Annotated in this window: 49 protein-coding genes (2 of these 49 running past the window's edge); 14 read left to right on the top strand and 35 right to left on the bottom strand. The window is 72.1% G+C overall.

Annotated features, from left to right (window positions below; genetic code table 11):
- The 4 genes from sufD to ABTZ91_RS20735 all read right to left on the bottom strand — a co-directional run.
- A protein-coding gene (gene sufD, locus ABTZ91_RS20750; protein WP_352078649.1) for a Fe-S cluster assembly protein SufD crosses the window boundary here: on the bottom strand, positions 1-773 show its 5' portion. 409 nt of this gene lie to the left of the window's left edge; only the first 773 of its 1,182 coding nucleotides appear in the window; its start codon is at positions 771-773; its stop codon lies beyond the left edge, outside the window.
- A gap of 67 nt (positions 774-840) precedes the next feature.
- Complete coding sequence (sufB, locus tag ABTZ91_RS20745; protein ID WP_352078648.1) at positions 841-2,256, bottom strand: Fe-S cluster assembly protein SufB; 1,416 nt, start codon at positions 2,254-2,256, stop codon at positions 841-843.
- Positions 2,253-2,984 carry a metalloregulator ArsR/SmtB family transcription factor gene (locus tag ABTZ91_RS20740; RefSeq protein ID WP_352078647.1) on the bottom strand — a complete coding sequence of 244 codons (732 nt, stop codon included), beginning with the start codon at positions 2,982-2,984 and terminating at the stop codon, positions 2,253-2,255. The genes sufB and ABTZ91_RS20740 overlap by 4 nt, the downstream gene beginning before the upstream one ends.
- 164 nt (positions 2,985-3,148) lie before the next feature.
- Positions 3,149-3,898 (bottom strand): DUF72 domain-containing protein, encoded by a 750-nt coding sequence (locus ABTZ91_RS20735; RefSeq protein WP_352078646.1) that lies wholly within the window; start codon positions 3,896-3,898, stop codon positions 3,149-3,151.
- A gap of 119 nt (positions 3,899-4,017) precedes the next feature.
- On the opposite strand from ABTZ91_RS20735, the gene ABTZ91_RS20730 reads away from it, so the two are divergent.
- The 3 genes from ABTZ91_RS20730 to ABTZ91_RS20720 all read left to right on the top strand — a co-directional run bounded on the left by ABTZ91_RS20730 (position 4,018) and on the right by ABTZ91_RS20720 (position 6,781).
- Positions 4,018-4,953, top strand: a complete 936-nt coding sequence (locus tag ABTZ91_RS20730) for an ABC transporter ATP-binding protein (RefSeq protein WP_352078645.1) — start codon at positions 4,018-4,020, stop codon at positions 4,951-4,953.
- Positions 4,950-5,714, top strand: a complete 765-nt coding sequence (locus ABTZ91_RS20725; RefSeq protein WP_352078644.1) for an ABC transporter permease — start codon at positions 4,950-4,952, stop codon at positions 5,712-5,714. Before ABTZ91_RS20730 ends, ABTZ91_RS20725 begins: the two co-directional genes overlap by 4 nt.
- A 98-nt stretch (positions 5,715-5,812) precedes the next feature.
- Positions 5,813-6,781, top strand: coding sequence for a COX15/CtaA family protein (locus ABTZ91_RS20720; protein WP_352078643.1), 969 nt, complete (start codon positions 5,813-5,815; stop codon positions 6,779-6,781).
- Between the two features lie 2 nt (positions 6,782-6,783).
- Here the strand turns inward: ABTZ91_RS20720 and ABTZ91_RS20715 are convergent, their stop codons facing one another.
- The 3 genes from ABTZ91_RS20715 to ABTZ91_RS20705 all read right to left on the bottom strand — a co-directional run bounded on the left by ABTZ91_RS20715 (position 6,784) and on the right by ABTZ91_RS20705 (position 9,333).
- Entirely contained in the window at positions 6,784-7,866 is a 1,083-nt protein-coding gene (locus tag ABTZ91_RS20715; RefSeq protein WP_352078642.1) for an amidohydrolase, read from the bottom strand.
- A 69-nt stretch (positions 7,867-7,935) separates the two neighbouring features.
- Positions 7,936-8,286 carry a hypothetical protein gene (locus ABTZ91_RS20710; RefSeq protein ID WP_352078641.1) on the bottom strand — a complete coding sequence of 117 codons (351 nt, stop codon included), beginning with the start codon at positions 8,284-8,286 and terminating at the stop codon, positions 7,936-7,938.
- 93 nt (positions 8,287-8,379) lie between these two features.
- The gene (locus ABTZ91_RS20705; protein ID WP_352078640.1) at positions 8,380-9,333 is read right to left on the bottom strand and encodes a heme o synthase; all 954 of its coding nucleotides are present in this window, start codon (positions 9,331-9,333) and stop codon (positions 8,380-8,382) included.
- 331 nt (positions 9,334-9,664) lie between these two features.
- Here ABTZ91_RS20705 and tkt point away from each other — a divergent pair, with 331 nt between their 5' ends.
- The 5 genes from tkt to pgl are packed head-to-tail and all read left to right on the top strand — an operon-like array spanning position 9,665 to position 16,283.
- A complete protein-coding gene (gene tkt, locus ABTZ91_RS20700) occupies positions 9,665-11,752 on the top strand; it encodes a transketolase (protein WP_352078639.1) in 2,088 nt (695 codons plus the stop codon).
- A 32-nt stretch (positions 11,753-11,784) separates the two neighbouring features.
- Positions 11,785-12,903, top strand: a complete 1,119-nt coding sequence (gene tal, locus ABTZ91_RS20695) for a transaldolase (protein ID WP_352078638.1) — start codon at positions 11,785-11,787, stop codon at positions 12,901-12,903.
- 4 nt (positions 12,904-12,907) lie between these two features.
- Entirely contained in the window at positions 12,908-14,440 is a 1,533-nt protein-coding gene (gene zwf / locus ABTZ91_RS20690; RefSeq protein ID WP_352078637.1) for a glucose-6-phosphate dehydrogenase, read from the top strand.
- Complete coding sequence (opcA, locus tag ABTZ91_RS20685; protein WP_352078636.1) at positions 14,437-15,504, top strand: glucose-6-phosphate dehydrogenase assembly protein OpcA; 1,068 nt, start codon at positions 14,437-14,439, stop codon at positions 15,502-15,504. The genes zwf and opcA overlap by 4 nt, the downstream gene beginning before the upstream one ends.
- Positions 15,501-16,283, top strand: coding sequence for a 6-phosphogluconolactonase (gene pgl, locus ABTZ91_RS20680; protein ID WP_352078635.1), 783 nt, complete (start codon positions 15,501-15,503; stop codon positions 16,281-16,283). The genes opcA and pgl overlap by 4 nt, the downstream gene beginning before the upstream one ends.
- A gap of 19 nt (positions 16,284-16,302) precedes the next feature.
- On the opposite strand, the gene ABTZ91_RS20675 is transcribed toward pgl, so the two are convergent.
- The 5 genes from ABTZ91_RS20675 to ABTZ91_RS20655 all read right to left on the bottom strand — a co-directional run bounded on the left by ABTZ91_RS20675 (position 16,303) and on the right by ABTZ91_RS20655 (position 21,846).
- Positions 16,303-17,817, bottom strand: coding sequence for a PH domain-containing protein (locus tag ABTZ91_RS20675; RefSeq protein WP_352078634.1), 1,515 nt, complete (start codon positions 17,815-17,817; stop codon positions 16,303-16,305).
- Positions 17,814-18,302 (bottom strand): PH domain-containing protein, encoded by a 489-nt coding sequence (locus ABTZ91_RS20670; protein WP_407077998.1) that lies wholly within the window; start codon positions 18,300-18,302, stop codon positions 17,814-17,816. Before ABTZ91_RS20670 ends, ABTZ91_RS20675 begins: the two co-directional genes overlap by 4 nt.
- A 5-nt stretch (positions 18,303-18,307) precedes the next feature.
- Positions 18,308-19,963: a glucose-6-phosphate isomerase gene (gene pgi, locus ABTZ91_RS20665; protein WP_352078633.1), complete on the bottom strand. Its 1,656-nt coding sequence runs from the start codon at positions 19,961-19,963 to the stop codon at positions 18,308-18,310.
- A 79-nt stretch (positions 19,964-20,042) separates the two neighbouring features.
- The gene (locus ABTZ91_RS20660) at positions 20,043-20,807 is read right to left on the bottom strand and encodes an SIS domain-containing protein (protein ID WP_352078632.1); all 765 of its coding nucleotides are present in this window, start codon (positions 20,805-20,807) and stop codon (positions 20,043-20,045) included.
- Between the two features lie 112 nt (positions 20,808-20,919).
- A complete protein-coding gene (locus tag ABTZ91_RS20655) occupies positions 20,920-21,846 on the bottom strand; it encodes a BadF/BadG/BcrA/BcrD ATPase family protein (RefSeq protein WP_352078631.1) in 927 nt (308 codons plus the stop codon).
- A 74-nt stretch (positions 21,847-21,920) separates the two neighbouring features.
- Between ABTZ91_RS20655 and ABTZ91_RS20650 the strand changes: the two genes are divergently transcribed.
- Positions 21,921-22,775, top strand: a complete 855-nt coding sequence (locus ABTZ91_RS20650; RefSeq protein WP_352078630.1) for a MurR/RpiR family transcriptional regulator — start codon at positions 21,921-21,923, stop codon at positions 22,773-22,775.
- A gap of 58 nt (positions 22,776-22,833) precedes the next feature.
- Here the strand turns inward: ABTZ91_RS20650 and ABTZ91_RS20645 are convergent, their stop codons facing one another.
- From ABTZ91_RS20645 to ABTZ91_RS20590, 12 genes are all read right to left on the bottom strand, one after another.
- Positions 22,834-23,169, bottom strand: a complete 336-nt coding sequence (locus ABTZ91_RS20645) for an RNA polymerase-binding protein RbpA (RefSeq protein ID WP_003957010.1) — start codon at positions 23,167-23,169, stop codon at positions 22,834-22,836.
- A gap of 77 nt (positions 23,170-23,246) precedes the next feature.
- Entirely contained in the window at positions 23,247-23,477 is a 231-nt protein-coding gene (gene secG, locus ABTZ91_RS20640) for a preprotein translocase subunit SecG (RefSeq protein WP_345489513.1), read from the bottom strand.
- Positions 23,478-23,598: 121 nt separating this feature from the next.
- Positions 23,599-24,375, bottom strand: coding sequence for a triose-phosphate isomerase (tpiA, locus tag ABTZ91_RS20635; protein WP_352078629.1), 777 nt, complete (start codon positions 24,373-24,375; stop codon positions 23,599-23,601).
- 7 nt (positions 24,376-24,382) lie between these two features.
- Complete coding sequence (locus ABTZ91_RS20630) at positions 24,383-25,594, bottom strand: phosphoglycerate kinase (RefSeq protein WP_352078628.1); 1,212 nt, start codon at positions 25,592-25,594, stop codon at positions 24,383-24,385.
- A gap of 108 nt (positions 25,595-25,702) precedes the next feature.
- Positions 25,703-26,710, bottom strand: a complete 1,008-nt coding sequence (gap, locus tag ABTZ91_RS20625) for a type I glyceraldehyde-3-phosphate dehydrogenase (protein WP_345489507.1) — start codon at positions 26,708-26,710, stop codon at positions 25,703-25,705.
- 248 nt (positions 26,711-26,958) lie between these two features.
- A complete protein-coding gene (locus ABTZ91_RS20620) occupies positions 26,959-29,916 on the bottom strand; it encodes a M14 family zinc carboxypeptidase (RefSeq protein WP_352078627.1) in 2,958 nt (985 codons plus the stop codon).
- Between the two features lie 197 nt (positions 29,917-30,113).
- Positions 30,114-31,103 (bottom strand): DNA-binding protein WhiA, encoded by a 990-nt coding sequence (gene whiA / locus ABTZ91_RS20615; RefSeq protein WP_030205188.1) that lies wholly within the window; start codon positions 31,101-31,103, stop codon positions 30,114-30,116.
- A complete protein-coding gene (yvcK, locus tag ABTZ91_RS20610; protein WP_352078626.1) occupies positions 31,094-32,131 on the bottom strand; it encodes a uridine diphosphate-N-acetylglucosamine-binding protein YvcK in 1,038 nt (345 codons plus the stop codon). Before yvcK ends, whiA begins: the two co-directional genes overlap by 10 nt.
- Complete coding sequence (rapZ, locus tag ABTZ91_RS20605; RefSeq protein ID WP_352078625.1) at positions 32,128-33,036, bottom strand: RNase adapter RapZ; 909 nt, start codon at positions 33,034-33,036, stop codon at positions 32,128-32,130. Before rapZ ends, yvcK begins: the two co-directional genes overlap by 4 nt.
- A gap of 89 nt (positions 33,037-33,125) precedes the next feature.
- Positions 33,126-35,123, bottom strand: a complete 1,998-nt coding sequence (gene uvrC / locus ABTZ91_RS20600; protein WP_352078624.1) for an excinuclease ABC subunit UvrC — start codon at positions 35,121-35,123, stop codon at positions 33,126-33,128.
- A 172-nt stretch (positions 35,124-35,295) separates the two neighbouring features.
- Positions 35,296-36,174 carry a hypothetical protein gene (locus ABTZ91_RS20595; protein WP_352078755.1) on the bottom strand — a complete coding sequence of 293 codons (879 nt, stop codon included), beginning with the start codon at positions 36,172-36,174 and terminating at the stop codon, positions 35,296-35,298.
- Between the two features lie 5 nt (positions 36,175-36,179).
- On the bottom strand, positions 36,180-36,773 hold the full coding sequence (locus ABTZ91_RS20590; RefSeq protein ID WP_352078623.1) for a papain-like cysteine protease family protein: 594 nt from the start codon (positions 36,771-36,773) through the stop codon (positions 36,180-36,182).
- Between the two features lie 235 nt (positions 36,774-37,008).
- Here ABTZ91_RS20590 and ABTZ91_RS20585 point away from each other — a divergent pair, with 235 nt between their 5' ends.
- Positions 37,009-37,938: a hypothetical protein gene (locus tag ABTZ91_RS20585; protein WP_352078622.1), complete on the top strand. Its 930-nt coding sequence runs from the start codon at positions 37,009-37,011 to the stop codon at positions 37,936-37,938.
- Positions 37,939-38,000: 62 nt separating this feature from the next.
- On the opposite strand, the gene ABTZ91_RS20580 is transcribed toward ABTZ91_RS20585, so the two are convergent.
- A complete protein-coding gene (locus ABTZ91_RS20580; protein WP_345489492.1) occupies positions 38,001-38,426 on the bottom strand; it encodes a Rieske (2Fe-2S) protein in 426 nt (141 codons plus the stop codon).
- A gap of 181 nt (positions 38,427-38,607) precedes the next feature.
- Here ABTZ91_RS20580 and ABTZ91_RS20575 point away from each other — a divergent pair, with 181 nt between their 5' ends.
- On the top strand, positions 38,608-39,501 hold the full coding sequence (locus ABTZ91_RS20575; RefSeq protein WP_352078621.1) for a carbohydrate kinase: 894 nt from the start codon (positions 38,608-38,610) through the stop codon (positions 39,499-39,501).
- 50 nt (positions 39,502-39,551) lie between these two features.
- Here ABTZ91_RS20575 and uvrA read toward each other — a convergent pair whose 3' ends face one another.
- Complete coding sequence (uvrA, locus tag ABTZ91_RS20570; RefSeq protein WP_352078620.1) at positions 39,552-42,560, bottom strand: excinuclease ABC subunit UvrA; 3,009 nt, start codon at positions 42,558-42,560, stop codon at positions 39,552-39,554.
- A gap of 214 nt (positions 42,561-42,774) precedes the next feature.
- On the opposite strand from uvrA, the gene ABTZ91_RS20565 reads away from it, so the two are divergent.
- From ABTZ91_RS20565 to ABTZ91_RS20555, 3 genes are all read left to right on the top strand, one after another.
- Positions 42,775-43,476, top strand: coding sequence for a maleylpyruvate isomerase family mycothiol-dependent enzyme (locus ABTZ91_RS20565; RefSeq protein ID WP_352078619.1), 702 nt, complete (start codon positions 42,775-42,777; stop codon positions 43,474-43,476).
- 47 nt (positions 43,477-43,523) lie between these two features.
- Positions 43,524-44,180: an MBL fold metallo-hydrolase gene (locus ABTZ91_RS20560; RefSeq protein WP_352078618.1), complete on the top strand. Its 657-nt coding sequence runs from the start codon at positions 43,524-43,526 to the stop codon at positions 44,178-44,180.
- 89 nt (positions 44,181-44,269) lie between these two features.
- On the top strand, positions 44,270-45,556 hold the full coding sequence (locus tag ABTZ91_RS20555) for an MFS transporter (protein ID WP_352078617.1): 1,287 nt from the start codon (positions 44,270-44,272) through the stop codon (positions 45,554-45,556).
- A 32-nt stretch (positions 45,557-45,588) separates the two neighbouring features.
- Here the strand turns inward: ABTZ91_RS20555 and ABTZ91_RS20550 are convergent, their stop codons facing one another.
- The 9 genes from ABTZ91_RS20550 to uvrB all read right to left on the bottom strand — a co-directional run.
- On the bottom strand, positions 45,589-47,277 hold the full coding sequence (locus tag ABTZ91_RS20550) for an NAD(P)/FAD-dependent oxidoreductase (RefSeq protein WP_352078616.1): 1,689 nt from the start codon (positions 47,275-47,277) through the stop codon (positions 45,589-45,591).
- 166 nt (positions 47,278-47,443) lie between these two features.
- Positions 47,444-48,697: an MFS transporter gene (locus ABTZ91_RS20545; RefSeq protein WP_352078615.1), complete on the bottom strand. Its 1,254-nt coding sequence runs from the start codon at positions 48,695-48,697 to the stop codon at positions 47,444-47,446.
- A complete protein-coding gene (locus tag ABTZ91_RS20540) occupies positions 48,694-49,269 on the bottom strand; it encodes a hypothetical protein (protein ID WP_352078614.1) in 576 nt (191 codons plus the stop codon). The genes ABTZ91_RS20545 and ABTZ91_RS20540 overlap by 4 nt, the downstream gene beginning before the upstream one ends.
- A 56-nt stretch (positions 49,270-49,325) precedes the next feature.
- Positions 49,326-50,552, bottom strand: a complete 1,227-nt coding sequence (locus tag ABTZ91_RS20535) for a hypothetical protein (protein ID WP_352078613.1) — start codon at positions 50,550-50,552, stop codon at positions 49,326-49,328.
- Positions 50,553-50,644: 92 nt separating this feature from the next.
- On the bottom strand, positions 50,645-50,797 hold the full coding sequence (locus ABTZ91_RS20530; RefSeq protein WP_352078612.1) for a hypothetical protein: 153 nt from the start codon (positions 50,795-50,797) through the stop codon (positions 50,645-50,647).
- Positions 50,798-51,092: 295 nt separating this feature from the next.
- Positions 51,093-52,091 (bottom strand): TerC/Alx family metal homeostasis membrane protein, encoded by a 999-nt coding sequence (locus ABTZ91_RS20525; protein WP_352078611.1) that lies wholly within the window; start codon positions 52,089-52,091, stop codon positions 51,093-51,095.
- Between the two features lie 219 nt (positions 52,092-52,310).
- Positions 52,311-54,173 carry a TerD family protein gene (locus ABTZ91_RS20520; protein ID WP_352078610.1) on the bottom strand — a complete coding sequence of 621 codons (1,863 nt, stop codon included), beginning with the start codon at positions 54,171-54,173 and terminating at the stop codon, positions 52,311-52,313.
- Positions 54,174-54,212: 39 nt separating this feature from the next.
- Entirely contained in the window at positions 54,213-54,791 is a 579-nt protein-coding gene (locus tag ABTZ91_RS20515) for a TerD family protein (protein WP_352078609.1), read from the bottom strand.
- A 175-nt stretch (positions 54,792-54,966) separates the two neighbouring features.
- Positions 54,967-57,006: the 3' portion of an excinuclease ABC subunit UvrB gene (gene uvrB / locus ABTZ91_RS20510; RefSeq protein WP_352078608.1), read on the bottom strand. 93 nt of this gene lie beyond the right edge of the window; the window shows 2,040 of its 2,133 coding nt (coding positions 94-2,133); the start codon falls outside the window, past its right edge; its stop codon occupies positions 54,967-54,969.

The following is a 57,006-nucleotide window of genomic DNA, read 5'->3' as shown; positions in this document are numbered from 1 at the left end:
GTGACCAGGAGGCGGTGCTCCTGGTGCTGGCCGGCGTCGGTGAAGTACAGGCCGAAGAGCTCGGCCTCGCCGCCGGGGGCGGCGTACTGGACGCGCGGGTGGAGACGGACGACGTCGCCGCCGAAGGTGACGACGACGGACTTGAAGGAGGCGTCGCGGCCGACCAGGGCGTTGTGCTGGGCGACGTGGACGGCCTTCTCGTCCCAGTCCTGGACGGAGACGACGGTGAGCTTGGCGCCGTCGCCGAGCACGTAGTCGACGTTGGCGGCGAGCACCGCGTCACCGGTGTGGTCGATGACGACGACGGCCTCGGCGAAGGCGCCGAGCTCGATCACCTGGTGGCCGAAGGCGACGCCGCCCTGGCCGTGCACGGCGATGCGGATCGGCTCGGTGAGGACGGCCTCCTTGGCGACGGTGACGACCGAGGCCTTCTCGAAGGAGGAGTACGCCTGGGCGGCGACGCGGTCGACCGGCGTGCCGGCCTTGCCGAGGCGCGCGTCGTCGCGGCCCACGGTCTCCACGGTGACGCCCTCGGGGGCCTCGACCTCGACGCGGACGCCCTCGCCGGTGGCGACGGCCGTGCCGTCGTGCAGGCCGCGCAGGCGCTCCAGCGGGGTGAAGCGCCACTCCTCCTCGCGGCCGTGCGGGACGGGGAAGTCCGCGACGTCGAAGGACGGCGGGGCGCTCATGCGCGTGGCGACGGTGGACTCGGCGGCCACCGCGATCGAGCCGGCGGTGGTGGAGCCCGCCGGGATGTTCTGAGCCTCAGCCATGGCTGTCGTGTTGCTCTCTTCCTACGTAACTACGCAAAGACCTGGGGGTACGGACGGCGGGGCGGCGTCAGCCGACCGCACCCTCCATCTGCAGCTCGATCAGCCGGTTGAGCTCCAGCGCGTACTCCATCGGCAGTTCCTTGGCGATGGGCTCGACGAAGCCGCGGACGATCATGGCCATCGCCTCGAACTCGGTGAGGCCGCGGCTCATCAGGTAGAAGAGCTGGTCCTCGGAGACCTTGGAGACGGTGGCCTCGTGGCCCATGGAGACGTCGTCCTCGCGGACGTCCACGTAGGGGTACGTGTCCGAGCGGGAGATCGTGTCGACGAGCAGCGCGTCGCACAGCACGTTGGACTTGGAGCCCGGGGCGCCCTCGCCGATCTCGATGAGACCGCGGTAGGAGGTCCGGCCGCCGCCTCGCGCCACCGACTTGGAGACGATGTTGGAGGAGGTGTTCGGGGCCATGTGGACCATCTTGGCGCCGGCGTCCTGGTGCTGGCCCTCGCCCGCGAAGGCGATGGACAGCGTCTCGCCCTTGGCGTGCTCGCCCATGAGGTAGACGGCCGGGTACTTCATGGTGACCTTGGAGCCGATGTTGCCGTCGACCCACTCCATGGTGGCGCCCTCGTAGGCGACGGCGCGCTTGGTCACCAGGTTGTAGACGTTGTTCGACCAGTTCTGGATGGTCGTGTAGCGGCAGCGGCCGCCCTTCTTGACGATGATCTCGACCACGGCGCTGTGCAGCGAGTCCGAGGAGTAGATCGGGGCGGTGCAGCCCTCGACGTAGTGGACGTAGGCGTCCTCGTCGACGATGATCAGCGTCCGCTCGAACTGGCCCATGTTCTCCGTGTTGATGCGGAAGTAGGCCTGGAGCGGGATCTCGACGTGCACGCCCTTCGGCACGTAGATGAACGAGCCGCCGGACCACACGGCCGTGTTCAGGGAGGCGAACTTGTTGTCGCCGACCGGGATGACGGTGCCGAAGTACTCCTTGAAGAGCTCCTCGTGCTCCTTCAGGGCCGTGTCGGTGTCGACGAAGATGACGCCCTGCTCCTCCAGGTCCTCGCGGATCTGGTGGTAGACGACCTCGGACTCGTACTGGGCGGCGACACCGGCGACGAGGCGCTGCTTCTCCGCCTCCGGGATGCCGAGCTTGTCGTACGTGTTCTTGATGTCCTCCGGCAGGTCCTCCCAGGACTCGGCCTGCTTCTCGGTGGACCGCACGAAGTACTTGATGTTGTCGAAGTCGATGCCCGACAGGTCGGAGCCCCAGGTCGGCATGGGCTTCTTGTCGAAGAGCCGCAGACCCTTGAGCCGCAGCTTCAGCATCCACTCGGGCTCGTTCTTCTTCGCGGAGATGTCGCGGACGACGTCCTCGGAGAGACCGCGCTTGGCGGCGGCACCGGCCGCGTCGGAGTCGGCCCAGCCGTACTCGTACCGACCCAGGCCCTCGAGCTCGGGGTGGCTGATCTCGGTGGTCATGCGGGGTTCCTCCCGGCCGTGCTTGCGGATGCTGTGGATGGAGTGGTCTGTGGTGGGGTGCCGTGCGGGATGAACGTCGTGCAGACGCCGTCACCGTGCGCGATGGTGGCCAGGCGCTGGACGTGGGTCCCGAGGAGGCGGGAGAAGATCTCCGTCTCCGCCTCGCACAGCTGGGGGTACTGCTCGGCGACGTGGGCGACCGGGCAGTGGTGCTGGCAGAGCTGCTCGCCGACCGGCGCGTTCCGCGCGGTTGCAGCGTACCCGTCGGCGGTCAGCGCCCTGGCCAGGGCCTCGGTGCGGCGGTCGGGATCGGCCGACTCGACCGCCTCGCGGTACGCCTCGGCCTGGGCCTCGATCCGGTCGCGGGCGAAGGCGGCGACGGCCGCCTCTCCCCCGGCGTTCCGCTCGATCCAGCGCAGCGCTTCCACGGCGAGGGTGTCGTACGACTGGTCGAAGGCGTCCCGGCCGCAGTCGGTGAGCGCGAAGACCTTCGCGGGTCGGCCCCGGGTGCGGGCGCCGTAGACCCGCTTCTCGCGCGCCTCCACGACGTTCTCCGTGACCAGCGCGTCGAGGTGGCGGCGGACGGCGGCCTGGGTGAGGCCGAGCCGCTGGGCCAGATCCGCGACGGTCGAGGGCCCGTGGTCCAGGATGGAGCGCGCGACCCGGTTGCGCGTGGAGCGTTCACCGGTCGCGAGTTCCTCCGTGGGAGCCTCACCGACGTTTTTCACAACGCCATTGTTGCGTAATTAATCAGGCACTGACAAGCGCGGTCGGGGCGCGTGACGGTGCCGTGCGTCACGCAGGTAAGCCTTACCTGACCTGCGGAAACGATCATTCGTAGGACGAATACCGACCGCCCTGACCAGGGGTTTCCGGCCCGGCACGGCCGTCCCTACGGGAGCCTCGGAGTCCGCCCGCGGGCCTGGATCAGGCCCGTGAAAGTCACCGCGTTCCGCACCGCCGCACCGCCCGGATCGTTGTTGAAGAAGACGTAGACGTCCTCCCCCTCCGGCCAGGTGTCGGCGAGCCGCCCCGCCCACGCCGCGAGCGCCTGCCGGCCGTACGAGGGGTGGGGCCGCGCCCGGCCCTCGTGCAACCGCAGATAGCCCCAGTCGGCCGTCCGCCACAGCGGCGTCACCGGACGCGACCCGCGGTCCGCCCAGCACAGCGTGGCCCCGTGCCCCGAGAGCACGCCCCGGATCTCTTCCGTCCACCACGACGGGTGCCGCGGCTCGACCGCCACCCGCACGCGCGCCGGGAAGCAGCCGAGCACCGCGTCCAGCAGCCCGGCGTCGGCCTTCAGCGTCGGCGGCAACTGGAGCAGCACGGGCCCCAGCCGCTCCCCCAGCCCCTCGGCCCGGTCCATCAGGCGCGCCACCGGCTCCGCGGGCTCCTTCAGGCGCTTGATGTGGGTGAGATAGCGGCTGGCCTTCACCGCCATCACGAAGCCGTCCGGGGTGCGCTCCCGCCACTCGGCGAAGGTGTGGCGCTCGGGCAGCCGGTAGAAGGCGTTGTTGTTCTCGACGGCGGCGAAGTGGCGCGCGTACTCCTCCAGCCACCGCCGCTGCGGCACGCCCTCGGGATAGAGCACGCCCCGCCAGTCCCGGTACTGCCACCCGGAGGTGCCGACGAACACGGTCATACGGGGCCTCTGCCCCGGCCGGGCCCCGCTCACCCGGCACCGCACCCGGCGGTCCCCACGGCCCGCCCCGACCGGGCCCGCGGCAGGAGCGCTCCCGGCGGGTCCTTAGACTTCCCGGCATGCGAAACGACTCCGTCGAGTCCGTGGTCCGGGTCCGGGGCCTGGTCAAGCGGTACGGGACGAAGACCGCCGTCCAGGGCCTCGACCTGGACGTCCGGGCGGGCACCGTCACCGCCGTCCTCGGACCCAACGGGGCCGGCAAGACCACCACCATCGAGAGCTGCGAGGGCTACCGGCGCCCGGACGCCGGCACCGTACGCGTCCTCGGCCTCGACCCGGTCGCCGACGCCGCGGCGCTGCGGCCCCGGATCGGCGTGATGCTCCAGTCCGGCGGCGTCTACTCCGGCGCCCGCGCGGACGAGATGCTGCGCCACATGGCGAAGCTGCACGCCCACCCGCTCGACGTGGACGCCCTGATCGAGCGCCTCGGCCTCGGCTCCTGCGGCCGCACCACCTACCGGCGCCTCTCCGGCGGCCAGCAGCAGCGGCTCTCCCTCGCCATGGCCGTCGTGGGCCGCCCCGAGCTGGTCTTCCTCGACGAACCGACCGCCGGACTCGACCCGCAGGCCCGCCGCGCCACCTGGGACCTGGTCCGCGAACTGCGGGCCGACGGCGTGAGCGTCGTGCTGACCACCCACCTCATGAACGAGGCGGAGGAGCTCGCCGACGACGTCGCCATCATCGACGCCGGCCGGGTCGTCGCCCAGGGCAGCCCCGAGGAGCTGTGCCGCGGGGGCGCCGAGAACACCCTGCGCTTCACCGGCCGCCCCGGCCTCGACCTGGGCTCGCTCCTGAAGGCGCTCCCGGACGGCACCGCCGCCGCCGAGACGCTCCCCGGCGCGTACCGGATCACGGGCGAGGTCGGCCCCCAGCTGCTCGCCACCGTGACCACCTGGTGCGCCCAGCACGGCGTGATGCCCGAGGGCATAGCGGTCGAGCGCCACACCCTCGAAGACGTCTTCCTGGAACTGACCGGCAAGGAGCTGCGCGGATGAGCACGGGTACGTACGCGCCGAAGCCGGGGGCCGCCCCCGTCGGGCGGATGATCGCCGCGCAGACCGCGCTGGAGACGCGGATGCTGCTGCGCAACGGCGAGCAGCTGCTCCTCACGGTGATCATCCCCTCCCTGCTCCTCGTGCTCTTCTCGACGGTGGACATCGTCGACACGGGCGCGGGCAAGGCCGTCGACTTCCTCGCCCCCGGCGTCCTCGCGCTCGCCGTGATGTCCACCGCCTTCACCGGGCAGGCCATCGCGACCGGCTTCGAGCGCCGTTACGGGGTGCTCAAGCGCCTGGGCGCCTCGCCGCTGCCGCGCTGGGCGCTGATGGCCGCCAAGACGCTGTCGGTGCTGGTCACCGAGGTGCTCCAGGTGGTGCTGCTCACGGCGATCGCGCTGGCGCTCGGCTGGTCGCCGCACGGCAGCCCGCTCGCCGTGCTCGCCCTGCTCGTCCTCGGCACCGCCGCCTTCTCCGGGCTCGGCCTGCTGATGGCCGGGACGCTGAAGGCGGAGGCGACGCTGGCCGCCGCGAACCTGGTGTTCCTGCTGCTGCTGGTCGGCGGCGGGGTGATGGTGCCCCTGGAGAAGTTCGGCGCCGCGGGCGACGTGCTGGCGTTCCTGCCGATCTCCGCGCTCTCCGACGGCCTGCGGGACGTGCTGCAGGGCGGCGCCGGGATGCCCTGGGGCGACGCGCTGGTCCTGGCCGTCTGGGCGGTCCTCGGCCTTGGCGCGGCGGCGCGGTTCTTCCGCTGGGAGTGACGCTCCGCGTAGCCGGGCGGTGACGGTTCGGGGCCGTTTCGGGGCGACTCGCCCCGTAACCACCCCCTCGTGAAAGCGTGCACAAGCCCCGTCCTACGATGGGGCCCGTGCAGACCCCCCTCGCCTTCATCGCCCAGCGCTGGACCCCGTCCCCCCGGACGCTCCGGCGCGCCGCGCTCTCCGCCGTCGTGATGAGCGTGCTGATCATCGTGACCGGCGGCGCGGTCCGGCTGACCGGCTCCGGTCTCGGCTGCGACACCTGGCCCAAGTGCACGGACGACAGCCTGATCGCCACGTCCGAGCAGGGCATCCACGGTGCCATCGAGTTCGGCAACCGGATGCTGACGTACGTCCTGTCGGCGGCCGTCGGCTGGGCGATCATCGCCGCGCGGTCCGTGAAGCCGCGACGGCGCGGGCTGACCCGCCTCGGCTGGGGCCAGTTCTGGATCGTGATGAGCAACGCCGTCCTCGGCGGCATCACCGTGTGGATGGGCCTCAACCCGTGGACGGTGGCCGGTCACTTCCTGGCCGCGAACGCGCTCCTGACGGTCGCGGTGATCACCTGGCACCGCACGGGCGAGGGCGACACCCCGCCCAGGCCGCGCGTCCCGCGCCCGGTGAGCAAGCTGTCCTGGGCGATCGTCGTGGTCTCGGCGCTGCTGATCGTGCTCGGTACGACCGTGACGGGCGCCGGCAAGCACGCCGGTGACAGCAGCGACGTGCCGCGCATGCCGTGGGACTGGACCGCCGCCGCCCACCTGCACGCCATCGCCGCGTGGGTGGTCTGCGCCCTGGCGCTCGCCATGTGGCTGGTCCTGCGCGTGGTCGACGCCCCGGACGACACCCGCGCCCGCGCCCGCGACCTGCTGATCGTGCTGGTCGCCCAGGGTGCGGTGGGCTACGTCCAGTACTTCACGGGTGTGCCGGAGCTCCTGGTGGGCGCCCACATGCTCGGCTCCTCCCTGATGTGGATCGCGGTGCTGCGGCTGGCGCTGAGCCTGCGCGAGCGCCCGGTGGCCACGGCGGACATCCCGTCCCAGCCGGACCCGGAGCTGGCGACCGCCTGAGGTCAGGCGTTCAGCCGGTACACCCGCCGCGCGTTCCCCGCCGCGATCAGGCCCGCGACCCGCTGCGCGTCCGTACGGGACCAGGAGCCGTCGGCGACCCATTCGCCCAGCACCCGGGCGAGGGCCCCGCGGAAGACGCTGGCGGCGACGACGTGGAGCTCGGGAAGCCCCCGGGCGCCGCTGGAGAAGAGGAGTTTGCCGAACGGGGCGAGCTCCAGGAACTCGGCGAGGACGGCCGCCGCGCGGGCGCCGGTGCGGGCGACGACCGGACCGAGGTCCGCGTAGACGTGGGGAAAGTGCCCGGCGAGGCGGGCGGCCTGACGGTGGTACGGGTAGGCGTGCAGCAGCACCAGGTCGGCGCCGAGCCCGCTCGTGGCGGCGGCGAAGCCGGCCAGGGTGCCCGGGTCGCGCTCGCCGAGGTGCAGTTGCAGCGGTCGGCCCGCGCCGACCGCGATCCACAGCAGATGGCGCAGGAGCACCGGGTCGTCGACGGCCCCGCCAGCCGTGCGCCGGGCCAGCCACCGACCGGCGGCCCCGCGCACCTCGCCGGGTCCGGGCGGCTCGGGGACGGCCGCGAGCCCGCCCCGTACGCCCGCCACCGAGGTGAAGGCGACGGCGCCCGCGGCGGCCCCGTGGACGGCCTCGGTGAGGTTGGCCAGGAAGGCGTCGACGGTGCCGGAGGTGTCGGCGACCTGCTGGGCGAGCGGCTCCAGGCGGACGATCTCGTGGGCCGAGGCGTCGCCGGTGGCGGCGAGCTCGGCGGGGCCGGTGAGGTCGCCGGGCAGGCCGGTGTCGACGAGGTAGGTGGCGATGCCGGAGGCGCGCAGCAGCCGGCGGCCCGCTTCGAGGACGCCGAGCTCACGGCGCCGGGCGAGGTAGCGGGCGGGCGGGCAGTGCGGTTCCAGGCCGAGGAGCGGCGGACACCAGCGGCGTACGGCGAAGCCGGCCTGGGTGTCGAAGAAGGTGGTGCCGGCCGCCGGGAGGGCGGCCGTGGGCGCGAGGTGCGTCTCGAAGGTGCCGAGGCCGAGCTCCGTGCGGAGCACCCCGTGGCAGTACTGGTCCACCAGGCTCGGAGTGTCGATCATTCGGGGGGCTCCCACGTAGGACGGGCTTCCACCCCTCCTAACGGGTGAGCCCCGCGCGAGGTTGTCGCCTCAGGAGTTGCGGGCTCCGCCGAGCTGGATGCCCGCCATCCGGGTCCACTCGTAGGGGCCGGTGACGACCTTGGCGGCGAACTCGCCGTCGAACTCCTCGTGGAGCGTGAGCCCGGCCTTCTCGGCGGCCGCCTCGGCGATCGCGTAGCTGGGGGCCACCAGGTCGCCCCAGCCGCCGTCCTCGCCGACGAGGACGATGCGGGTGCCCGCCTGGCCGATGTGGGCGAGCTGGCCCTCGGCGCCGCCGTGCTCGGCGGCGAACGCCTTGATGTCCTTGGCCAGCCTGGCCGCCTTGCGCTCGGCGCCCTTGGTGCCGGCCTGCTTCGTGTCCGCCTGCTGCGTGTCTGCCATGGACAGGATGCTACTGCCGGGTAGATCGACTGGCGACGGCCGGGGCACGTGGCGTGGGCCACGCACCCCGGCCGTCGACCGGGACCATCGGGGTCAGCGCAGGAACGGGTCCACCGCGACCGCCACGAAGAGCAGCGACACATAGGTGATGGACCAGTGGAACAGGCGCATCTCCTTGAGCTTGGCGCCCGTGACCTCCGCCTTGGCGCGGTTGAGCAGGCCGTGCGCCTCCCACAGCCACCAGCCGCCGGTGAGCAGCGCCACGGTCGTGTAGAACCAGCCCGTGTACCCGAGCGGGGTGAGCAGCAGCGAGACGGCGACCATCACCCAGCTGTAGGCGACGATCTGCTTGGCCACGACCTTGTTGGAGGCGAGGACCGGGAGCATCGGCACGCCCGCGCGCGCGTAGTCCTCCTTCACCTTCATCGACAGCGGCCAGTAGTGCGGCGGCGTCCAGAAGAAGATGACGAGGAAGAGGATGACCGCGGCCCAGGACATCGAGTTGGTGACGGCCGACCAGCCGATCAGGACCGGAAGGCAGCCGGCGATGCCGCCCCAGACGATGTTCTGCGCGGTGCGCCGCTTGAGGATCATCGTGTAGACGACGACGTAGAAGAGGAGCGCGCCGAGCGAGAGGGCCGCGGAGAGCCAGTTGACCAGCAGGCCGAACCAGAGCGTGGACACGACGGCGAGGGTGAGGCCGAAGACCAGGCCCTCGCGCGGCGACACCATGCCGGTGACCAGCGGCCGCTGGGAGGTGCGGTCCATGAGGGCGTCGATGTCGCGGTCGATGTACATGTTCAGCGCGTTGGCGCCGCCCGCCGACAGGTAGCCGCCGAAGCAGGTGGCGAGCACCAGCCACAGGTCGGGCACGCCCTGTTCGGCGAGGAACATCACCGGAACGGTGGTGATGAGCAGCAGCTCGATGATCCGCGGCTTGGTCAGCGCCACGAATGCCTTGACGCGGGCCCCGAACGGCCGATGGCCTCCCGGGCTGGGAGTCAAGACGACCCCGGCGGGTCGGGACTCGACGGCCGTCACGCACACCCCTGACAGAGAAATTCCCAGCAAGCTCCCCGCGTGAAGAGGGGATGAAACTTGCGCGTACCACGCCACTGTAGACGTTGCCCAGACGCCGTTCTTATCGGGGGTGGGTCGTGTTGGCGGCGGCGCGCTCGGCGCGTGTCCCAAGGGGTGGACACGCCCGGTGCCCGCCTCGGGAGGCGAACTCCCGCGGCCCCCGGCAGTCTTTGGAAGTAAGCGCTCATATGAGGGGCATGGACACGAAAAGAGGGGCGAATTCCGGGGGTAGGCTCGACATCGCCGGGACACCCTCAGTCACCGGCTCAAGACATGCGGAGAGGAGCCCTGACCCAGGGTGAGCACTAAGCCGACGACCACAGACCTCGAGTGGACCGAACTGGACCAGCGGGCCGTGGACACCGCCCGCATCCTGGCCGCCGACGCCGTACAGAAGGTCGGCAACGGCCATCCCGGCACCGCGATGAGCCTGGCGCCCGCCGCGTACACCCTCTTCCAGAAGGTGATGCGCCATGACCCCGCCGACCCGGAGTGGGTGGGCCGCGACCGGTTCGTCCTCTCCGCCGGGCACTCGTCCCTGACCCTGTACACCCAGCTGTACCTGGGCGGCTTCGGGCTGGAGCTCGACGACCTGAAGTCGTTCCGCACCTGGGGCTCGAAGACCCCGGGGCACCCAGAGTACGGCCACACGGCCGGCGTGGAGACCACCACCGGCCCGCTGGGCCAGGGTGTCGCCAACGCGGTCGGCATGGCGATGGCCGCCCGCTACGAGCGCGGCCTGTTCGACCCGGAGGCCCCCCAAGGCACCTCTCCCTTCGATCACCGGATCTACGTGATCGCCGGCGACGGCTGCCTCCAGGAGGGCATCTCCGCGGAGGCGTCCTCGCTCGCCGGGCACCAGAAGCTCGGCAACCTGATCATGCTGTGGGACGACAACCACATCTCGATCGAGGGCGACACCGAGACGGCCGTGTCCGAGGACACGGTCAAGCGCTACGAGGCGTACGGCTGGCACGTCCAGCGCGTGGAGCCGCAGGCCAACGGCGACCTCGACCCGGCCGCCCTGTACGCGGCGATCAAGGCCGCCGAGGCGGAGACCGAGCGTCCGTCGTTCATCGCGATGCGCTCGATCATCGCCTGGCCGGCGCCGAACGCCCAGAACACGGAGGCGGCGCACGGCTCGGCCCTCGGTGACGAGGAGGTCGCGGCCACCAAGCGCGTCCTCGGCTTCGACCCGGAGCAGAGCTTCGAGGTCTCCGACGAGGTCATCGCCCACACCCGCGCGCTCGGCGACCGGGGCCGCGAGGCCCGTGCCGAGTGGGAGAAGTCGCTGGCCGAGTGGCGCACCGCCAACCCCGAGCGGGCCGCCGAGTTCGACCGCGTCCAGGCGAACGAGCTGCCGGCCGGCTGGGCCGAGAAGATCCCGGTCTTCGAGGCGGGCAAGAGCGTGGCGACGCGCGCCGCCTCCGGCAAGGTGCTGCAGGCGCTCGGATCGGTGATCCCGGAGCTGTGGGGCGGTTCGGCCGACCTCGCCGGCTCGAACAACACCACGATCGACAAGACGTCCTCCTTCCTCCCGGAGGGCAACCCGCTGCCGGAGGCCGACCCGTACGGCCGGACGATCCACTTCGGCATCCGCGAGCACTCCATGGCCGCGGAGATGAACGGCATCGCCCTGCACGGCAACACCCGCGTCTACGGCGGCACCTTCCTGGTGTTCTCCGACTACATGCGCAACGCCGTGCGGCTGTCCGCGCTGATGCACCTGCCGGTGACGTACGTGTGGACGCACGACTCGATCGGTCTCGGCGAGGACGGCCCGACCCACCAGCCGGTGGAGCACCTGGCCTCGCTGCGCGCGATCCCCGGTCTGAACATCGTCCGCCCGGCGGACGCCAACGAGACGGCGATCGCCTGGCGCGAGATCATGCGGCGCCACACCAAGGTCTTCGGCAAGGGCACCCCGCACGGTCTGGCGCTCACCCGCCAGGGCGTGCCGACCTACGCGCCGAACGAGGACGCGGCCAAGGGCGGCTACGTGCTGTTCGACGCGGACGGCGGCGAGGCCGAGCTCGTGCTGATCGCGACCGGCTCCGAGGTGCACCTGGCCGTGGAGGCCCGGGAGCAGCTGCAGGCCGCCGGCGTCCCGACCCGTGTGGTGTCGATGCCGTCGGTGGAGTGGTTCGAGGAGCAGGACCAGGCGTACAAGGACGCCGTTCTGCCGCCGTCGGTCAAGGCGCGGGTCGCGGTCGAGGCCGGCATCGGTCTGACCTGGCACCGTTACGTCGGTGACGCCGGCCGGATCGTGTCGCTCGAGCACTTCGGTGCCTCGGCCGACGCGAAGGTCCTCTTCCGCGAGTTCGGCTTCACGCCGGAGGCGATCGTCGCCGCGGCCCGGGAATCTCTCGACGCCGCCGCGCGCTGACGTCTTTAGATACGACTTTTGGAGAACCTCTCATGACAGACGCTCTCAAGCGCCTCTCCGACGAAGGCGTCGCGATCTGGCTGGACGACCTCTCGCGTCAGCGGATCACGTCCGGCAACCTGGCCGAGCTCATCGACCAGAGCCATGTGGTGGGTGTGACCACCAACCCGTCCATCTTCCAGAAGGCCATCTCCGAGGGGCACGGCTACGACCAGCAGCTGGCCGACCTCGCCGCCCGCAAGGTGACCGTCGAAGAGGCCATCCGCATGATCACGACGGCTGACGTGAGGGACGCCGCCGACATCCTGCGGCCCGTCTTCGACGCGACCCAGGGCCAGGACGGCCGGGTGTCCATCGAGGTCGACCCCCGTCTGGCCCACGACACGGCGGCCACCATCGCCGAGGCCAAGCAGCTGGCCTGGCTGGTGGACCGTCCCAACACCCTCATCAAGATCCCGGCCACCCAGGCGGGCCTGCCGGCGATCACCGAGGTCATCGGCCTCGGCATCAGCGTCAACGTGACGCTGATCTTCTCCCTCGAGCGCTACCGCGCGGTCATGGACGCCTACCTGGCGGGCCTGGAGAAGGCCCGCGAGCGCGGCCTCGACCTGTCGAAGATCCACTCGGTGGCGTCCTTCTTCGTGTCCCGCGTGGACACCGAGATCGACAAGCGCCTCGACGCGATCGGCACCGACGAGGCCAAGGGCCTCAAGGGCAGGTCCGCCCTGGCGAACGCGCGTCTGGCCTACCAGGCGTACGAGGAGGTGTTCGGCTCCGAGCGCTGGGCCGCCCTCGACAAGGCGCAGGCCAACAAGCAGCGTCCGCTGTGGGCCTCGACCGGCGTGAAGGACCCGGCGTACAAGGACACCCTGTACGTGGTCGACCTGGTCGCCCCGGGCACCGTCAACACCATGCCGGAGGCGACCCTGGAGGCCACCGCCGACCACGGCGAGGTCACCGGCGACACCATCCGCGGCACGTACGACGAGTCCCGCGCGGTCCTCGACGCGGTCGCCGCGCTCGGCATCTCGTACGACGATGTCGTCCAGGTCCTGGAGGACGAGGGCGTCGACAAGTTCGAGGCCTCCTGGAACGACCTGCTCAAGTCGACCGAGGCGGAGCTGCAGCGCCTCGCACCTTCGGAGGCGTAACACCTTGAGCGCAGTCACCGGAGCCAACCCGCTCCGTGACGCCGCAGACCGACGGCTCCCGCGCATCGCGGGGCCGTCGGGTCTGGTGATCTTCGGTGTCACGGGTGACCTGTCCCGTAAGAAGCTGATGCCCGCCGTCTACGACCTCGCGAACCGTGGTCTGCTGCCGCCGGGTTTCTCGCTGATCGGCTTCGCCCGGCGCGAGTGGCAGGACGAGGACTTCGCCCAGGAGGTCCACGACGCCGTCAAGCAGCACGCCCGCACCCCGTTCCGCGAGGAGGTGTGGCAACAGCTGATCCAGGGGATGCGCTTCGTCCAGGGCGACTTCGACGACGACGACGCCTTCGAGCAGCTGAAGTCCACCATCGAGGAGCTGGACAAGGCGCAGGGCACGGGCGGCAACTTCGCCTTCTACCTGTCCGTGCCGCCGAAGTTCTTCCCGCTGGTCGTGCAGCAGCTGAAGAAGCACGGGCTCGCCGACCAGAAGAACGGCTCCTGGCGCCGTGCGGTCATCGAGAAGCCCTTCGGGCACGACCTGGCCTCCGCCAAGGAGCTCAACGAGGTCGTCCACGAGGTCTTCCCGCCGGACGCGGTCTTCCGGATCGACCACTACCTCGGCAAGGAGACCGTCCAGAACATCCTGGCGCTCCGCTTCGCCAACACCCTCTTCGAGCCGATCTGGAACCGGTCGTACGTCGACCACGTGCAGATCACCATGGCTGAGGACATCGGCATCGGCGGCCGCGCCGGCTACTACGACGGCATCGGCGCCGCCCGTGACGTCATCCAGAACCACCTGCTCCAGCTGCTCGCTCTGACCGCGATGGAGGAGCCCGCCTCCTTCGACGCCGACGCGCTCGCGGCCGAGAAGACCAAGGTGCTCGGCGCGGTGAAGCTGCCGGAGGACCTGGGCCGGCACACGGTGCGCGCGCAGTACACCGCCGGGTGGCAGGGCGGCGAGAAGGCCGTCGGCTACCTCCAGGAAGAGGGCATCGACCCGCAGTCGAAGACCGACACCTACGCGGCGGTCAAGCTGGAGATCGACAACCGCCGCTGGGCGGGCGTCCCCTTCTACCTGCGGACGGGCAAGCGGCTCGGCCGCCGGGTCACCGAGATCGCGGTGGTCTTCCAGCGCGCCCCGCACTCCCCCTTCGACCACACGGCGACCGAGGAGCTCGGCCGCAACGCCATCGTGATCCGCGTCCAGCCGGACGAGGGCGTCACGGTGCGGTTCGGGTCGAAGGTGCCGGGCACGCAGATGGAGATCCGGGACGTGTCGATGGACTTCGCCTACGGCGAGTCCTTCACCGAGTCCAGCCCGGAGGCCTACGAGCGGCTCATCCTCGACGTCCTGCTCGGCGACTCCAACCTCTTCCCGCGGGTGGAGGAGGTCGAGCTGTCCTGGAAGATCCTCGACCCGATCGAGCAGTTCTGGGACCGGCACGGCAAGCCCGCGCAGTACGAGGCCGGGACCTGGGGCCCGGTCGAGGCGGACGAGATGCTCGCACGAGACGGCAGGAGCTGGCGCCGGCCATGAAGACCGACCTGACGGACACCACGTCCTCCAAGATCAACAAGGCGCTGGTGCTCGGGCGGCGGGCCATCGGCACCCCGGCCGTCGGCATGGTCCTCACCCTCGTCATCGTCACCGACGAGGAGAACGCCTACGACGCGCTGAAGGCGGCCAACGAGGCGTCCCGCGAGCACCCCTCGCGGACCCTCGTCGTCATCAAGCGGGTCTCGCGGACCCCGCGGGACCGCGCCCAGGCACGGCTCGACGCCGAGGTCCGCCTCGGCGCCGACGCCAGCACCGGCGAGACGGTCGTGCTGCGGCTGTACGGCGACGTCGTCGACCACGCCCAGTCGGTGGTGCTGCCGCTGCTGCTGCCGGACGCGCCCGTCGTCGTCTGGTGGCCGGTGAACGCGCCGACCGACCCGGCGAAGGACCCGCTGGGCGCGCTCGCCCAGCGCCGGGTGACCGACACGTACGCCGCCGAGCAGCCCATCCTGGAGCTGGCGGCGCGCGCGGACGCGTACACCCCGGGCGACACCGACCTGTCGTGGACCCGGATCACCCCGTGGCGTTCGATGCTGGCCGCCGCGCTCGACCAGGTCGCCTGCGAGGTGACCTCGGCCGAGGTCGCGGGCGAGGAGTTCAACCCGAGCGTCGAGCTGCTCGCGATGTGGCTCGCGGACCGGCTGAAGGTCCCGGTGCGGCGCTCGAAGTCGACCGGCCCGGGTCTCACCTCCGTACGGATGGAGACCAGCACCGGTCCGATCGTCCTCGACCGGGCGGACGGCTCGCTCGCCACGCTGTCCATCCAGGGCCAGCCGGACCGTGCCGTGGCGCTCAAGCGCCGTGAGACGGCCGAGCTGATCGCGGAGGAGCTGCGCCGGCTCGACCCGGACGACACCTACGCCTCGGCGCTGAAGTTCGGCCTGGAGCGTCTGGACGAGGAGGCGGCGACCACCGCTCCCGTCCCGGAGCCCGAGGCCGAGGCCGAGGCCATAGCCCCGGTGCCGGCCGAGGCGCCGGAGGACGCCCAGGCCGCCAAGCCCGCCGCGAAGAAGGCCCAGGCCAAGAAGGCGGCGGCCAAGTGAGCACTCCTCAGCTGGTCGTGCACCGCGACAAGGAGCTGATGGCCCAGGCCGCCGCGGCCCGGCTGATCACGAAGATCGTGGACGCCCAGGCCGCCCGCGGCTCCGCCTCGGTGGTGCTCACCGGCGGCCGCAACGGCAACGGGCTGCTCGCGGCGCTCGGTTCGGCGCCCGCCCGGGACGCGATCGACTGGTCGCGGCTCGACCTGTGGTGGGGCGACGAGCGGTACCTCCCCGAGGGCGACCCGGAGCGCAACGTCACCCAGGCCCGCGAGGCGCTGCTCGACGGCGTCCCGCTGGACCCGGCGCGGGTGCACGCGATGCCGGCTTCCGACGGCCCGTACGGCTCCGATGTGGACGCCGCCGCGGCGGCCTACGCGGCGGAGCTCGCGGCGGCGGCCGGTCCCGGCGACCAAGGCGGGGTGCCGGCCTTCGACGTGCTGATGCTGGGCGTCGGCCCGGACACGCATGTGGCCTCGCTGTTCCCGGAGCTCGCGGCGGTCCGCGAGACCGAGCGGACGGTGGTGGGCGTGCACGGCGCGCCGAAGCCGCCGCCGACCCGGATCTCGCTGACGCTGCCGGCGATCCGGGCCGCGCAGGAGGTCTGGCTGCTCGCGGCCGGCGAGGACAAGGCGAAGGCCGCGGCCGTCGCCCTGTCCGGCGCGGGCGAGGTCCAGGCCCCCGCCGCGGGCGCCCGGGGCCGCTCGCGCACCCTGTGGCTGCTGGACGCGGCGGCCGCGTCCGAGCTGCCGCGGAGCCTGTATCCGAAGCCCTCGGTCTGAGGACACCCCTGGGCCCCGCTCACCGCACGGTGAGCGGGGCCTCGGCGTCCTCGGCGTCCTCCAGGAAGGGCGTGAGCAGCCCCGGTACGGCCGCGTCGGCGAAGGCGAGGCCCTGGCTCTCGCCGGCGTCGTGCACGTGGTACGCGCCCTCCCCCGCGGCCGTCGTCGCGCTGAGCGTGAGCACCCCGGCGCGCCGCTGGAACCAGGACTGCCGGACGGTCCAGCCGATGACTCCGGCGCGCTGGAGGGCGACCGTGGAGCGACGGACCGTGCCGGAACGGGTCACGAGGTAGGCGCCGCTGACGCCGTGTCCGAGGTTGCGGTAGGCGTCGAGGGCGAGCAGGACGGCGAGCGGGACGAGGACGACGGCGACCCCGGCGGCCACGTACAGCAGCACGGGAGTGAGCAGGACGCCGAGGACGGCGAGGAGCAGGGCCGGGCCGAGCGCGGCCCCGAGCGCCCGGCGCAGCCGCCGGGTGCGGGCGGCCGGCGGGTGCGGGGCGAGCGGGGCGCCGGTGGGCGGCTCGGCCTCGCGGAGCACCTGGGCGGCGACCCGGTCGGCGACGGCGCGGGGCGCGGGCGGCAGCAGGTTCTTGAGGTCGGCGTGCTTGTCGTCGTCGCGCTGGGCGAGGCCGGTGGCGACGGCGTCGACGCGGGCGGCGCGCACCATCCGTACGCCGAGGGGTTCGACCAGCTCGACGCCGCGCAGCCGGCGTTCCTCCAGGGAGACCGAGCGGGCGGTGAGCAGGCCCCTGCGGACCCTCAGGGTGCCGCCGGGCTCCCGTTCCAGGCGGTAGTTCGCCCACATCTCGACCCACAGGCCGAGGGCGCCGATCACGCCGGCGACGGTGGCGAGGAGCACGAGGTCGACGATCATCCATGCGAGCGAGACGTCCTCGAAGCGGTCCCCTATCCAGTTCAGGACCTCGTCCTGGGCGCCGAACCAGTCGCTGACCTGCAGGACGGCCCCGGCGGCCGCGCCGCCGAGCAGCGGGGCGACGAAGGAGACGGGGGCGTAGCGGATCCAGCGGGGGTCGAGGGCGGCGAGGACGCCGTCGTGGCCGGGGTCCGCGGCGACGGATCGTTCCAGCAGGGTGCGGCGGAGGCGTTCGCCCTCGGCGCGGGTGACCAGGTCCAGTTCGAGGGTGGACTCGCCGCCGCTGTGCTCGCCGGTGCCGATCCTGACCTTGACGAGGCCGAGGAGCCGTTCGAGGGGGTTGGCGGTGAGGTCGACGCTGCGGATGCGTTCGCGGGCCAGGGAGCGCTGTTTGACGACGAGGAGTCCGGTGTGGAGGTCGACCCGCTCGGGGCCGATCCGGTAGCGGGTGCGGCGCAGCCGGATCCAGTCGGCGGCGCTGCCGCCGCCGACGAGCAGCACGGCGCCGGCGAGCACCCAGGCGAGGGCCTGCCACAGCGGCCGGGATCCGGCGAGGCTCAGGGTGGCGGGCAGCGCGGCGCCGCCGGCGATCCCGCACAGCACCACGGCTCCGGCGAGCAGCGTACGGGGCGCGAGCCGCCGCCACTCCTCGCTCACGTGGCGTCTCCCGGGGTGTCCTGGGTGAGGGAGGTGAGCCGTTCGGCGAGCCCGGCGGCGAGTTCGTCGTCGAGTCCTTCGATGCGGAGGGCGCCCTTGGAGGAGGCCGTGGTGACGGTGACGGTGGCCAGTCGGAACATCTGTTCCAGGGGGCCGCGCACGGTGTCGACGGTCTGGATCCGGGACATGGGGGCGATCCGCCATTCCTGCCAGAAGGCTCCGGTGCGGACGTAGACGGCGTCCTCGGTGACCTCCCAGCGGTGCACCCGGAACCACCAGCCGGGCAGGACCGCGGTGCAGACGAGCGCGAGGACCGCGACCGCGCCGGCGGCGCCGAGCAGCCAGGTCCTGGCCGGCTCCAGGAAGACCCCGAGCACGGCCAGGACGGCCACCGGCACGGCGCTGGCCACGAGCAGCTGCGCCCGCCACCAGGCGACGGCCCGCCGGTCGACGGCGTTCCTCGGCGGGCGCAGCCGTACGGTCACGTCGGTCAGCTCCGGCCGCGCAGCGCGCGGTAGGCGGAGACGAGCCCGGCGGTGGAGGAGTCGAGCCGTTCGCCGCCCTCGCCTTCGGTGAGCACCGGCTCGATCCTCTTGGCGAGCACCTTGCCGAGTTCGACGCCCCACTGGTCGAAGGAGTCGATGTTCCACACGGCGCCCTGCACGAAGACCTTGTGCTCGTAGAGGGCGACGAGCTGGCCGAGCACGGACGGCGTCAGCGCGTCGGCGAGGATCGTCGTCGTCGGGTGGTTGCCGTGGAAGGTCTTGTGCGGGACGAGCTCCTCCGGCACGCCCTCGGCCCGTACCTCCTCGGGCGTCTTGCCGAAGGCGAGGGCCTGGGTCTGGGCGAAGAAGTTGGCCATCAGCAGGTCGTGCTGGGCGACCAGGCCGGGCAGCAGGTCCTCGACGGGCCGGGCGAAGCCGATGAAGTCGGCCGGGATGACCTTGGTGCCCTGGTGGATCAACTGGTAGTAGGCGTGCTGGCCGTTGGTGCCGGGGGTGCCCCAGACCACGGGCCCGGTCTGCCAGTCGACGGGCTGCCCGTCGCGGGTCACGGACTTGCCGTTGGACTCCATGTCGAGCTGCTGGAGGTAGGCGGTGAACTTCGACAGGTAGTGCGAGTACGGCAGTACGGCGTGCGACTGGGCGTCGAAGAAGGCCCCGTACCAGACGCCGAGCAGGCCGAGCAGCAGTGGGGCGTTCTCCTCCGGGGCGGCGGTGCGGAAGTGCTCGTCGACGAGGTGGAAGCCGTCGAGCATCTCGCGGAAGCGCTCGGGTCCGATGGCGATCATCAGGGACAGGCCGATGGCGGAGTCGTACGAGTAGCGGCCGCCGACCCAGTCCCAGAACTCGAACATGTTCGCCGTGTCGATGCCGAAGTCCTCGACCTTCTCGGCATTGGTCGACAGGGCCACGAAGTGCCGGGCGACGGCGTCCTGACCGGCCCGCAGCTCGGTGAGGAGCCAGTCGCGGGCGGAGGTGGCGTTGGTGATGGTCTCGATGGTGGTGAAGGTCTTCGACGCGACGATGAACAGGGTCTCCGCGGCGTCGAGGTCGCGCACGGCCTCGTGGAGGTCGGCGCCGTCGACGTTGGACACGAAACGGAAGGTCAGATCCCGCTTCGTGTAGGCGCGCAGCACCTCGTAGGCCATGGCGGGACCGAGGTCGGAGCCGCCGATGCCGATGTTGACGATGTTCCTGATGGGCTTTCCGGTGTGCCCGGTCCACTCGCCGGCGCGGACCTTGTCGGCGAAGGCGGCCATCTTGTCGAGGACGGCGTGCACCTCGGGGACGACGTTGACGCCGTCGACCTCGATCACCGCGTCGCGCGGGGCGCGCAGCGCGGTGTGCAGGACGGCCCGGTCCTCGGTGTTGTTGATCTTCTCGCCGCGGAACATGGCGTCGCGCAGCTCGGCGACACCGGTGGCGGCGGCCAGGTCGCGGAGCAGCCGCAGGGTCTCGTCGGTCACCAGGTGCTTGGAATAGTCCAGATACAGGTCGCCGACGCGCAGCGCGTACCCGGTGCCGCGCCGGGGGTCGGCGGCGAACAGCTCGCGCAGGTGGGTGTCACCGAGCTGCTCGCGGTGCTTGCCGAGGGCCGCCCACTCGGGCAGCTGGTTGAGCCTGGTGCGGCCTGCGTTGGTCATCTCGCCCATTTCTTCGTCCTGCTCCATGTCCTGCGTGGGTGCCCCGCTGCCCCTCCAACCTAATTGATCGGGCGTGCGTTCAGTGTCCGCCACGGTGCAGCCGGCCCGCGTAGCGGGCTTCCAGCCGGGCGTTGCGCTCGTGGCCGCCGGGAAGGTTGGCCGAGACGTACACGGGCGGCTCGATCCCGTCGGCGAGCAGCAGGGCGACCGCGTCGGCGACGACCATCTGGACGAGCAGGGACGAGGTGAGCGTGGAGATCCCGCACAGGGCGCCGCCGCCGGGCAGCGGCAGGACGGCGTCGCCGGCGGGTGCGCCGTTGTCGAGGACGGCGTCGGCGAGGTCGACGAGCCGCTTGCCGCTCGGGTGCAGGGCGGGCACGGCGTGGGTGTGCTCCAGGGAGGTGAGGGCGACCAGGGGGTGTCCGGCGCCGGTCACCTTGAGGGCGAAGTCGACGACCGCGTTGTTGACCCCCGAGTTGGAGATGATCACGAACAGGTCCTGGGGCCGCGGGGTGGCCAGCGCGTAGAGCCGGTCGGCGAGTCCGGGGGAGCGCTCCAGGAGCGGGTCGCGCAGGATCGCCGGGTCCTCTCCGCCGCGCAGGACGAGGTCGGCGAGCGCGATCCGGCTCGTCGGCACCAGTCCCCCGGCCCGCCCGGCGACTTCGAGCGCGGCGGCCTGCGAGTGCCCGGTCCCGAACGCGTGGACGACCCCGTCGGCCGCGACGCAGTCGGCGACAAGCCGCGCGGCGCGGGCGACGCCGTCCTTGTTGCCGTCGACGACCCGGTCGACGGCGCTCCGCGCCAGCTCGACGAACGGAGCGGCGCCTACGCCGTGGTGCTCCATCACGACCACCCTTCGGTTGAATCAACCCAGAACTCACGATGCAGTCGGCTCAATGAACCAGTCCGCCGACGGTGCGTCAAGAGCGCGAGCGCGCCGCCCGCCACGACACCTGTCATCCCGGCAACCGGGCCAGCGCCACCGCACCTCCCACCCCGTCCCGCACCGGACTCGGCCGCAGCCCCAGCTCGGCGACGCGCCCGGCAAGGCGTCCCAGCAGGGGCCCTCCGGGCCCGAGCAACCCGCCCGTCACCACCAGCGGCTCCCCCGCCGTCGGCCGCAAGGCCCGTACCGTCCCGGCCAGTTCGTCCGCCGCGCCGTCAAGAAGCCCCGCCGCAACCCCGTCCCCCGCCTCCGCGGCCGCCACCACCAGCGGGCTCAGCTCCGCGAGCCGCACGGGGTGCGCCCGGTACGCGTACCCGACGAGACGTTCCTTTCCGAGGCCGCCGCACAGCTCGCCGACCGGCTCCGCGAGGGCCGTGGCGGGGCCGCGCCCGTCGAGTGCCCGCAGCACCGCCCGCAGCGCCTCCCGCCCCAGCCAGAAGCCGCTGCCCGCGTCGCCGAGGAGCCAGCCGTCACCGTCCGCGGCGGCCACCATGCGCCGCCCCCGCACCCGCGCTCCCGTCGCCCCCGTCCCGGCGATGAGGACGAGCCCGTCGGCGGGGGCGCCGGGACCGGCCGCGAAGGCGACCTCGGCGTCTCCCCGGATCTCGATCCGCTCCGGCGCCTCGGCACCGATCTCGGTGAACGCGCGGGTCAGGGCCGCGAGCGCCCTCGCGCACCCGCCGCCGGGGCCGCCGCCCGCGAAGCCGCCGACGACCGCCCGGACCGGCACCCGGTGTGCTCCCGCTCCACGGAGGGCGTCTGCCAGGTGCCGTACGAGCGCCGCCTCCGGCACGCTCAGCGCGTTGCCGGGTCCTCCGACCCCCTCCCCCACGGTCCGGCCGGTCGCCGCGTCGGCGAGCCGGGCCCTGGTGCGCGTACCGCCGGCGTCGACGCCCACGACGTGAGGGGCGCTGTGCTGAATCCCGGATTCGTCCATCAGTCCGCATGGTGGTTGATAGATTCACCCGGCCACAAGACCCGCGCCCCGACCGGAAGGCCGTCAGCGAAGACATGATCACCGCCCTGATCCGCTCCGAACTCCCCCGGATGTCCGGCTCCTTGCGCAAGGTCGCCGACTGGGTCCTCGCCGACCCGGCGCGGGTCGCCGGGGTGTCGGCGGCGGAGCTGGGCCGCAGGACCGGCACCTCGCAGGCGACGGTGACCCGGTTCTGCCGGGCTCTGGGGCTCGACTCGTACCAGCGGCTGCTGCTCGAACTCGCCCGCGAGGAGGGACAGGAGAGCGCCGAGGGGGAGGAACCGCGCCCGCTGGGGCCGGAGATCGGCCCCGACGACCCCCTCGACACGGTCGTCGCCGCCGTGGCCCGCGCCGATCTCCAGGCGCTGCGCGCGACGACCGAGCAGCTGGACCTCGACGCCCTGGAGCGCGCCGCCCGCGCCCTCGCCCGGGCCCGCAGGATCGACGTCTACGGCGTCGGCGCCTCCGGTGTGCTGGCCCTGGAGACGCAGGCCCGGCTCTTCGGCATCGGCTGTGAGGCCCGCGCCTGGACCGAGGTGCACGCGGCCGAGACCTCGGCGGCCCTGTTGACGCCCGCGGACACGGTCGTGGCGCTGTCCCATTCGGGGGCCACCCGCGAGGTGCTGGCGCCGCTGCGCCTGGCCGCCGAGCGGGGCGCGGCCACCGTCGCCGTGACGGCCGATCCGCGCTCGCCGGTGGCCCGCGCGGCGGGAACCCATCTGACGTCGACCGCCGCCCCGACCGGTTTCCGGCACGGCGGTTTCGGCACCCGGCATTCGGTGCTGCTGATCCTCGACTGCCTGTACGCGCGGGTGGCGCAGCTGACCTATCCGCGGGCCGCGGCGGCTCTGGCGCTCACCGCGCACATCGCCGACGACCACCGGCGGTAGGAGGCGCAAAGGGCCCTGCCCGCGATGTCCGTTCGCGGGCAGGGCCCTTCATGTCACGTCAGATCTCGCCCCGGAGCTTGGCGAGCGCCTCGGCGAGGATCGCCTCGCCGTCCGCGTCGCTGCGCCGCTCCCGTACGTACGCGAGGTGCGTCTTGTACGGCTCGGTGCGGGGCGGGTCCGGCGGGTTGTCCCGGTCCTGGCCGGCCGGGAAGCCACAGCGCGGGCAGTCCCAGGTGTCGGGGACCTGTGCGTCGCTGGCGAAGCTCGGCTGGGTCTCGTGCCCGTTCGAGCACCAGAAGGAGATGCGGAGACGCGGTGCCGACTCGCCTCGCTCGGCCTCGCCCATCGGCCCCGCTCCGACCCGGCTTCCCCGGATCGCGTTGCCACTTGCCACGGTCGTAACTCCCTGCGTGATGGTGCTCGAAGATGCCCCAGTCTACGTAAGGCCCAACGCGCGTCCAGTGGTTGGAGTTACCCGTCCAACTTCACCAGAAGACCAAGTACGACAATGCACGCGAACCACAGCAGACCGACCACGACGGTGATGCGGTCCAGGTTGCGCTCGGCGACCGAGGAGCCGCCGACGGACGACTGCATGCCGCCACCGAACATGTCGGAGAGGCCGCCGCCCTTCCCCTTGTGCATCAGCACGAGCAGCATCAGCAGCGCACTGAAGACGATCAGGGCGATCGAGAACCCCATAACCACGGCTGGACCAACTTCCTCGGACTTATACGGACGGGGGTCGGACAGGGTACCTGCCCGACCCCCGCAAGGGTACGACGGATCGTCGTCACCGCTCTACAACGTCAGCGCGCGATCATCACTGGTCGCGGAAGCGGATGATCTTGACGAACTCGTCGGCGTCCAGCGAGGCACCGCCCACCAGCGCGCCGTCGATGTCGGCCTGCGCCATGATCTCGGCGACGTTGCCGCCCTTGACGGAGCCGCCGTACTGGATGCGGACCTTGTCGGCCAGCTCCTGCGAGTACAGCTCGGCGAGCTTGCCGCGGATGGCCGCGCAGACCTCCTGGGCGTCCTCGGCACCGCAGACCTTGCCGGTGCCGATGGCCCAGACCGGCTCGTAGGCGATCACGATCGTCTCGGCCTGCTCGGCCGGGACGTCCTTGAGGCCGCCCTCGACCTGGGTGAGGGTGTGCGCGACGGCGTTGCCGGCCTCGCGGACGTCCAGCTCCTCGCCGACGCACAGGATCGGGGTCAGGCCGTGCTTGAAGGCGGCCTTCACCTTGGCGTTGCAGACCTCGTCGGTCTCGGCGTGGTACTGGCGGCGCTCGGAGTGGCCGACGGTCACGTAGGCGCACTTCAGCTTGGCCAGCATCGCGCCGGAGATCTCGCCGGTGTAGGCACCGGAGTCGTGCGCCGAGAGGTCCTGGGCGCCGTACTTGATCTTCAGCTTGTCGCCGTCGACCAGGGTCTGCACGGAGCGCAGGTCGGTGAAGGGGACGAGGACGGCGACCTCGACGGCGTCGTAGTCCTTGTCGGTCAGCGCGAAGGCGAGCTTCTGGACGTGGGCGATGGCCTCGAGGTGGTTGAGGTTCATCTTCCAGTTGCCCGCCATCAGCGGGGTACGGGTGCTCATAAAGGGGTCAGTCCTCCAGTGCGGCGAGGCCGGGAAGCGTCTTGCCCTCGAGGTATTCGAGGGACGCGCCGCCGCCGGTCGAGATGTGGCCGAACGCATTCTCGTCGAAGCCCAGCTGGCGGACGGCCGCGGCGGAGTCGCCGCCGCCGACCACGGTGAAGGCCGGGGAGTCGACGAGCGCCTGGGCGACGGCCTTGGTGCCCTCGGCGTAGTCGGGGTGCTCGAAGACGCCCATGGGGCCGTTCCAGAAGACGGTGGCCGCGTCGGCGAGCTTCGAGGCGTACAGCTTGCGGGTCTCGGGGCCGATGTCCAGGCCCTCCTCGGTGGCCGGGATGGCGTCCACGGCGACCGTGGTCGGGTTGGCCGGGGCCTTGGTCTTCAGGTCCGGGAACTCGGCCGAGACGAGCACGTCGACGGGGAGCACGAACTCCACGCCGCGCTCCTTGGCGCGCTCGAGGTAGCCCTGGCAGGCCGGGATCTGGTCCTCCTGGAGGAGCGAGATGCCGACCTCGTGGCCCTGGGCCTTGAGGAAGGTGTAGGCCATGCCGCCGCCGACGAGGATGCGGTCGGCCTTCTCCAGGAGGTGGTCGATCACGCCGAGCTTGTCGGAGACCTTGGCGCCGCCGAGGACGACGACGTAGGGCCGCTTGACGTCCTCGGTGAGCTTCTTGAGGACGCCGACCTCGGTGGCGATGAGGTAGCCGGCGGCGTGCGGGAGGCGGGCCGGAAGGTCGAAGACCGAGGCGTGCTTGCGGTGGACCGCGCCGAAGCCGTCGCCGACGTAGACGTCGGCGAGCGCGGCCAGCTTGTCCGCGAAAGCGCCGCGCTCGGCGTCGTCCTTGGCGGTCTCGCCGGCGTTGAAGCGGAGGTTCTCGATGACGGCCACCTGGCCGTCGGCGAGGCCCGCGACGGTCGACGTGGCCGACTCGCCGACGGTGTCGGTGGCGAAGGCCACGTCGGCGCCGAGCAGTTCGCCCAGCCGCCGAGCGGCCGGGGCGAGCGAGAACGCCGGGTCCGGGGCGCCCTTGGGGCGGCCCAGGTGCGAGGCGACCACGACGCGGGCGCCGGCGTCGGCGAGCGCCTTGACGGTGGGGACGACGGCGCGGATGCGGCCGTCGTCGGTGATGGTGGTGCCGTCGAGGGGCACGTTGAGGTCGGCGCGGACGAACACCCGCTTGCCGGATACGCCCTCGGCGAGCAGCTCGTCGATCGTCTTCATCTGTTCCTGACTCCTTGGTACACGCGATGGAGCACACGACACAGGGCTCGCGCAGTGCGTCATCGCACTGCCCGAGCCCTGCTTCACATCGAAAGCCCGCCCTGAAGCTTAGAGCTGGCCGCCGACGAAGACGGTGAGGTCGACGAGACGGTTGGAGTAACCCCACTCGTTGTCGTACCAGCCGAGGACCTTGACCGAGTTGCCCTCCTGGACCATCGTCAGCGACGAGTCGAAGGTGCAGGAAGCCGGGTCGCTGACGATGTCGGAGGAGACGATCTCGTCCTCGGTGTAGAACAGGATGCCCTTGAGCTCGCCGTCCGCGGCCTTCTTGAACGCGGCGTTGACCTCGTCCTTGGTGACGTCGCGGGAGAGCTCGACGACCAGGTCGGTGACCGAGCCGGTCGGGACCGGCACGCGCATGGCCATGCCGTCGAGCTTGCCCTTGAGCTGCGGGAGGACCAGGGCGGTGGCCTTGGCGGCGCCCGTCGTGGTCGGGATGATGTTCTCCGCGGCGGCGCGGGCGCGGCGCAGGTCCTTGTGCGGGAAGTCCAGGATGCGCTGGTCGTTGGTGTAGGCGTGGACCGTGGTCATCAGACCGCGGACGATGCCGAAGTTCTCGTCGAGGACCTTGGCCATCGGCGCGACGCAGTTGGTGGTGCAGGACGCGTTGGAGATGACGTCGTGCTGCGCCGGGTCGTACTTGTCCTGGTTGACGCCCATGACGATGGTGATGTCCTCGTCCTTGGCCGGAGCCGAGATGAGGACCTTCTTGGCTCCGCCGGCGAGGTGCTTGGCGGCGTCCTCGCGCTTGGTGAAGATGCCGGTGGACTCGATGACGATGTCGACGCCGAGCTCGCCCCAGGGGATGTCGGCGGGGTTGCGCTCGGACAGCACCTTGATGGTGTGGCCGTCGACGGTGATGGTGTCGGCGGTGTGGGTCACCTCGGCCTTGAGGCGGCCCAGGATGGTGTCGTACTTCAGCAGGTGCGCCGTGGTCGCGGTGTCACCCAGGTCGTTTACGGCCACGACCTCGATGTCGGCACCCTGCTCAAGGAGCGCGCGGAAGTAATTGCGACCGATACGGCCAAAGCCGTTGATGCCTACGCGGATCGTCACGAACCGATCTCCTCGTTAGGTACGCCGGGTTTCGACGCCCGGCGAGCTTCTCTATTTGGGATGTCCCCGACCGCTTACGACCCTACCTCTCCGGATGGCTCGGCGTGACATCGAGTGCACCCGTACACGCCCGGAAAGGACTGGAAAAAGGCCGACAGTCCTTGCCTACCAACGGGTAGGGGCGGTCGGTGGACCTTGGTTTCGATTACGGAGAGTGAGCGATTTCGGTGCTCGCCTGAGCGGCGGATTCAGCGTCGGAGCGAACTCAGGGCCTTTCCGAGCAGAGCCGCCCGTTCCGTCGCATTCGGGACGTGCTCGAGTCCGAAGCCGAGGAGGACGGTGTCACGGGTGGTGACCGCCGCGTGGGAGCGGAAGAGCGCCTCCGAGACGGTCCAGCGCGTACTGTTCGCGGGACTTCCGGCCGGCGGCCCGGACGGGGTCCAGGCGCCGGTCCCGTTCTCGAACCCCTCGGTGTCGGTCGCGGCCCCGGCCGTGAGCCGGAGGTCGTCGACGAAGGCGCCCGTCCCGCCGCTGCCGGGATCGGAGACGTACGAGATCGCCAGCTCGACCTGCCGGCCGGCGTAGCCGCCGAGGTCGACGCTCGCCTGCCGCCAGCCGTTGGAGGGGCCGGTGAAGGAGTGCCAGGCGCCGGTGGTGCCGGTGGCGGCGCAGCCGTCCTGGCCGACGGTGAGGTAGTGGGCGAGGAAGGGGTGCTGTCGTACGAAGTAGCCCTCGCCGCAGTCGGCGGGCGGCTCGGCCGAGGTGCCGCCGCTCGCGTCGGGCAGGGTGGTCCAGTCGTCCTGGCCCATGGTGCGGGCCTCGACGATCAGGTGGTCGTAGCCGGGTTCGGTGTCATGGCTGACCTGGAAGGTCAGCTTCGGCTTGGCGGCGGCGTCCACGCCGGTGAGGTCCACGGTCCGGCCGAGCCGGGCCCAGGCGCCGTCGGTGTGGCGCAGGGCGGCGAAGCGGCTCCCCTCGTAGGGCTCGAAGGGAGTGCGGACGCCCGGGTAGTCACCGGCGGCGGCGCTGCCCGCGAAGTGCGGGAAGCGGTCGGGGGTGAGGGTGTCGGAGGTGACGGTGAAGGTGCCGGCGTGGTCGAGCGGGTTGTCCGCCGCCGCGCCGAGGCCGCCGCCCGCGCCGCCGAGACGGCCGGTTCCGGCGAAGGACGGCGGGCCCTGGAGGCCGGCCCGGCGGTAGGCGCCGAGGTAGTACTGGGCGAAGTCGTCGGACTGGGCCCGGCCGACCCGGACGGCTCCGCCGGACTTCTCGCCCGCGTTGACCAGCTTGCCGCCCTCGTTGAGGTAGGCGCGCACGGCGAGCAGGGTGGCGCCGGAGGGCTGTTCGGCGCCGGTGTACCAGACGACGGTGCGGAAGTGGCCGAGGACGCCGAGGGCGTGCGGGACGCCCTGGGTGGCGACGTCCCAGACGGCGGCCCGGCGGCCGTTCGCGGCGAGCGCCTTCACATAGGCGCCGGTGTGGCGTGCGGCGGTGGTGCCGCCCTCGTCGGCGAGGACGAGGACGTCGGCGCGGGGCCGCTCGGCCACGGTGTACGTGAACGGGGCGGACGCGGTCGTCCGGCCCTCGCGGGTGCGGGCGGTGTACCAGACCTCGACCGTGTCGCCGGGCCGCGCGCCCTCGACCCCGGCGCGGTACTCGTCGAAGTAGAGGTTGTCCTCACCGCCGTAGGTCTCGCCGCCCTTCCAGGGCTCCAGCCCCGCGCGGTGGGTGCGGCCGCCGTTGATCCGGTAGTTCAGGTTCTTGCCGCGCAGCGAGGCGCGGGCGGTGACGGACACCTCCTGGGCGGCGCCCCGGGCCGCGTAGGAAGTGGTGAAGGCGTTCGGGGTGAAGTCGGGGGCCGGGGCGCCGACCGGGGAGACCGGCCGGTCCGGGTGGGCGGAGGACTCGGCGACGGCGAGTGCGAACGGGACGTTCTTCGCGAACTCGGCCTGGATCAGCTTCTCGTCGTCGGGGAAGGTGAAGACGGAGGCGCAGTCGGCGGGGTCCCAGGCGTCGTCCGGGTCGACCCGGGAGGCGGTGGCGCAGGTGGACATCTCCGGGGTGAACATCTGCATGCCGTTGACGTTGGCGGCGTGTCCGTCGGCCTCGCCGTTGGTGGTGTAGAGCTCGGAGGAGACCTGCGGCCGGTAGCCGGGGACCGCGGGCTTCTGCGGGGTGCCGGCCAGCGCCCTGAGGGCCACGTCGTCGGGGGTGTCGGTGGCGACCTGCCAGCCCACCCCGTACAGGATCAGCTGGGCGGCGGAGTGGTAGTTGATGCCGTACTGGAAGCCGATGCGCTTCTGGAAGGCGTCCAGGGCGCGGGTCTCGGGCTCGGACATGGGGCCGGGGCCGCGGTACGTCTCGTCGGCCGGGTCGGGCGAGGACCCCTCGTCGTCGTAGCCCCACTTGTAGGCGAAGTTGCGGTTGAGGTCGACGCCGTCGCCGGGCCGGACGCGGCCGTCGCCGTCGTTGTCGCGCAGGTTCTTGCGCCACTGGCGGTTCGCGGGGTCGGCGTGGGTGAAGTCGTAGCCGTCGGGGTTGGCGGAGAGCACGAACCACAGCTCGGTGGTGTCGACGATCCTCGTGATCCGCGGGTCCCTGCCGTAGCCGTCGAGGTAGTGGTGGAGCAGCCGCCGGGTCATCTCGGGGGTGATCCACTCGCGGGCGTGCTGGTTCGAGAGGTAGAGCGTGGCGGGCTTGCTGCCGTCCTTGGTCTTCCTGGCGCCCTTGCTGAGCTTCAGGGCGAGGATGTCCTGGCCGCGGACGGTCCTGCCGATGGAGACGGCCTTGGTGAGCTCCGGGTGGGCGCGGGCGGTGTCCAGGATCTCCTGCTTGAGCCCGTTCTCACCGCCGTACGGGCGGAAGACGCCGTCCCCGGCGTTCGCGACCCGCTTGCGGGCCCGGTCGGTCAGGGTGTGCTCGGTGAGCTCGACGCCCTGCCGGCGCAGCTGCCCGGCCTGCTTCCCGGTGAGGTGGAGCTCCAGGGTGGCGGTGCCCTTCGCGGGCACCTGCTCGGTGAGCTCGTGGGCGTCGGTGCCGGCGTCGAGGAGGAGCGGCACCTGCTCCTTGGTGACCTTCGCGTGCCACACGGAGAGGTGTTCGAGGTCTCCGGCGGTGGGGTCGGGCTGTGCTCCGGCGACGGGTGCCGCCGCCAGAGCGGTGATCAGCAGTGAAGCCGCGGCGAGGATCGCTCTCGCTCTGCGTCTCATGAGCCCCCCTTGCTGTTGTCTGCCACGAAAGTGAACGGACGCCAGGCTCGTGGGGGTTCGCGGGCGCGTCAAGGGTGCGTCCGGCGCGCCGGAAAAGTTGCTGCCGATGCCTCAGAAAGGCACCGGCAGCGGTGAGTTGTACGGGATCGGGGCCCGGGGCGCGGCTTTCGGACAGGGCCCCGGGGTGCGGCTTTCGGTCAGCCGACGAGGCTGTCGTCGAGCTCCTCCGTCAGGTTGGACTCGGTCCCGGGGATGCCCAGGTCCTGGGCCCGCTTGTCGGCCATGGCGAGGAGCCGGCGGATCCGGCCGGCCACCGCGTCCTTGGTGAGCGGCGGGTCGGCGAGGGCGCCCAGCTCCTCCAGGGACGCCTGCTTGTGCTCCATGCGCAGCCGGCCGGCGGCGGCGAGGTGCTCGGGCACCTCCTCGCCCAGGATCTCCAGGGCCCGCTGCACCCGGGCGCCCGCGGCGACCGCGGCCCGGGCCGAGCGGCGCAGGTTGGCGTCGTCGAAGTTGGCCAGGCGGTTGGCGGTGGCGCGGACCTCGCGCCGCATCCGCCGCTCCTCCCAGGCCAGCACCGACTCGTGCGCGCCGAGCCGGGTCAGCAGGGCGCCGATGGCGTCACCGTCGCGGACGACGACCCGGTCCACGCCCCGGACCTCGCGGGCCTTGGCGGCGATGGAGAGCCGGCGGGCGGCCCCGACCAGGGCGAGCGCGGCCTCGGGGCCGGGGCAGGTGACCTCCAGGGAGGAGGAGCGGCCGGGCTCGGTCAGCGAGCCGTGCGCCAGGAAGGCGCCGCGCCAGGCCGCCTCGGCGTCACAGGTGGCCCCGGAGACCACCTGCGGCGGGAGGCCGCGGATGGGTCGGCCGCGGCCGTCCACCAGGCCCGTCTGGCGGGCCAGCTGGTCGCCGCCCGCGACCACGCGCACGACGAAGCGCGAGCCGCGGCGCAGGCCGCCGGGCGCCATCACGATCAGCTCCGAGCTGTGCCCGAAGATCTCCAGGATGTCCCGCTTCAGCCGGCGCGCCGCCATCGCGGTGTCCAGCTCCGCCTCGATCACGATCCGGCCGCTCACCAGGTGCAGCCCGCCCGCGAACCGCAGGATCGACGAGACCTCGGCCTTCCTGCAGCAGGTCCGGGTGACGGGGAGCCGGGAGATCTCGTCCTTCACCGCTGCCGTCATCGCCATGGGCCGATCCTTCCATGCATCCGAAAAATACGGTCGTACGCGGCGGCCAACAGCTCCGGATCGTGCCTTGGAGCACCGTCGGGCCGGGCCACCGGCGCCAGCTCGACCGCGGCGCCGAGCCGCTTGGCGGCTTCGGCGAGGGGTTCTCTCGCTGACGCGTCGGGCACGGCGGCCTCGTCGGCCAGCACCACGTCCAGGGCGAGTTTAGGGGCGTGTCGTGCCAAAACCTCCAAATGACGCTGCGGGGAGAAGCCCTCGGTTTCTCCGGGCTGCGGCGCGAGGTTCAGCGAGAGCACCCGGCGGGCCTTGGTCTCCATCAGGGCGTCGAGGAGCTCGGGCACCAGCAGGTGCGGGATGACGGAGGAGAACCAGGAGCCCGGACCGAGCACGACCCAGTCCGCGTCGAGGACGGCGGCGACCGCCTCGGGCACGGCCGGCGGGTCGTGCGGCACCAGGTGCACGGACTGCACCTCGCCCGGGGTGAGCGCCACGGTGGCCTGGCCGCGGACGGTGTCCACGTCCTGCGGGCGCGCCGGGTCGTGCCCCTTGACCAGGGCCTGGAGCTCCAGCGGTACGGCGGACATGGGCAGCACCCGGCCGTGCGCGCCGAGCAGCTTGCCGACCAGGTCGAGGGCCTGGACGGGGTCGCCGCCCAGCTGCTCCCACAGGGCGACGATCAGCAGGTTGCCGACCGCGTGGCCGCCCATCTCGCCCTTGGACCGGAAGCGGTGCTGGATCACCCTGGCCCAGGTCTGGCCCCAGTCGTCGTCGCCGCAGAGCGCGGCGAGCGCCTTGCGGAGGTCTCCCGGGGGCAGCACGCCCAGCTCCTCGCGGAGCCGGCCGCTGGAGCCGCCGTCGTCGGCGACGGTGACCACGGCGGTCAGGTCGCCGGTGATGCGGCGCAGGGCGGCGAGGGAGGCCGACAGGCCCATGCCGCCGCCCAGCGCGACGACCTTGGGCTGGGCGCCGCGCCTGCGGAGCGTACGCCGCACCGAGAGGGTGGACGTGCGCCGGCGGTACGGCTTCACTCGCGCCCCATGTCCCGGTGGACGACGACGGTCTCCACGCCCTCCGAGGCGAGCCGGGCGGCCAGCTTCTCGGCGGTGGCCACGGAGCGGTGCTTGCCGCCGGTGCAGCCGACGGCGATCGTCACGTACCGCTTGCCCTCGCGGCGGTAGCCGGCGGCGATCAGCTGGAGCAGCTCGGTGTAGCGGTCCAGGAACTCCTTGGCACCGGGCTGGTTGTAGACGTAGGCGGCGACCTCTTCGTTGAGGCCGGTGAAGGGGCGCAGCTCCGGGACCCAGTGCGGGTTCGGCAGGAAGCGCATGTCGACGACGAGGTCGGCGTCGACCGGCAGGCCGTACTTGAAGCCGAAGGACATCACGGTGGCGCGGAGCTCGGGCTCCTCGTCGCCGGCGAACTGGGCGTCCATCTTGGCGCGCAGCTCGTGCACGTTGAGGCTGGAGGTGTCGATCACCAGGTCCGCGTCGCCGCGCAGTTCGCGCAGCAGGTCGCGCTCGGCGGCGATGCCGTCGACGATGCGGCCGTCGCCCTGCAGGGGGTGGGGCCGGCGGACCGATTCGAAGCGCCGGACCAGGGCCTCGTCGGAGGACTCCAGGAAGACGATCCGGCGGGTGACCTGCTTGGCGTCGAGGTCGGCGAGGGAGTCCTTGAGGTTGTCGAAGAACTGCCGGCCGCGGACGTCGACGACGACGGCGATCCGGGCCACGTTGCCCTGGGAGCGGGCGCCGAGCTCCACCATGGTGGGGATGAGCGCGGGCGGCAGGTTGTCGACGACGAACCAGCCGAGGTCCTCCAGACACTTCGCCGCGGTGGACCGGCCGGCGCCGGACATGCCGGAGATGATCACCAGCTCGGGGATGGGCGCGTCGGCGTTGGTGTCGCCGGCGGGCTCGGTGGTGCCCGTGTCCATGTCCGGTGCTCCGTCTTCGTGCTCGTGGTGCGGTGCGCGCGGGTCGCGCTCTTCACGCTCTCCGTGCTCTTGGTGCTCTTCGTGCGTGGTCATGCCGTCGTGCCCCCGTCGTCTTCCATGATCTCTCCTGTTGCCGTGTTCACGGCGGGCGCGGCCGGGGCCGCCTGCGCGAGGGCCACCGCCACGGCCTCCGCGGTCTTGCGGCCCATGCCGGGTACCTCGCAGATCTGCTCGATTGTCGCCTGCCGGAGCCGTTTGACCGAGCCGAAATGCTTGATGAGCGCCTGTTTGCGGGTCGCGCCCAGGCCGGGGACGTCGTCCAGGGGACTCGTACGGATGCGCTTGTTCCGCTTGGACCGCTGGTAACGGATGGCGAAGTCGTGAGCCGTGTCACGCACCCGCTGGAGGAGGTAGAGGCCCTCGCTGGAGCGGGGCAGCACCACCGGGTCGTCGTCGCCGGGCAGCCACACCTCCTCCAGGCGCTTGGCGAGGCCGCAGACGGCGATGTCGTCGATGCCGAGCTCGTCCAGGGCGCGGCGGGCGGCGGCGACCTGGGGCTGTCCGCCGTCGACGACGACTAGCTGGGGCGGGTAGGCGAAGCGCTTGGGCCTGCCCTCCTCGTCCCGGCCCTCGGGGCCGGTGTCCGCCGGCACCTCACCGTCCCCGTCCACCCACTCGCCCGTCTTCTCCTTCTCGGCGAGGTAACGCCGGAAGCGCCGGCTGATCACCTCGTGCATGGACCGGACGTCGTCCTGGCCCTCGAAGCCCTTGATCTGGAAGCGGCGGTACTCGCTCTTGCGGGGCAGGCCGTCCTCGAAGACGACCATGGACGCGACGACGTCCTCGCCCTGGAGGTGCGAGATGTCGAAGCACTCGATGCGCAGCGGCGCCGAGTCCAGGTCCAGGGCCTCGGCGATCTCCTCCAGGGCCCGGGAGCGGGTGGTCAGGTCGCTGGCCCGCTTGGTCTTGTGCAGCACGAGGGCCTGCTGCGCGTTGCGCGCGACGGTCTCCATCAGGGCCTTCTTGTCGCCGCGCTGCGGGATGCGCAGGGAGACCTGGGAGCCCCGGCGGCCGGAGAGCCACTGGGTGACCGCCGTGGTGTCCTCGGGCAGGGCGGGGACGAGGACCTCCTTGGGGACCGCGTCGCCGCTCTCCTCGCCGTAGAGCTGCTGGAGCGCGTGCTCGACGAGCCCGGCGGAGTCGACGGCCTCGACCTTGTCGGTGACCCAGCCGCGCTGACCGCGGACGCGTCCGCCGCGGACGTGGAAGATCTGCACGGCGGCCTCCAGCTCGTCCTCGGCGAGGGCGATCAGGTCGGCGTCGGTGGCGTCGGCGAGGACCACCGCGTTCTTCTCCATGGCCTTGCGCAGGGCCTCTATGTCGTCGCGCAGCCGGGCGGCCTTCTCGTACTCCATGTCCTCGGCCGCGAGCATCATCTGCTTCTCCAGGCGGCGCAGGTACGTGCCGGTGCGGCCGGCCATGAAGTCGCAGAACTCCTCGGCCAGTTCGCGGTGCTCCTCGGGCTCGACCCGGCCGACGCAGGGCGCCGAGCACTTGCCGATGTAGCCGAGGAGGCAGGGGCGGCCGGCGGAGGCGGCGTTGCGGAACACCCCGGCGGAGCAGGTGCGGACCGGGAACACCCGCAGCATCAGGTCGACGGTCTCGCGGATCGCCCACGCGTGCGCGTACGGCCCGAAATAGCGCACGCCCTTCTTCTTGTGACCGCGCATGACCTGGACGCGGGGGAACTCCTCGTTCAGCGTGACCGCGAGATACGGGTAGCTCTTGTCATCCCGGTACTTGACGTTGAACCGGGGGTCGAACTCCTTGATCCAGGAGTACTCCAGCTGCAGCGCCTCGACCTCGGTCGACACGACCGTCCACTCCACGGAGGCGGCGGTGGTCACCATCGTCGCCGTGCGCGGGTGGAGGCTCGCCAGCGGCTGGAAGTAGTTGGCCAGGCGCTGGCGCAGGGACTTCGCCTTCCCGACGTAGATCACCCGGCGGTGCTCGTCACGGAATTTGTAGACCCCCGGCGAGTCGGGGATCTGTCCCGGCTTGGGGCGGTAGCTGGAGGGGTCGGCCATGGTCCCCACCCTACTGGCGGCCACCGACACTCAGCCCGGACGCGGGGGGTCGCCCACGAAGACGGAACCGGGCCGGGATCGCGCCGGGACCGGGCCGGGATCGCGCCCGGACCGCGCGGGAACCGGGCCGCGGGACACGCCCCTACGGCCCGGTCCCGGCGCGTCCGGACGGTCAGGGCGTCGTCGCCCGGGAGCCGGTGCCCCGGCGGCGCCGTACGGCCCCGGCCGCGCCCAGGGCGAGGGCGAGGAGGGCCCCGGCGCCCGCCGTGGCGGAAGCGGCGGTGACGGCCGGACCTGAGGCGTCGTCCCGCGGTGCGGGAACCGAGGCCGCGGGGCCGCCGGCCGCGTCGACGCGCGGACCGGAGGCCGGGCCCGCGTAACCGCCGGCCGCGCCCTTCCGCGCGTACGCGGAGCCCGGCAGCTTGTCGCCGTACGCCCGCGCGACCCGCTCCCGGTAGGCGGCCAGGGTGGTGCCCCGCGCGCCGACGGCCCGCACAGCGTCCTCGTCCAGCGGCAGCACCTTCGCGCCCTTGTGCACGTACCACGCGTCGATCTGCGGCTCACGGAAGACCGTTCCGCCGGGCAGCACCCGCCGCCCCTGCTCGGTGTGGAGCAGTTCGTCGTCGCCGGTGGCGATGTTCACCACCCGCCAGGCGCCGTCCGGGCCGCGCACGGTCCACAGCGAGGCGGTCCGGCCGTCGGCGGCGACCGCCCTGCTGGCGTGGAACTCGACGCGGGCCACCGGCGCCCCCGCCTTCCCCGCGACGAAGTCCGGGGAGAGGATCCGCACCGGCACGGACCCTCCCTCGACACGGGGCCGCTCGGCCGCCGTACGGGCGGCGGGGCCACCGTCCCGGGCGAAGAAGCGGGCGACCGTGTCGAGGGTCTGCGGCGCGGCGGCCGCCTGCTCGGGCGTCGGTGCCGGGGGCGGCGTCGGCAGCGCACCGGCCGCGTCGGCCGGGACGCTGCCGAGGGCCACGAGGGCGGCGGCGGTCAGCAGACCGGTCACGGCGCCGGTGGCGAGGGCGCGGGCGGATATCCGTACGCTCATCGTCGTCACGCCCCGATCCGGTAGAGCGAGTGGGTCCAGGAGAACGAGTCGTTGTTCACGTACCACGCGTGCGAGGCCCAGTTGTAGCGATCGCTCGACGGCCACGGGTCGCCCCAGTACACCCAGCTGCCCGCGTCGTCATAGCCGTAGACGACGTGCATGTGTCCGCCGCCGCTCGACCACTGGATGCGGGTCTCGACGGGCCGGTCGGCGTTGATCTCGGTCTGCACGGTCGAGTAGCGCAGCCAGCCGTCCACGTACGAGCCGGGGCTGATGCCCGTCCAGCGCAGTCCGTTCTGGACGTTGCCGAGGGTGGCCTGCCAGTTGGGGCAGTCGTAGCCCTGCTGCCGGTTGAAGGCGGCGTTGCAGAACTGGTTCTGGCTGTAGTTCCGGCCGTACCAGGTGGCGATGGTGTTGCCGCCGGCCGCCCAGCACCAGTTGGTCTTCTGCTGCGCCTGCATGGTGATGTTCAGTCGCTTGTACGCCAGGGTGGACACGTCCTCGCCGGTCGGCGCGGCGGTCGCCGGCGCGGCGGGGACGAGGAACAGGGTGGCGGCGGCCGCGGCGAGTGCCGTGAGCACCGGCCTTCTTCTGCGCATCGCGTTCCTCCCGATGGGGGGATGTGGGGAGTTGGAGGAGAGGAGCGCGTCCGGACGCTGGTCTGGAGCATCGGGCGTTGTCCGGATCCGGTCAACACGCTTCAATGCGGGGAGACGGCGCGCTGTGAACGGTGTGACCCGGATGTGAACGGCCGTCCCCGGTCCACCTGCCCGGCCGCCGGGGCGGCCGCCCGCTCCCCCCTCCCCCACCGTGAACGTTCACTGAGGAGTCCTCGTGGGCCACACCGAGGCCGATCTGGCGCAACTGCTGCACACGGGCCCGTTCCATCTCGCGCTGCGCACGGCGCTCGCGGTGCGCGGTCTGCCGCTCCAGCGGGTCCAGCACCATCTGGCGCACCGGGGCGTGAAGGTCGGTGTGACGTCGCTGAGCTACTGGCAGCAGGGTGCCCGCCGGCCGCAGCGGCCCGAGTCGATGAAGGCGGTGCGCGCCCTTGAGGAGGTGCTCCAGCTGCCGGGGAACTCGCTGATCCGGCTGCTCGCCGAGGACTCCGCCGGCCGCGCCGACGCCGACCGCCCGGCGACCCGCTCGTACCGCTCGCTCATCGAGGCCTCGGGGGTCGTGGAGCGGCTGCTCGCGGAGCTGGAGTGTCCGACGGACGGCGGGCTGCACACGGTCGGACACCATGAGCGGGTGCGGATCGGGGCGGGGCGCGAGCTGCTCGGGCGGGACTCCCAGCAGGTCGTGCGGGCGCACCGGGACGGAGTGGACCGCTATCTGGCGATCCACCGGGGCGATCCGGGCTGCGATCCGGAACGGGTGGAGGTGCGGGCGACGGAGAACTGCCGCACGGGCCGGGTGCGGCGGCACGCCGGGACGGGGGTGCTCGTCGCCGAGCTGCTCTTCGACACCCGGCTGCGGGCCGGGGACACCTACGTCTTCTCGTACGGCTTCGAGGACGGTACGGGCGGTCCCGGCCGGGAGTACGTGCGCGGCTTCAGCTTCGCGGGCGGGCAGTACGTGCTCCAGGTCCGCTTCGACGAGGCGGCGCTGCCGGTGCGCTGCCGGCGCTTCGCGCAGGCGTCGACGGGAGCGCCGCGCGGCGGCCGGGCGGAGCTGACGCTGTCCGGCCGGCACCGCGCGGTGCACATGGTGGAGCAGGGGGTGCGACCGGGGATCCTGGGGATCGAGTGGGACTGGGCGTAGGCCCCGTACCAGCGCGTCTCGGGCGGTGGGGCCGGGTGCCTCAGGCGGTGGGGCCGGGTGCCTCAGGCGGTGGGGCCGGCGATCAGGCGGCCGTTCTCGACGCGGACCGGGACCTCGGGGAGCGGGACGGTCGCCGGGCCCTGGAGGGCCTTGCCGGTGGTGACGTCGAAGCGGCTGCCGTGGCAGGGGCAGTTGCCCTCGTTGTCCTCGATCTTGTCGAGCACGCAGCCGGCGTGGGTGCACTGGGCGCTGAACGCCTTGTACTGGCCCTGGGCCGGGCAGTGCACCAGGAGCCGCTGCTCGCGGTAGAGCTTGGCGCCGCCGACCGGGATCTCGTCGGGCGCGCCGAGCGCGACCGGGGCGGTGGGGGTCGGGTTCTCGGCGTGGCCCAGCTTGGACTCGGTGGAGCAGGCGGCGACGCCCAGCCCGGCGGCCCCGGCGAGGGCGGCGCCTTTCAGCACGGTGCGGCGGGTGGACTGGCCGGACATGAGCGCTCCACGGAGGATCGGGACGAGGGGGAACGATTCGACGATACCGGCGGGCTCCGGTGCGCCCGCGCGGGGGCCTCCTTCGGGCGGGCGTGACCGAGCCGACGTGACCGAGCTCTCGTGAACACGTTGTCGTGGCCGCGCTGTCGTGACCGAGGGCCCATGGGTTACGTTCCGGTGCGTGATCGTCGTCGCCGGTGAGTCCCTGATCGACCTGGTCCCCGAGGGGGCGCCGGGCCCCCTCGCCCCGCTGCTGCCCCGGCCGGGCGGCGGCCCGTACAACACGGCGGTGGCCCTGGGGCGGATGGGCGCCGACGTCGCCTTCTGCTCGCGGATCTCGACCGACGCGTTCGGGGAGGCGCTGGTCGAGGGGCTGCGTGCGGCAGGCGTGTCGACGGACGCGGTCCAGCGCGGGCCCGAGCCGACGACCCTGGCGGTGGCCTCGGTGGGTGCGGACGGCTCGGCGCGCTACGGCTTCTATGTGGAGGGCACGGCGGACCGGCTGTTCGCGCTGCCGGAGCGGCTGCCGGAGGGGGTGCGGGCGGTGGCCTTCGGGACCTGTTCGCTCGTCCTTGAGCCGGGGGCGAGCGCGTACGAGGCGCTGCTGCGGCGTTCCTCGCGGGAGGGCGTCTTCACGCTGCTCGACCCGAACGTCCGGCCGGGCCTGATCCCGGACCCGGTGGCGTACCGGCAGCGGTTCGCGGGCTGGCTGCCGTACGTCTCGCTGCTGAAGCTGTCGGAGGAGGACGCGGCCTGGCTGGGCGGCTCCCCGGCCGCGTGGCTGGAGCGGGGTCCGGCGGCGGTGGTCCTGACCCGGGGCGCCGGGGGGCTGAGCGTCTTCACGCCCGGATACGAGGTGTCCGTCCCGGCCGTGCCGGTGGGGGTGGTGGACACGATCGGCGCGGGCGACACCGTGAACGCGGCGCTGCTGCACGGGCTCGCCGGGCGTCGGCTCGGCTCCCTGGGCCCGGCGGACTGGCGGGAGCTCCTGTCCTTCGCGGCGCGGGCGGCGGCGGTGACCTGTACGCGGGCGGGTGCCGAGCCTCCGTACGCGCACGAGCTGGGCGACGGGTGAGGGGCGCCCCCGCACGGGGGCGCCCCTCGGGGCCGGTCGATCGATGACCGTCAGGCCTTGCGGGCCCGGGCGGTCGTCTTCGTGGCCGCGGTCTTCTTGGCGGGCGCGGCCTTCTTGGCGGCGGCCTTGGCGGCCGTCGTGCCGGCGGTCGCCTTCTTCGCCGGTGCCTTCCTGGCGCTCCGCGCGGCCGGGACGGTCGCCGGGGCGTCGCTGACGCGGTCGCCCAGGATCTCGCGGAGGAACTTGCCGGTGTGGCTGGCCGGGACCGAGGCCACCTGCTCGGGCGTGCCCTCGGCGACGACCAGGCCGCCGCCGCTGCCGCCCTCGGGACCCATGTCGACGACCCAGTCGGCGGTCTTGATGACGTCCAGGTTGTGCTCGATGACGATCACCGAGTTGCCCTTGTCGACGAGGCCGGACAGGACCTTGATCAGCTTCGAGATGTCCTCGAAGTGGAGGCCCGTGGTCGGCTCGTCCAGCACGTAGACCGTGCGGCCCGTGGAGCGCTTCTGGAGCTCGGAGGCGAGCTTGACGCGCTGGGCCTCGCCGCCGGAGAGGGTCGGCGCGGACTGGCCGAGGCGGACGTAGCCCAGGCCGACCTCGGTGAGGGTGCGCAGATGGCGGGAGATGGTCGGGACGGCCTCGAAGAAGTCCAGGGCCTCCTCGATCGGCATGTCCAGGACCTCGGCGATGGACTTGCCCTTGTAGTGGACCTCCAGGGTCTCCCGGTTGTACCGGGCGCCGTGGCAGACCTCGCACGGGACGTAGACGTCCGGGAGGAAGTTCATCTCGATCTTGATCGTGCCGTCGCCGGAGCAGTTCTCGCAGCGGCCGCCCTTGACGTTGAAGGAGAAGCGGCCGGGCAGATAGCCCCGGACCTTGGCCTCCATGGTCTCCGCGAACAGCTTGCGGACGTGGTCGAAGACGCCGGTGTACGTCGCCGGGTTGGACCGCGGGGTGCGGCCGATGGGCGACTGGTCGACGTGCACGACCTTGTCGACGAGGTCGTCGCCGTCCACCCGGGTGTGGCGTCCGGGCACCGACTTGGCGCCGTTCAGCTCGCGCGCCAGGTGGGTGTAGAGGATGTCGTTGACCAGGGTCGACTTTCCGGAGCCGGAGACGCCGGTGACGGCGGTGAGGACGCCCAGCGGGAAGGAGACGTCGATGTCCCGCAGGTTGTTCTCGCGGGCGCCGTGCACGGTGAGGCGGCGCGAGGGGTCCACGGGCCGCCGGATCTCCGGGGTGGGGATGGCCTTGCGGCCGGACAGATACTGCCCGGTCATCGACTCCGAGTTGGCGAGGAGCTCCTTCAGCGGCCCGGAGTGGACGACCTTGCCGCCGTGCTCGCCCGCGCCGGGGCCGATGTCGACGACCCAGTCGGCGACCTTGATGGTGTCCTCGTCGTGCTCGACGACGATGAGGGTGTTGCCCATGTCGCGCAGCCGCACCAGCGTCTCGATGAGCCGGTGGTTGTCGCGCTGGTGGAGGCCGATGGACGGCTCGTCGAGCACGTAGAGCACGCCGACCAGGCCGGAGCCGATCTGGGTGGCGAGCCGGATGCGCTGGGCCTCGCCGCCGGAGAGGGTGCCGGCGGCCCGGTTGAGGGAGAGGTAGTCGAGGCCGACGTCGACGAGGAAGCGCAGCCGCTCGTTGACCTCCTTGAGGACCCGCTCGGCGATCTTCTTGTCGCGGGCGGAGAGGGTGAGCCGGCCGAGGAACTCGGCGCAGTCGCTGATCGACATGGCGGAGACCTCGGCGATGGACTTGTCCATCACCGTGACCGCGAGCACGATCGGCTTCAGGCGCGTGCCCTCACAGGTGGGGCAGGGCACCTCGCGCATGTAGCCCTCGAAGCGCTCGCGGCTGGAGTCGCTCTCGGCCTCGCTGTGCCGCCGCTTCACGAAGGACACGGCGCCCTCGAAGGCGGGGGTGGTGTAGGCGCGCTCGCGGCCGTAGCGGTTGCGGTAGCGGACCTCGACCTGGGTCTTGTGGCCGTACATCAGGGCCTTCTTGGCGCGCTGCGGCAGCCCGGCGTACGGGATGTCGGTGCGGAAGCCCAGAGCCTGGGAGAGACCGCCGATGAGCCGGCCGAAGTACTCCTTGGTGTGGCCGTGCGACCAGGGGTGGATGGCGCCCTCGTCGAGGGACTTCTCCTCGTCGGGGACGACGAGCTCCGGGTCGACCTCCATGCGCGTGCCGATGCCGGTGCAGTCGGGGCAGGCGCCGAAGGGCGAGTTGAAGGAGAAGGAGCGCGGCTCCAGCTCCTCGAAGGACAGGTCGTCGTACGGGCAGTAGAGGTGCTCCGAGTACATCCGCTCGCGCTCGGGGTCGTCCTCGGGGAGGTCGACGAAGTCGAGCACCACCATGCCGCCGGAGAGTCCGAGCGCGGTCTCGACGGAGTCGGTGAGCCGTCGCTTGGCGCTGTCCTTGACGGTGAGGCGGTCGACGACCACCTCGATGGTGTGCTTCTCCTGCTTCTTCAGGGTCGGCGGCTCGCTGAGCTGGATCGTCCGCCCGTCGACCCGGGCACGGCTGTAGCCCTTGGTCTGGAGGTCGGCGAACAGGTCGACGAACTCGCCCTTGCGCTCGCGCACCAGCGGCGAGAGGACCTGGAAGCGGCTGCCCTCGGGCAGCTCCAGGACCCTGTCGACGATGGCCTGCGGCGACTGACGGGAGATCGGCCGGCGGCACTCGGGACAGTGCGGCTTGCCGATGCGGGCGAAGAGCAGCCGGAGGTAGTCGTAGACCTCGGTGATGGTGCCGACCGTGGAGCGCGGGTTGCGCGAGGTCGACTTCTGGTCGATGGAGACGGCGGGCGACAGACCTTCGATGAAGTCGACGTCCGGCTTGTCCATCTGGCCGAGGAACTGACGGGCGTAGGAGGAGAGCGACTCGACGTACCGGCGCTGCCCCTCGGCGAAGATCGTGTCGAACGCGAGGGAGGACTTGCCCGACCCGGAGAGCCCGGTGAAGACGATGAGGGAGTCACGGGGGAGATCGAGCGAGACGTTCTTGAGGTTGTGCTCGCGAGCGCCACGGACGATGAGACGGTCGGCCACGCCGGTCCGCACCTTTCTTGAGAGAGCGGATGTGCCTGAACATCCAACAACCAAGGATGCCGGATGCTTCCTCCGAGCGTATAGCACGCACATTCGATTTCCGGACGGCCGCTGCCCGCTTCACCCGAACGAGTGGCCTCCCCGGCGCTCCCGCCCTGGTCACGAGCCCCGCCGCCCTGGCCGGACCGGCCCCGTACCCCCTAAGGTCGGCGCCATGATCGACCATGTGCGTGACATCGCCTCCGTGCGCGAGGCGACCGACCGGCTCATCGAAGCCGTCTCCTCCTGGGACAACGCGGCACTGGCCGAGCCGTCACGGCTGCCGGGCTGGACCCGCGGCCACGTCCTGGCCCACCTCGCCCGCAACGCCGACGCCCTCGTGAACGTGCTCCGGGGCCTGCCGATGTACGAGGACGCCGAGAGCCGTGACGCCGACATCCGGCGGGACGCCGGCCGTCCGGTCGAGGAGCAGCTCGCCGACCTGCGGGTCACCGCCGACCGCTTCGAGGAGGTGTGCCGCGAGTCCGCCGACTGGGACCGGACCGTGGAACTGCGCAACGGCGTCACCGACCGGGCCGCCCGGGTGCCCTTCCGCCGCTGGGTCGAGGTGGCCCTGCACCACGTGGACCTGGACGCCGGCTACGAGCTGGAGGACCTTCCGGAGGAGTTCACCGCCCGGGAGATCGACTTCCTCGCCGACCGCTGGTCCGGCCGCCCGGACGTGCCGCCGGTGACCCTGCGCCTCGCGGACGCCGGCGACCACCCGGGCTGGCGCACCGGCGGCACCGAGGGCGAGCCGGTCGTCCTGGAGGGCACCGCGGCCGGGCTGCTCGGCTGGCTGGCCGGCCGCGGCGACAAGGGCGCCCGCCTCACCGTGGTGTCCGGCGCCGGGCTCCCGGAGCTGCCGCCGCTGTGACCGCGCCCGGCACCCCGGTTGTCGGTGCCCGGCGATAGTCTGAGGCCATGACGTACAGCGGAGCGGTGAAGGTCGGCGGGCCCGCCGACGTGCACGAGCTGAGCGACCTGATGATCTCCAAGGTCGCCGTCGGCCCGATGGACAACAACGCGTATCTGCTGCGCTGCCGGGCGACCGGCGAGCAGCTGCTGATCGACGCGGCCGCCGAGGCCCACACGCTGCTCACGCTGATCGGTGACGACGGCATCGCGTCCGTCGTCACCACCCACCGGCACGGCGACCACTGGCAGGCGCTGGCCGAGGTGGTCGCCGCCACCGGCGCGCGCACGTACGCGGGGGCGTACGACGCCGAGGGCATCCCGGTCGGGACCGACGAGCTGGTGGAGGACGGCGACACGATCCGGGTCGGCCGGGTCGAGCTCACCGCCCGCCACCTGGTCGGGCACACCCCCGGCTCGATCGTCCTGATCTACGACGACCCCCACGGCCACCCGCACGTCTTCACCGGCGACTGCCTGTTCCCCGGCGGCGTGGGCAACACCCGCAACGACCCCGAGGCCTTCGCGAGCCTGCTCCACGACGTCGAGACCAAGCTCTTCGACGTGCTGCCGGACGAGACCTGGATCTACCCGGGCCACGGCAGGGACACCACGCTCGGTGACGAGCGTCCGCACCTCGCGGAGTGGCGCGAGCGCGGCTGGTGACCCCCGGGCGCCCCCGCACGCCCCCGTAACCCGGACGGCGGCCGGGTAGTTGGCGCGACATGCACCAGCACCACAGTCACCCTCCGTCGATGGGGAGGATCGCCACCGCCTCCCTCGTCGGCACCGCCATCGAGTTCTTCGACTTCTTCGTCTACGGGACCGCCGCCGCGCTCGTCCTCGGCCCGCTCTTCTTCCCGACCTTCTCCCCCGCCGCCGGGACCCTCGCCGCCTTCGGCACCTTCGCCGTCGGCTTCGTGTCCCGGCCGCTCGGCTCGATCGTCTTCGGCCACGTCGGCGACCGGTACGGGCGGCGCCCGGTCCTGTTCGGTTCGCTGCTGCTCACCGGGTGCGCCACGGTCGCGGTCGGCTGTGTCCCCACGTACGAGACGCTCGGCATCGCCGCGCCCGTGCTGCTGCTCGTCCTGCGCTTCCTCCAGGGCCTCGGCCTCGGCGGAGAGTGGGGCGGGGCGGTGCTGCTGACCGCCGAGCACGCGCCGGAGCGGCGGCGGGCGCTGTGGGCGAGCTTCCCGCAGATCGGCCCGGCGGTCGGCTTCCTGCTGGCCAACGGGGTGATGCTGGCGCTGACCGCGGGGCTGAGCGACGCGGAGTTCCGGTCCTGGGGCTGGCGGGTGCCGTTCTGGGCGGCGGGACTGCTCGCCGCCGCCGGGCTCGCGCTGCGCTCCTCGCTCGCCGAGACCCCGCAGTTCGAGCGGCTGGCCGCCGAGGGGCGGCAGGCGAACGCGCCGCTGGCCGAGGTGGTGCGCGGGCACTGGCGGCTCGTGCTGCTCACGGCGGGAGCGCTGGCCGTGGGCTACGCCGTCTTCTACACGGTCTCCACGTGGGCGCTGGCCTACGGGACCGAGCGGCTCGGTGTGTCCAGCACGGTGATGCTGAGCTGTGTGATGGCCGCGGTGGCGATCAAGGGGGCGCTGACGCCGTTCGCGGCGATGCTCGCCGACCGCTTCGGCCGCCGGACGCTGTGCCTGGCCGGCTGCGCGGCCTCGGCGCTGTGGATGTTCCCGATGGTGGGGCTGCTGCACACCGCGCGTCCGCTGCTGATGTTCCTCGGTTTCCTCGGTTCGCTGCTGGCCTTCATCACGATGTTCGCGGTGGTCGCCGCGTATCTGCCCGAGCTGTACGAGCCGCGGGTGCGCTGCACCGGCGCGGCGGTCGGCTACAACCTGGCGGGAGTGCTGGGCGGCGCGCTCACGCCCATCGTGGCGACCGCGCTCTCGGAGGACGGCTCCGGCCCGCCGTGGGGCGTGGCGGCCTATCTGACGGTGGTGGCGCTGGTGAGCCTGGGCTGCTTCGCGCTCCTGCCGGAGACGTTGCCGGACCGCACACAGGAGCGGGAGCCGGAGGGGGTGCCCGTCTGAGTCCGTTCTCCCTCCGCGAGGGGAACGGCCGGCTACCGGTCGACGTGACGTTCCGGGAGGGGCCGCCCGCCGTCGGAGGAGGAGAGCACGAATCCGGTGTAACCGTCGCGGGCCACGGCGTCGCACTCCTCCCGGTACCGGTCGAGCCCGCCCGCGTAGGCGAGGAACACACGGGGTTTGCCCGGGACGTTCGCTCCGGTGTACCAGGAGTCCACCGCCGGGTAGAGCGTGCGGTCGGCGAGCTCCGCCACGCGCGCGCCCCAGTCCGCCTCGGCGGACGGGGTGGCGTCGATCTCCGTGAGGCCGTTCCTGAGCAGGTGCTCGATGCAGCCGGTGATCCACTCGACCTGCTGTTCCAGGGACACCGTGATGTTGGTGAGCACGGAGGGGCTGAGCGGTCCGAGGACGGTGAAGAGGTTGGGGAAGCCGGCCGAGACGAGCCCGAGATGGTTGCGGGGGCCGTCGGCCCACCGCTCCCGGAGCGTCACGCCTCCCTTGCCCACGATGTCGATGGCGAGCTGGGAGCCGGTGAGGGCGTCGAAGCCGGTGGCGAGGACGATCACGTCCAGCTCGTGCTCCCCGTCCGAGGTCCTGATGCCCCGGGGAGTGATCCGCTCGATCGGGGTCGCGCGCAGGTCCACCAGCGTGACGTGCGGGAGGTTGTACGTCTCGTAGTAGCCGGTCCCCAGACAGGGCCGCTTGGTCGCGAAGGGGAACGTACGAGGGGAGAGGAGTTCCGCCGTCGCCGGGTCGGTCACGATCGACCGGATCTTGGACCGGACGAACTCCGCCACCGTCTCGTTGGCCTTCTCGTCCGTGAGGATGTCGGTGTAGGTGCGCAGCAGCCCGTTGAGGAAGCCCTCCTCCCAGGCGGCCTCGTAGGCGGCGGTGCGCTCCGCCTCGTCCGCCTCCAGCGCCGAGCGGGTCGGGGGTGCGAAGACGGTCCCGCCCCGCGAGCGCCGCTGGGCCTGCCGGAACTCCGGGTAGCGGGCCTTGAGCGCCGCCCGTTCCTCGGTCCCCAGAGGGCGGTTGCGGGCCGGCAGGACGTAGGCCGGGGTCCGCTGGAAGACGGTCAGGGCGGCCGCCTCGTCGGCGATGACGGGGATGGCCTGGACGCCTGAGCATCCGGTGCCGATCACGGCGACGCGCTTCCCGGCGAAGGAGACGTCCTCGCGCGGCCACCGCGCGGTGTGGTGGACGGCGCCCGCGAAGCTGTCGGCGCCGGCTATGCCGGGGTCCTTGGGGGCCGACATGCAGCCTGTCGTCAGGATCACGAAGCGGGCGGTGACCAACCGTCCGGTGTCCGTGGACAGCCGCCAGCGGTGGTCGTCCCCGTCGTACACGGCGCGGGTGACGCGGGTGCGCAGGACGACGTCCTCGCGCAGGTCGAACCGGTCGGCGACGTGGTGGATGTACCGCAGGATCTCCGGCTGGGAGGCGTACCGTTCGCTCCACTCCCACTCCTGGTCGAGTTCCGGGGAGAAGGAGTAGGAGTACGACGTGCTCTCGATGTCGCAGCGGGCTCCGGGGTAGCGGTTCCAGTACCAGGTTCCGCCGATGTCGTCGCCGGCCTCGAAGACCACCGCGGTCAGGCCGAGCTGCCGCAGCCGGTGGAGCTGGTAGAGGCCGGAGAGCCCGGCCCCGACGACCACGGCGTCGACCCGGTCGCCGGCCCGGTGGTCGGCGAGCGGACGGCCGCCGGACACCGGCCTGGCGCTCATCGGGAAACTCGTCGGACGGCCCATCGGGCGGCTCCTGTTCTGTCGGATCACGGACCACGGATCACGGACCACGGGCGGAGAGGGGCGGGGAACGGCGGGGAGCAGGGCCGCGGTGACGGGGGCCGGGTCCTCCCCCCGCGTACGTCCCGCCCGGCCGCCCCGCCGGTCAGGAGGGGCGGCGGCTGCCGCTCATCGCCACCGCCGGGATGACCGCGAGGGCGAGGGCTCCGGCGGCCGCCGCCAGGACCGGGTATCCGCTGCCGCCCATCACCAGCCCCGAGGCCATGCCGCCGGTCGCGCCCGCCACGGACATGCCCACGTCCGCGAGGCCCTGCGTCGCGGCCCGGTTCTCGGCGGGCGCGGCGTCCGTGAGCATGGCCGTGCCGCCGAGCAGTGCCAGGTTCCAGCCGACTCCGAGCAGGATCAGGGCGCAGGCCAGGAGCGGGGTGGAGGACGGCGGGGCGAGGCCCGCGAGCAGGCCCGCGCTCAGCAGGACGGCTCCGGCCGCGGCGGCGACCCGCCGGCCGCCGATCCGGTCGGCGAGCAGGCCGCTCAGCGGTGACGGCAGGAACATCGCGCCCACGTGCAGGGCGATGACCAGCCCCACCGCCTGCGTGGTGTGGCCGTGCGCGGCCATGTGGACGGGCGTCATGGTCATCACGGCGATCATCACGAGCTGCGCGGTGATCATCACGGTGGCGCCGGTGACGACACCGGGGGCGGGACGCCCGGTACCGCGCGCGCCGGCGCGGGCGGATCCGGGTTCCTGGGGCGGGGTCGGAGGCAGCGGGTCCGGGCGCAGTGGGTCCGGGCGCAGCCACACCACCAGGACGAGCGCGGCGGCCACGTACGCCACGGCGGCCAGGAGGAAGGGGCCGGTCAGGCCCGGCAGCCCCAGGGTGCCGGCGAGGGCGCCGGTGGGCCCGGTCAGGTTCGGCCCCACGACCGCGCCCAGGGTCATGGCGAACAGGACGGTTCCGGCGGCCCGGCCGCGTCGCTCGGGCGGGGCGAGGTCGGCGCCCGCGTAGCGCGCCAGGAGCCCGGTGACCGTACCCGCCCCGTACACGAAGAGGGCGGCCAGGAGCAGGACGGGCCAGCGCGCCGCGGCCCCCGCGACCACGCCCGCGCTGCCCAGTGCGGCGATCCCATTGCCGAGCGCCAGTCCCGCGCGGCGTCCGAAGCGCTGGCTGACGCGTCCGAGGACCGCCGCTCCGAGGGCCGCGCCGATGGTGTACAGCGCGGCCGGCAGTCCGGCCAGGCTGGTCGAGCCGAGCAGGTCCTGGGCGAGCAGCGCGCCGACCGTGATGCCGGCGGCCATGCCCGCGCCGCCGAGCGTCTGCGAGACGCCGAGCACCGTCAGGGCACGGCGCTGTTCCGGGGAGAATCCCGCCGCCGTGGCCGAGGGGGCCGTCCGGGTCACACGTGATCCCGCACGCGGGCCGCCGGACCGTCGGGCGTGGGCGCCTCACCGGCCGGGCCGGCTATCTCCTCCAGCGACATGCGCAGTTCGTCGTGCAGGAACCGCACGATCGTCCAGTGCGGCAGGGCGTCGGCGTCGAACGGGCCGAACGCGGCCGTGTAGAGAGGGAGCCAGCGCAGGGCCTCCTCGGCGGCTGCCTCCCGTCCGGGTGCTTCCTGGTAGGCGTCGTAGGAGATGCTCCGGTGGTGGATGAAGTGGCCGCCGGGCAGCCGCTGTTCGCACAGTTCGCGGTACTCGCGCGTCTGCAGGATGAGGTAGTGCCATATCTCGTCGATGTCCTGCTCGACGGGCAGGAAGAGGCCGCCGAGCCGGTCGGGGTGGCGGGAGACGAGGTAGAGGTAGCGCAGGCACTCGCGGACCTGGTGGCGCACGACGGCCGCGGAGGGGGCGTCCGGCTTCGCCGTGAAGTGCCGCACCACCTCCTCGTGCAGCGCCGGGCCGAGCAGCTCCTCGGCGGTGGGCGCCCGCTCGGCGACGCGGTCCGAGGGGGCAGGGGCGGCGGACGGGGGCATGGGGCTCCTTCGGGTCGTCGTCGGGCGCGTGGGGTCAGGACGCGCGGCGCGCGGGGTCAGGACGGGTCGGGCATGCTCAGCCAGGCGTACTTTCCGGAGCGCCCGATGGGCAGGGAGGTGCGGTGCTCCACCTGGCAGACCGCTCCGGTCAGGGCGCCGACGGACGCGGCCAGCTCGGCCGTCTCGTCGGCCGTGAGCGGCGCGTCGTCGAAGGTCGTGTACGACAGGCGGCACCCGCCTTCGTCGGCCAGGTGCAGCCGGTGCAGGAAGACACGGCGGGAGACCCCGGTGATACGGGCGTCCAGGTCGGCCTGCGACACGGGTCCTTCGCGGGTGCGCAGCAGTTCCTTCTCCCGCCCGCAGAAGGAGACGATCTCCTCCGGGTCGGCGCTGCCGTCCCGCGTGCGGACGCAGTCACCGGACCGGTAGCGGACCAGCGGCATGTAGGGGTTGCGGACGCTGGTGACGATGAGGCTGTGGATGCCGCTGCCCGGTTCCACCGGGATCAGCTCGACGCTCATGTCCTGCAGGTAGGGCCGGTAGCGGCCTTCGGCGTCGCTGTAGAAGAGGTAGCCGAGTTCGGTGCTGCCGAAGAGGTCGACCACCGGGCAGTCGAAGTGGGCGCGCAGGTGGGCGCGGACGTTCGACGGCGTGTACTCGTAGGCGTGGACGATGCCGGCCGGGCGGGGAAAGCCGTCCCACAGGTCCCAGGCGGAGACTTTGCGGACCAGGTGCGCCAAGTGGTAACCGGAACAGTCCAGCAGATAGGCGCCGTCGGGGTGGGCGGCGGCGACCTCACGGATCTCGGCGAGCATGCGCTCGACCTCGTCGCGGTCCCAGTCGGCCGGGTCGAGGCGGCGGTTGAGATACAGCGTGCGGTCGTCGAGCCAGCGTTCGCCGGGGGTGGTGCCGGGCTTGCGGGCGTTCACGCGGGCCACGTGCTCGGTGGCGAGGACGGTGGTCAGTGAGACCCGCCGGGCGCCGGCGTGCCACGAGGCGCCGAGATCGGGGTGCTCGCTCCACAGGCGGTAGTACGAGCGGAGCAGGAAGTAGGGCGGCCGGATGAGCTGCATGCGGGCGTGGTTGGTACCGGTGGAGAGAACGAACTCGGCTTCTCCCGCCTCCAGTGCGCGGGCCAGCTCGGGAGTCATCCAGTTGTCGGGGAAGCCCCGGGCTATCTCCGGCTTCTCCAGGATCGGGAAGTGACCGCGCTCGACGGAGGCACGGTAGATCGGGATGTCGCGCACCTTGTCCAGGACATCGGCACTCGGCAGGCGCTTCACGGCAGCTCTCCGGGGCGGGTCGACGGCGGGCGGGGCGAGCCGGAGCCGCCGGCGCGGCGACGGCCGCGCCGGCAGCGTGGGGCATCAGAGGGTCAGGAGATGCAGCCGCTCTTGGGGGCGGCGCTGATGCACCCGCTCTTGGGAGTGGCGCTGATGCACCCGTCCTTCGCGGACTGGGCGGAGTTGGCGGCGACCCACTTGCGCCACACGGACTCCTCCGTCATGCGCTTGATGAGCTGATCCATGGTGAAACCTCCTGAGATCGAAGAGACGGGACGCACGTTCGTCAAGAGATGGTTTTGTGATGATCATCCATCGGCATCGAAGGTAAAGAGATGGTCAATCGACCGTCAAGGGTTGGCTTGCCGATTGGCCTGAAGTGCACCTCACGCACGAACGGAGTCCGACGTCCCGCCGAACGCCGAGGCGGCGGACCCTCACGGCGTCGCATGGAGCTCGCCCTGAGGATCCGCCGCCTGGTCTTCGCAGCGGTCTCTTCTGTTGTCGCGGTCAGCGGCGCCGGTCGCCCGGCGGGGACCCTCAGGCCTCGACGCCCTCGCGGTCCGCCTCCGCCGCCTTCTCGGCCGCCTCGCGCTCCGCCTGCTTCTTCGACGCGATCAGGCTGGTGATCGTGGTGATGATCAGGACGCCGCAGATGACCGTGAGGGAGAACGGGATGGAGATCTCGGGGACGTGCACCCCGGACTCGTGCAGGGCGTGCAGGACCAGCTTCACGCCGATGAAGCCGAGGATCACCGACAGGCCGTAGCTCAGGTGGACCAGCTTCTTGAGCAGGCCGCCGATCAGGAAGTACAGCTGCCGCAGACCCATCAGGGCGAAGGCGTTGGCGGTGAAGACGATGTACGGGTCCTGGGTGAGGCCGAAGATCGCCGGGATGGAGTCGAGGGCGAACAGCACGTCGGTGGTGCCGATCGCCAGCATGACGACCATCAGCGGGGTCAGCACCCGCTTGCCGTTGTTACGGATGAAGAGCTTCGTGCCGTGGTAGCGGTCGGCGACGCCGAACTTCTTCTCGATGGACTTCAGGAGACGGTTCTCCTCGAACTCCTCTTCCTCCTCGCCGGAGCGCGCCTCCTGGATGAGCTTCCAGGCGGTGTAGATCAGGAACGCGCCGAACAGGTAGAAGACCCAGGAGAAGCTGGCGATGATCGCCGCGCCCGCCGCGATGAAGATCGCGCGGAGCACCAGGGCGATCAGCACACCGATGAGCAGCACGCGCTGCTGGAGGTGGGACGGCACCGAGAACTTCGCCATGATCAGGACGAAGACGAAGAGGTTGTCCACACTGAGCGACTTCTCGGTGATGAAGCCGGCGAAGAACTCTCCGGAGGCCTGCGTGTTGCCGAACACCAGCAGGCCGAGGCCGAACAGCACGGCCAGGACGATCCAGACGACCGTCCAGATTCCGGCTTCCTTCACCGACACGTCATGGGGCTTGCGCCCGATGAAGAAGTCGATGGCGATCAGGGCGCTCAGACCGAGAATGGTCAGCACCCACAGAGTTGTCGAAACGTCCACTGCGCCTCCGGCGTCGTACGGCTGTGGAACAGCCTTGTCGTTGCCGGAGGTCTCTTCCACCCGGGGGACGGCCGGGCCGACGCCCCGGGATCAGGTGTCCGACCTGTCCGTATTGACGGGTGCGCCGCGCATGGGGAGTACTCCCCTCCGTGCCGAGAACATTACCCGAAGAACCAAGGAAAGGTAAAGGGAAGGGTAAAGCACGCCCAAAACAGCAGGTCAGAGCCGGTCCTGTCCCCATTGCCGCCGCGCGTCGGCCACCTGTGCGAGGACCTGCCGCAGCACCCCGCTCCCCGCCGGGAAGACCGGCGGCTCGTACGTCCACGCGTGGCCGACCCACGGATCGGCCAGGTGGTCGTCCGCCACAGGGGTGAGCCGCGTCAGCGAACGCCACAGCGGATCGAGGACCGGCCCGTACGCCGCCGCGTCCGCCCGGTCGGCGACCATCAGCAGATGGGTGCCGACGGCCGGTCCCTCGTCGGCGAGGTAGCGCAGCTGGGTGACCGCGCGGTCGTCGAAGCCGTGCGGGAAGTCGTGCACGATCAGCAGCTGCTGGGCCGTGTCCAGCCCCGGCGGCAGATCGTCGGACGCACCGCCCCCGAGCGCCATCTGCAACAGGTCGACCCGCTCGGTGAGCCCGTTCAGGACGGCCGACACGCCGGCCGCGCCCGCCGCCGGCGGGGCCTGGAGCACGCCCGACTCCACCAGCGGCGCGAAGGCCGTCGCGCCCGCACCCGCCGCGTCGATGATCTGCACCCGGAAGCGGTCCACCGGGTGCACGGCGAGCAGCCGCACCGCGTGCGCGACGGCCGCGTCCAGGGCCAGCCGGCGCAGCTCGGCCCCGTCGAGCAGCGCGGCCGCCTCGGAGTGGCCGCGCCCGCTGTCCACCCAGAGCCCCCTGGCCAGCGGCAGCCGGGCCAGGAAGGGGATGCGCAGCCCCGTCCGCTCCGGGAGGTGGAGGTCGCCCAGACGGACCGCCATCGGCGCCTCCATGGGGACCCGGTAGCCCTGCCACACCGGGCTGTCCCAGCGGGCGTAGGCGGCGGGCAGGGCGGGCTCGACCACCTCGGACTCGGCGGTGAGCTGCGCGAGGTCGCGGTCCAGCGCCTCCTGGGCGCGGGCGGTGAGCTCGTCGTGCCGGGCCTTGGCCGCGGCCCGGGCGGCGTCCCCCGCGCCGCCGATCCTGCTCCGGGGATCCGACAGGACCCGGTCGAGCTCCTGGTCGAGGCGGGACTCGGCGAACTGGCAGGCGCTGCGGTACGCGGCCGTCGTGCGGGCCAGGTCCTCGAACATGCCCCACACCTGGTTGTAGAGCCGCTCGTCCATCGACCAGCCGCTCGCGTCGCCCGCGACGGGGGCCGGGGCCGTGGCGGGCGCCGGGTCCCGGGGCGGCGGCGGGGCCGCCTCGGGGGCCGCGGGGCGGCGGCTCGGGTGGGTGTAGTCGACGGGCCCGCCGCCCGCGGCGGGGGCGGGCTGCCGGATCCGGTCGGCGTCCGGGACGCGCGGGGGCGGGGCGGCGACCGAGCGGGACAGCCCCTGGGCGACGGCCTCCAGGATGGTGCCCGCGAGTTCCGCCGGGCGGGTCAGGCCCTGGTCGGCGAGGAGGGCGGCGAGCCCGCCCTCGTACCCCTGCCCCACGGCCCGGACCTTCCAGGCGCCCTGACGGCGGTAGAGCTCCAGGGCCACGACGGCGGACTCACGGTCGAGTCCGGTGATCGTGTAGTCGGCGATGCCCGTGCCGTCCGGCGCCGTGACCGTGACGACGGGGGCGGCGCTGGCGCCGAACCGGACCGGGCCGTCCGCGCCGACGGGCAGGGCGAGGAGGACGAAGACCCGGTGGACCGTGTCCCGTACCGCCTCCAGGTCGACCGCGAGCCGGTGCCGGACGGCGGCCTGCCGGGGCACCTCGACCCCGGGCAGCGCGGCGGCACCCGGGTGGGCGACGGCCTCGGCGCCGGGGACGCGGCCCTGGTCGTCGCCGAGGGTGGCCGCGGCGACGACCGGATGACCGGCCGAGACCCGGATCTCCAGGCGGGTGTGGGGCAGGGGGTGGTTCTGCCCCCGGACCAGCTCGGCGGTCATGGGCTTTCCGTCTCTCCGTGACGATGAACCGGGATGGGCTTACAGCACCGGGAAGATCGAGGGCATCAGGTCCTGGAAGGTGCGGCCGTTGGCCGGGTTGCCCAGGGCCGTCATCTGCCAGCCGGAGCCTGCCCGGTGCACCTTCGCCATGATCTGCGCCGTGTACTGGCCGCCGCCGTCGAGGGTGTAGCGGGCGAGCTCCTGGCCGTTGGTCTCGTCCACGAGGCGGCAGAACGCGTTCTGCACCTCCTGGAAGGTCTGGCCGGTGAAGGAGTTCACCGTGAAGACGATCTGGTCGATGTGGACCGGGACCCGCTGGAGGTCGACGAGGATCGACTCGTCGTCGCCGCCCTGGCCGGCGCCGCCGACCAGGTTGTCGCCGGTGTGGCGGACGGAACCGTCGTCGCTGACCAGGTGGCGGAAGAAGACCACGTCCACGGGCTGCTTGTCGGCGAAGAGGACGGCGGAGGCGTCGAGGTCCACCTCACGGGTGCGCGAGCCGAACAGGCCGCGGCGGGGCGCCGCCTTCCAGCCGAGGCCCATCCGCACGGAGGTCAGGCTTCCCCCGTCCTTCTTCTCCAGGTTGATGGCCTGTCCCTTGGTCATGTTGACCGTCACGCGCTGCCCCTCTCATCGGTGTGATCAGCACCCTACGCAGGGGCACTGACAACGTGCCCGGAGCGGCCCGGTTTTGTGTCGGTCTTGCAACACACCGGGCCACGCCGGACCGGCAGACCGGGCCGCGCCGGACCGGCACACCGGGCCGCCGCACCGGGGCCGCCGGCGGCAGCCGTCAGGCCAGGCCCGCCTCCTTCATCTGGCGCAGCTCCTTCTTCAGCTCCGCCACCTCGTCCCGCAGCCGGGCGGCGACCTCGAACTGCAGCTCGGCGGCGGCCGCCTTCATGCGGTCGGTCATCTCCTCGATGATCCCGGCCAGTTCGGTCGCCGGACGGTCGCCGAGCTCGACGGTGGATCCGGCCTTCGCGCCCCTGCCCTTGGGTGCGTGGGCGGCCAGCGAGGGCACCGGGGCCTTGGCGCCCTTGCCGTCCTTCGCGCTGCGGTAGCCGGTGCCGAGGAGCTGCTCGGTGTCGATCTCCTCGCGCGCGATGGTGGCGACGATGTCGTTGATCTTCTTGCGCAGCGGCTGCGGGTCGATCCCGTGCGCCTTGTTGTAGGCGACCTGCTTCTCGCGGCGGCGGTTGGTCTCGTCGATGGCCTGGGCCATCGCCGGGGTGACGGTGTCCGCGTACATGTGGACCTGGCCGGAGACGTTTCGGGCGGCGCGGCCGATGGTCTGGATGAGCGAGGTGCCGGAGCGCAGGAAGCCCTGCTTGTCGGCGTCGAGGATGGCGACCAGGGAGACCTCGGGCAGGTCGAGGCCCTCGCGGAGCAGGTTGATGCCGACCAGGACGTCGTACTCGCCGGCGCGCAGCTCGCGCAGCAGCTCGATCCGGCGCAGGGTGTCGACGTCGCTGTGCAGATAGCGGACCTGGATGCCGAGCTCCAGGAAGTAGTCGGTGAGGTCCTCGGCCATCTTCTTGGTGAGGGTGGTGACCAGGACCCGCTCGTCGCGCTCGGTGCGCAACCGGATCTCGTGCACCAGGTCGTCGATCTGGCCCTCGGTCGGCTTGACGACGACCTCCGGGTCGACGAGTCCGGTCGGGCGGATGATCTGCTCGACGAAGCCGTCGGAGCGGGACAGCTCGTAGGTGCCGGGGGTGGCGGAGAGGTAGACGGTCTGGCCGATGCGCTCCTGGAACTCCTCCCACTTCAGCGGGCGGTTGTCGAGTGCGGAGGGCAGGCGGAAGCCGTGGTCGACGAGGGTGCGCTTGCGGGAGGCGTCGCCCTCGTACATGGCGCCGATCTGCGGCACGGTCACGTGCGACTCGTCGATGACGAGCAGGAAGTCCTCGGGGAAGTAGTCGAGGAGGGTGTTGGGCGGGGAGCCGGGCTCGCGGCCGTCGAAGTGCATCGAGTAGTTCTCGATGCCGGAGCAGGAGCCGATCTGCCGCATCATCTCGATGTCGTACGTGGTCCGCATGCGCAGCCGCTGGGCCTCCAGCATCTTGCCCTGCTTCTCCAGCTCCTTGAGGCGCTGGTCGAGCTCGCGCTCGATGTCGTTGACGGCGCGCTCCATGCGCTCGGGTCCGGCGACGTAGTGGCTGGCGGGGAAGACGTACAGCTGCTCGTCGTCGCTGATGACCTCGCCGGTGAGCGGGTGCAGGGTGGAGAGCGCCTCGATCTCGTCGCCGAACATCTCGATGCGGACGGCGAGCTCCTCGTAGACCGGGAAGATCTCGATGGTGTCGCCGCGGACGCGGAAGGTGCCACGGGTGAAGGCGAGGTCGTTGCGGGTGTACTGGATGTCGACGAAGCGGCGCAGCAGCTGGTCGCGGTCGATCTCGTCGCCGACCTTGAGGGAGACCATCCGGTCGACGTACTCCTGCGGGGTGCCGAGGCCGTAGATGCAGGAGACGGAGGCGACCACGACGACGTCGCGCCGGGTGAGCAGCGAGTTGGTGGCGGAGTGGCGCAGCCGCTCGACCTCCTCGTTGATGGAGGAGTCCTTCTCGATGTAGGTGTCCGACTGCGGGACGTACGCCTCGGGCTGGTAGTAGTCGTAGTACGAGACGAAGTACTCGACCGCGTTGTTCGGCAGGAGCTCGCGGAACTCGTTCGCCAGCTGGGCGGCCAGTGTCTTGTTCGGCGCCATCACCAGGGTGGGACGCTGGAGCTTCTCGATCATCCAGGCGGTGGTCGCCGACTTGCCGGTGCCGGTGGCGCCGAGCAGGACGACGTCCTTCTCGCCGGCGCGGATGCGCCGGTCGAGCTC

It is taken from the genome of Streptomyces sp. NPDC126499, assembly GCF_040302485.1.
Taxonomy (GTDB): domain Bacteria; phylum Actinomycetota; class Actinomycetes; order Streptomycetales; family Streptomycetaceae; genus Streptomyces.
This window is presented reverse-complemented; position numbering and strand designations above follow the sequence as displayed.

Excerpts from the sequence above, each read along its gene's own strand:
- sufB (WP_352078648.1), bottom strand. The coding sequence starts at position 2,256 with ATGACCACCGAGATCAGCCACCCCGAGCTCGAGGGCCTGGGTCGGTAC.
- ABTZ91_RS20735 (WP_352078646.1), bottom strand. The coding sequence starts at position 3,898 with ATGACCGTGTTCGTCGGCACCTCCGGGTGGCAGTACCGGGACTGGCGG.
- ABTZ91_RS20730 (WP_352078645.1), top strand. The coding sequence starts at position 4,018 with ATGCGAAACGACTCCGTCGAGTCCGTGGTCCGGGTCCGGGGCCTGGTC.
- ABTZ91_RS20725 (WP_352078644.1), top strand. The coding sequence starts at position 4,950 with ATGAGCACGGGTACGTACGCGCCGAAGCCGGGGGCCGCCCCCGTCGGG.
- ABTZ91_RS20720 (WP_352078643.1), top strand. The coding sequence starts at position 5,813 with ATGGGGCCCGTGCAGACCCCCCTCGCCTTCATCGCCCAGCGCTGGACC.
- ABTZ91_RS20715 (WP_352078642.1), bottom strand. The coding sequence starts at position 7,866 with ATGATCGACACTCCGAGCCTGGTGGACCAGTACTGCCACGGGGTGCTC.
- ABTZ91_RS20710 (WP_352078641.1), bottom strand. The coding sequence starts at position 8,286 with ATGGCAGACACGCAGCAGGCGGACACGAAGCAGGCCGGCACCAAGGGC.
- tal (WP_352078638.1), top strand. The coding sequence starts at position 11,785 with ATGACAGACGCTCTCAAGCGCCTCTCCGACGAAGGCGTCGCGATCTGG.
- opcA (WP_352078636.1), top strand. The coding sequence starts at position 14,437 with ATGAAGACCGACCTGACGGACACCACGTCCTCCAAGATCAACAAGGCG.
- pgi (WP_352078633.1), bottom strand. The coding sequence starts at position 19,963 with ATGACCAACGCAGGCCGCACCAGGCTCAACCAGCTGCCCGAGTGGGCG.
- ABTZ91_RS20660 (WP_352078632.1), bottom strand. The coding sequence starts at position 20,807 with ATGGAGCACCACGGCGTAGGCGCCGCTCCGTTCGTCGAGCTGGCGCGG.
- ABTZ91_RS20655 (WP_352078631.1), bottom strand. The coding sequence starts at position 21,846 with ATGGACGAATCCGGGATTCAGCACAGCGCCCCTCACGTCGTGGGCGTC.
- ABTZ91_RS20650 (WP_352078630.1), top strand. The coding sequence starts at position 21,921 with ATGATCACCGCCCTGATCCGCTCCGAACTCCCCCGGATGTCCGGCTCC.
- secG (WP_345489513.1), bottom strand. The coding sequence starts at position 23,477 with ATGGGGTTCTCGATCGCCCTGATCGTCTTCAGTGCGCTGCTGATGCTG.
- tpiA (WP_352078629.1), bottom strand. The coding sequence starts at position 24,375 with ATGAGCACCCGTACCCCGCTGATGGCGGGCAACTGGAAGATGAACCTC.
- ABTZ91_RS20630 (WP_352078628.1), bottom strand. The coding sequence starts at position 25,594 with ATGAAGACGATCGACGAGCTGCTCGCCGAGGGCGTATCCGGCAAGCGG.
- ABTZ91_RS20620 (WP_352078627.1), bottom strand. The coding sequence starts at position 29,916 with ATGAGACGCAGAGCGAGAGCGATCCTCGCCGCGGCTTCACTGCTGATC.
- whiA (WP_030205188.1), bottom strand. The coding sequence starts at position 31,103 with ATGGCGATGACGGCAGCGGTGAAGGACGAGATCTCCCGGCTCCCCGTC.
- rapZ (WP_352078625.1), bottom strand. The coding sequence starts at position 33,036 with ATGGACACGGGCACCACCGAGCCCGCCGGCGACACCAACGCCGACGCG.
- uvrC (WP_352078624.1), bottom strand. The coding sequence starts at position 35,123 with ATGGCCGACCCCTCCAGCTACCGCCCCAAGCCGGGACAGATCCCCGAC.
- ABTZ91_RS20595 (WP_352078755.1), bottom strand. The coding sequence starts at position 36,174 with ATGAGCGTACGGATATCCGCCCGCGCCCTCGCCACCGGCGCCGTGACC.
- ABTZ91_RS20590 (WP_352078623.1), bottom strand. The coding sequence starts at position 36,773 with ATGCGCAGAAGAAGGCCGGTGCTCACGGCACTCGCCGCGGCCGCCGCC.
- ABTZ91_RS20580 (WP_345489492.1), bottom strand. The coding sequence starts at position 38,426 with ATGTCCGGCCAGTCCACCCGCCGCACCGTGCTGAAAGGCGCCGCCCTC.
- ABTZ91_RS20565 (WP_352078619.1), top strand. The coding sequence starts at position 42,775 with ATGATCGACCATGTGCGTGACATCGCCTCCGTGCGCGAGGCGACCGAC.
- ABTZ91_RS20560 (WP_352078618.1), top strand. The coding sequence starts at position 43,524 with ATGACGTACAGCGGAGCGGTGAAGGTCGGCGGGCCCGCCGACGTGCAC.
- ABTZ91_RS20555 (WP_352078617.1), top strand. The coding sequence starts at position 44,270 with ATGGGGAGGATCGCCACCGCCTCCCTCGTCGGCACCGCCATCGAGTTC.
- ABTZ91_RS20550 (WP_352078616.1), bottom strand. The coding sequence starts at position 47,277 with ATGAGCGCCAGGCCGGTGTCCGGCGGCCGTCCGCTCGCCGACCACCGG.
- ABTZ91_RS20540 (WP_352078614.1), bottom strand. The coding sequence starts at position 49,269 with ATGCCCCCGTCCGCCGCCCCTGCCCCCTCGGACCGCGTCGCCGAGCGG.
- ABTZ91_RS20530 (WP_352078612.1), bottom strand. The coding sequence starts at position 50,797 with ATGGATCAGCTCATCAAGCGCATGACGGAGGAGTCCGTGTGGCGCAAG.
- ABTZ91_RS20520 (WP_352078610.1), bottom strand. The coding sequence starts at position 54,173 with ATGACCGCCGAGCTGGTCCGGGGGCAGAACCACCCCCTGCCCCACACC.